This window comes from Streptomyces sp. NPDC005963, assembly GCF_040638655.1.
Taxonomy (GTDB): Bacteria; Actinomycetota; Actinomycetes; order Streptomycetales; family Streptomycetaceae; genus Streptomyces.
The window spans coordinates 113,655-171,258 of the sequence record NZ_JBEXVD010000017.1 but is presented as its reverse complement, the minus strand read 5'-3'; the positions used below and the strand labels follow the sequence as shown (position 1 = coordinate 171,258).

General features: G+C 68.6%; 42 protein-coding genes and 1 other RNA gene (1 of these 43 running past the window's edge). 26 read left to right on the top strand and 17 right to left on the bottom strand.

The window, feature by feature from the left end:
• Nucleotides 1-195 precede the first annotated feature (195 nt).
• Genes ABZ348_RS22600 through ABZ348_RS22580 form a run of 5 tightly spaced genes read right to left on the bottom strand, consistent with a single transcriptional unit; the run spans nt 196 to nt 5,592 of the window.
• Nucleotides 196-1,506 (bottom strand): DUF58 domain-containing protein, encoded by a 1,311-nt coding sequence (locus ABZ348_RS22600; RefSeq protein WP_358935722.1) that lies wholly within the window; start codon nt 1,504-1,506, stop codon nt 196-198.
• Between the two features lie 10 nt (nt 1,507-1,516).
• Nucleotides 1,517-2,500 (bottom strand): MoxR family ATPase, encoded by a 984-nt coding sequence (locus tag ABZ348_RS22595; protein WP_358935720.1) that lies wholly within the window; start codon nt 2,498-2,500, stop codon nt 1,517-1,519.
• Nucleotides 2,497-3,690: a DUF4350 domain-containing protein gene (locus ABZ348_RS22590; protein WP_358935718.1), complete on the bottom strand. Its 1,194-nt coding sequence runs from the start codon at nt 3,688-3,690 to the stop codon at nt 2,497-2,499. Before ABZ348_RS22590 ends, ABZ348_RS22595 begins: the two co-directional genes overlap by 4 nt.
• Nucleotides 3,687-4,373: a DUF4129 domain-containing protein gene (locus ABZ348_RS22585; protein ID WP_358935716.1), complete on the bottom strand. Its 687-nt coding sequence runs from the start codon at nt 4,371-4,373 to the stop codon at nt 3,687-3,689. The genes ABZ348_RS22590 and ABZ348_RS22585 overlap by 4 nt, the downstream gene beginning before the upstream one ends.
• Nucleotides 4,374-4,377: 4 nt before the next feature.
• Nucleotides 4,378-5,592 (bottom strand): hypothetical protein, encoded by a 1,215-nt coding sequence (locus ABZ348_RS22580; RefSeq protein ID WP_358935714.1) that lies wholly within the window; start codon nt 5,590-5,592, stop codon nt 4,378-4,380.
• A 182-nt stretch (nt 5,593-5,774) separates the two neighbouring features.
• Between ABZ348_RS22580 and mtnA the strand changes: the two genes are divergently transcribed.
• From mtnA to ABZ348_RS22550, 6 genes are all read left to right on the top strand, one after another.
• Entirely contained in the window at nt 5,775-6,917 is a 1,143-nt protein-coding gene (gene mtnA / locus ABZ348_RS22575; protein WP_358935712.1) for an S-methyl-5-thioribose-1-phosphate isomerase, read from the top strand.
• Between the two features lie 4 nt (nt 6,918-6,921).
• A complete protein-coding gene (gene mtrA / locus ABZ348_RS22570) occupies nt 6,922-7,611 on the top strand; it encodes a two-component system response regulator MtrA (RefSeq protein ID WP_329019759.1) in 690 nt (229 codons plus the stop codon).
• Between the two features lies 1 nt (nt 7,612).
• Entirely contained in the window at nt 7,613-9,649 is a 2,037-nt protein-coding gene (gene mtrB / locus ABZ348_RS22565; RefSeq protein WP_358935710.1) for an MtrAB system histidine kinase MtrB, read from the top strand.
• 85 nt (nt 9,650-9,734) lie between these two features.
• Nucleotides 9,735-11,486: an LpqB family beta-propeller domain-containing protein gene (locus ABZ348_RS22560; RefSeq protein WP_358935745.1), complete on the top strand. Its 1,752-nt coding sequence runs from the start codon at nt 9,735-9,737 to the stop codon at nt 11,484-11,486.
• A 1,391-nt stretch (nt 11,487-12,877) separates the two neighbouring features.
• A complete protein-coding gene (raiA, locus tag ABZ348_RS22555) occupies nt 12,878-13,570 on the top strand; it encodes a ribosome-associated translation inhibitor RaiA (RefSeq protein ID WP_358935743.1) in 693 nt (230 codons plus the stop codon).
• Nucleotides 13,571-13,775: 205 nt separating this feature from the next.
• On the top strand, nt 13,776-14,531 hold the full coding sequence (locus ABZ348_RS22550; protein WP_358935709.1) for a response regulator transcription factor: 756 nt from the start codon (nt 13,776-13,778) through the stop codon (nt 14,529-14,531).
• A gap of 179 nt (nt 14,532-14,710) precedes the next feature.
• Here ABZ348_RS22550 and ABZ348_RS22545 read toward each other — a convergent pair whose 3' ends face one another.
• Together ABZ348_RS22545 and ABZ348_RS22540 are read right to left on the bottom strand one after the other, a co-directional pair.
• A complete protein-coding gene (locus ABZ348_RS22545; protein ID WP_358935708.1) occupies nt 14,711-15,874 on the bottom strand; it encodes a crosslink repair DNA glycosylase YcaQ family protein in 1,164 nt (387 codons plus the stop codon).
• 117 nt (nt 15,875-15,991) lie between these two features.
• Nucleotides 15,992-16,567, bottom strand: coding sequence for a GNAT family N-acetyltransferase (locus tag ABZ348_RS22540; protein ID WP_358935706.1), 576 nt, complete (start codon nt 16,565-16,567; stop codon nt 15,992-15,994).
• Between the two features lie 236 nt (nt 16,568-16,803).
• Between ABZ348_RS22540 and secA the strand changes: the two genes are divergently transcribed.
• On the top strand, nt 16,804-19,611 hold the full coding sequence (gene secA, locus ABZ348_RS22535; protein ID WP_358935704.1) for a preprotein translocase subunit SecA: 2,808 nt from the start codon (nt 16,804-16,806) through the stop codon (nt 19,609-19,611).
• Nucleotides 19,612-19,879: 268 nt separating this feature from the next.
• Here secA and ABZ348_RS22530 read toward each other — a convergent pair whose 3' ends face one another.
• Nucleotides 19,880-20,302 carry an Rv3235 family protein gene (locus tag ABZ348_RS22530; protein ID WP_358935702.1) on the bottom strand — a complete coding sequence of 141 codons (423 nt, stop codon included), beginning with the start codon at nt 20,300-20,302 and terminating at the stop codon, nt 19,880-19,882.
• Nucleotides 20,303-20,580: 278 nt separating this feature from the next.
• On the opposite strand from ABZ348_RS22530, the gene ABZ348_RS22525 reads away from it, so the two are divergent.
• Nucleotides 20,581-21,087: a hypothetical protein gene (locus tag ABZ348_RS22525; protein ID WP_358935700.1), complete on the top strand. Its 507-nt coding sequence runs from the start codon at nt 20,581-20,583 to the stop codon at nt 21,085-21,087.
• Nucleotides 21,088-21,166: 79 nt separating this feature from the next.
• Nucleotides 21,167-21,844, top strand: coding sequence for an HAD hydrolase-like protein (locus tag ABZ348_RS22520; RefSeq protein WP_358935698.1), 678 nt, complete (start codon nt 21,167-21,169; stop codon nt 21,842-21,844).
• A gap of 480 nt (nt 21,845-22,324) precedes the next feature.
• Here ABZ348_RS22520 and ABZ348_RS22515 read toward each other — a convergent pair whose 3' ends face one another.
• Complete coding sequence (locus tag ABZ348_RS22515; RefSeq protein ID WP_358935696.1) at nt 22,325-22,888, bottom strand: DJ-1/PfpI family protein; 564 nt, start codon at nt 22,886-22,888, stop codon at nt 22,325-22,327.
• A gap of 468 nt (nt 22,889-23,356) precedes the next feature.
• Between ABZ348_RS22515 and ABZ348_RS22510 the strand changes: the two genes are divergently transcribed.
• Nucleotides 23,357-28,294 (top strand): NAD-glutamate dehydrogenase, encoded by a 4,938-nt coding sequence (locus tag ABZ348_RS22510; protein WP_358935694.1) that lies wholly within the window; start codon nt 23,357-23,359, stop codon nt 28,292-28,294.
• 60 nt (nt 28,295-28,354) lie between these two features.
• Here ABZ348_RS22510 and ABZ348_RS22505 read toward each other — a convergent pair whose 3' ends face one another.
• The 3 genes from ABZ348_RS22505 to ABZ348_RS22495 all read right to left on the bottom strand — a co-directional run bounded on the left by ABZ348_RS22505 (nt 28,355) and on the right by ABZ348_RS22495 (nt 31,428).
• On the bottom strand, nt 28,355-29,581 hold the full coding sequence (locus ABZ348_RS22505) for a glycosyltransferase family 87 protein (RefSeq protein WP_358935692.1): 1,227 nt from the start codon (nt 29,579-29,581) through the stop codon (nt 28,355-28,357).
• A 99-nt stretch (nt 29,582-29,680) separates the two neighbouring features.
• Nucleotides 29,681-30,205 carry a GNAT family N-acetyltransferase gene (locus ABZ348_RS22500; protein WP_358935690.1) on the bottom strand — a complete coding sequence of 175 codons (525 nt, stop codon included), beginning with the start codon at nt 30,203-30,205 and terminating at the stop codon, nt 29,681-29,683.
• Complete coding sequence (locus ABZ348_RS22495) at nt 30,190-31,428, bottom strand: XRE family transcriptional regulator (RefSeq protein ID WP_358935688.1); 1,239 nt, start codon at nt 31,426-31,428, stop codon at nt 30,190-30,192. Before ABZ348_RS22495 ends, ABZ348_RS22500 begins: the two co-directional genes overlap by 16 nt.
• A 239-nt stretch (nt 31,429-31,667) precedes the next feature.
• Here ABZ348_RS22495 and ABZ348_RS22490 point away from each other — a divergent pair, with 239 nt between their 5' ends.
• Complete coding sequence (locus tag ABZ348_RS22490) at nt 31,668-32,078, top strand: ATP-binding protein (protein ID WP_358935686.1); 411 nt, start codon at nt 31,668-31,670, stop codon at nt 32,076-32,078.
• Nucleotides 32,079-32,234: 156 nt separating this feature from the next.
• On the opposite strand, the gene ABZ348_RS22485 is transcribed toward ABZ348_RS22490, so the two are convergent.
• The 4 genes from ABZ348_RS22485 to ABZ348_RS22470 all read right to left on the bottom strand — a co-directional run bounded on the left by ABZ348_RS22485 (nt 32,235) and on the right by ABZ348_RS22470 (nt 39,283).
• Nucleotides 32,235-33,134: a carbohydrate ABC transporter permease gene (locus ABZ348_RS22485; RefSeq protein ID WP_358935684.1), complete on the bottom strand. Its 900-nt coding sequence runs from the start codon at nt 33,132-33,134 to the stop codon at nt 32,235-32,237.
• A complete protein-coding gene (locus ABZ348_RS22480; protein ID WP_358935682.1) occupies nt 33,131-34,483 on the bottom strand; it encodes a sugar ABC transporter permease in 1,353 nt (450 codons plus the stop codon). Before ABZ348_RS22480 ends, ABZ348_RS22485 begins: the two co-directional genes overlap by 4 nt.
• Nucleotides 34,484-34,485: 2 nt before the next feature.
• On the bottom strand, nt 34,486-35,847 hold the full coding sequence (locus ABZ348_RS22475; RefSeq protein ID WP_358935680.1) for an ABC transporter substrate-binding protein: 1,362 nt from the start codon (nt 35,845-35,847) through the stop codon (nt 34,486-34,488).
• A 166-nt stretch (nt 35,848-36,013) separates the two neighbouring features.
• Complete coding sequence (locus tag ABZ348_RS22470; RefSeq protein ID WP_358935678.1) at nt 36,014-39,283, bottom strand: FtsK/SpoIIIE domain-containing protein; 3,270 nt, start codon at nt 39,281-39,283, stop codon at nt 36,014-36,016.
• Nucleotides 39,284-39,890: 607 nt separating this feature from the next.
• On the opposite strand from ABZ348_RS22470, the gene ABZ348_RS22465 reads away from it, so the two are divergent.
• From ABZ348_RS22465 to ABZ348_RS22450, 4 genes are all read left to right on the top strand, one after another.
• Nucleotides 39,891-41,654 (top strand): serine/threonine-protein kinase, encoded by a 1,764-nt coding sequence (locus ABZ348_RS22465; RefSeq protein WP_358935676.1) that lies wholly within the window; start codon nt 39,891-39,893, stop codon nt 41,652-41,654.
• Nucleotides 41,655-41,798: 144 nt separating this feature from the next.
• Nucleotides 41,799-43,064 (top strand): serine/threonine-protein kinase, encoded by a 1,266-nt coding sequence (locus ABZ348_RS22460; RefSeq protein WP_358935674.1) that lies wholly within the window; start codon nt 41,799-41,801, stop codon nt 43,062-43,064.
• Between the two features lie 137 nt (nt 43,065-43,201).
• Complete coding sequence (prfB, locus tag ABZ348_RS22455; RefSeq protein ID WP_358935672.1) at nt 43,202-44,308, top strand: peptide chain release factor 2; 1,107 nt, start codon at nt 43,202-43,204, stop codon at nt 44,306-44,308.
• Between the two features lie 658 nt (nt 44,309-44,966).
• Nucleotides 44,967-45,707 (top strand): hypothetical protein, encoded by a 741-nt coding sequence (locus ABZ348_RS22450; protein WP_358935670.1) that lies wholly within the window; start codon nt 44,967-44,969, stop codon nt 45,705-45,707.
• A gap of 257 nt (nt 45,708-45,964) precedes the next feature.
• Here ABZ348_RS22450 and ABZ348_RS22445 read toward each other — a convergent pair whose 3' ends face one another.
• Nucleotides 45,965-46,156 carry a hypothetical protein gene (locus tag ABZ348_RS22445; RefSeq protein ID WP_358935668.1) on the bottom strand — a complete coding sequence of 64 codons (192 nt, stop codon included), beginning with the start codon at nt 46,154-46,156 and terminating at the stop codon, nt 45,965-45,967.
• A gap of 316 nt (nt 46,157-46,472) precedes the next feature.
• On the opposite strand from ABZ348_RS22445, the gene ftsE reads away from it, so the two are divergent.
• From ftsE to ABZ348_RS22390, 11 genes are all read left to right on the top strand, one after another.
• Nucleotides 46,473-47,162, top strand: a complete 690-nt coding sequence (ftsE, locus tag ABZ348_RS22440; RefSeq protein ID WP_329019689.1) for a cell division ATP-binding protein FtsE — start codon at nt 46,473-46,475, stop codon at nt 47,160-47,162.
• Between the two features lie 66 nt (nt 47,163-47,228).
• Nucleotides 47,229-48,149, top strand: a complete 921-nt coding sequence (gene ftsX, locus ABZ348_RS22435; RefSeq protein ID WP_358935666.1) for a permease-like cell division protein FtsX — start codon at nt 47,229-47,231, stop codon at nt 48,147-48,149.
• 68 nt (nt 48,150-48,217) lie between these two features.
• Nucleotides 48,218-49,378 (top strand): S41 family peptidase, encoded by a 1,161-nt coding sequence (locus tag ABZ348_RS22430; protein WP_358935664.1) that lies wholly within the window; start codon nt 48,218-48,220, stop codon nt 49,376-49,378.
• An 18-nt stretch (nt 49,379-49,396) separates the two neighbouring features.
• Nucleotides 49,397-49,876 carry an SsrA-binding protein SmpB gene (gene smpB, locus ABZ348_RS22425; protein ID WP_358935662.1) on the top strand — a complete coding sequence of 160 codons (480 nt, stop codon included), beginning with the start codon at nt 49,397-49,399 and terminating at the stop codon, nt 49,874-49,876.
• Between the two features lie 110 nt (nt 49,877-49,986).
• Nucleotides 49,987-50,381: a transfer-messenger RNA gene (gene ssrA, locus ABZ348_RS22420) on the top strand.
• Nucleotides 50,382-50,680: 299 nt separating this feature from the next.
• Nucleotides 50,681-51,919 (top strand): serine hydrolase domain-containing protein, encoded by a 1,239-nt coding sequence (locus tag ABZ348_RS22415; protein ID WP_358935660.1) that lies wholly within the window; start codon nt 50,681-50,683, stop codon nt 51,917-51,919.
• Between the two features lie 143 nt (nt 51,920-52,062).
• Entirely contained in the window at nt 52,063-52,665 is a 603-nt protein-coding gene (locus ABZ348_RS22410) for an ABATE domain-containing protein (RefSeq protein ID WP_358935658.1), read from the top strand.
• A 237-nt stretch (nt 52,666-52,902) separates the two neighbouring features.
• A complete protein-coding gene (locus ABZ348_RS22405) occupies nt 52,903-53,490 on the top strand; it encodes a sigma-70 family RNA polymerase sigma factor (protein WP_329019670.1) in 588 nt (195 codons plus the stop codon).
• Nucleotides 53,487-54,425 carry a zf-HC2 domain-containing protein gene (locus ABZ348_RS22400; RefSeq protein ID WP_358935656.1) on the top strand — a complete coding sequence of 313 codons (939 nt, stop codon included), beginning with the start codon at nt 53,487-53,489 and terminating at the stop codon, nt 54,423-54,425. Before ABZ348_RS22405 ends, ABZ348_RS22400 begins: the two co-directional genes overlap by 4 nt.
• Before the next feature lie 182 nt (nt 54,426-54,607).
• Entirely contained in the window at nt 54,608-56,917 is a 2,310-nt protein-coding gene (locus ABZ348_RS22395) for a UvrD-helicase domain-containing protein (protein ID WP_358935741.1), read from the top strand.
• A 628-nt stretch (nt 56,918-57,545) separates the two neighbouring features.
• Nucleotides 57,546-57,604: the start of an NAD-dependent malic enzyme gene (locus tag ABZ348_RS22390; RefSeq protein ID WP_358935654.1), read on the top strand. The gene runs 1,375 nt beyond the window's last position; 59 of the gene's 1,434 nt are visible here — the first part of the coding sequence; its start codon is at nt 57,546-57,548; its stop codon lies off the right edge, out of view.

Sequence of the window (57,604 nt, the reverse complement as noted above, 5' to 3'; positions counted from 1 at the left end):
GGGGGGACCCTGTGGGAGAGTAGGACGCCGCCGAACAATTATTGCGAGATGGGCCCTGTACCGTGACGGTACAGGGCCCATTTTGCGTTTCACCCGTATTTTCCCTGTGCTGGTGACAGTCGCCATGGGGTTTTATGGCGAGTGGGGGACTGGCCTGGTTATGTGGTGGATCTTGAGTGCAGTCCTGAGCGGACCCTAGAGCCGGCCAGCTGCCTTCAAAGCCAAATAGGTGTCAGCGAGAGAAGGAGCAAGAAGCTCCGGTGACGCGTCCACAACCGTAACGCCGCACCTCTCAAGCTGCTGTGCCGTTCGACGACGCTGTTCCAGAGCCTGAAGTGCGGCAGCTGCCCCGTACACCGCTCGAACGTCGCCCCGCTTCGACGACATTCTTTGGACTTCTGGATCTGCGACGGATGCGACGACCACTGTGTGGCGCTGTACCAACTGAGGGAGGACAGGGAGTAGCCCCTCCTCGATCGGGGCGGCGTCCAGGCCGGTGAGAAGCACGATCAGCGACCTTCTCGGCGCGCTCTTGAGGGCCGCGGTGGCGAGCCCGCGGGTATCGGTCTCCACGAGTTCCGGCTCCAGCGGTGCGAGGGCGTCGACCATCGCCGGCATGAGTTCCCGTGCTGACCTCCCCAGAACCTGGGCCCGGACACGACGGGCGTACGCCAGAAGTCCCACCCGGTCACTGGCACGTGAGGCGAGAGCCGTGAGGAGCAGTGCAGCGTCCATCGAGGCGTCCAGTCGTGGCACGTCACCGACTCGCCCTGCTGACGTTCGCCCGGTGTCGAGGACGATGAGAATGTGACGGTCTCGCTCAGGCCGCCATGTTCGGACCGCGAGCGTTGCCTGTCGCGCTGTTGCGCGCCAATCGATGGAGCGGGTGTCGTCACCTGCCACGTACTCGCGCAGACTGTCGAATTCGGTGCCCTGACCGCGCAGCAAGGCGCTTGTACGGCCGTCGAGTTCCCTCAACCGGGCGAGACGGGACGGTAGGTGCTTGCGGCTGGTGAAGGGCGGAAGGACACGGACCGTCCAAGGGACCCTGTGGTTGCCCTGCCGCGCGGCAAGACCCAGCGGGCCGTGGGAGCGGACGGTGATGAGCTCTGCTCGACGGTCGCCACGGCGCGTCGGACGGAGGGCGGTGCTGAGACGCCGTCGCTCACCTGCCGGGACCCTCAGCCGTTTCCGAGACGCTGCCTGCTCCGTACCCGGGGTCCAACTGCTGGGTGGCCAGGCATCCCTGACCTGTGCGCGAAGTGGCCTGGTGGAGGGGTTGGAGACGATGAGTTGTACATCGGCCTGCTCACCCAATCGAACAGTTGTATCACCAGTTCGGGTGAATCGGAGCGTTCGCACTGGCGCGGCGAGGAGGTAGTCGCACAAGATTGCTAGTGAGAGGGGGGCGTTCACGGCAAGCATGCCGGCCCAGCTGGGCGCGAGCATGCCCACGGGGAGAGAGCCGAGAGCGGCGAGGAGCGCAGTTCGTCCGGTGAGGGCCATGGTGCTCGTCTCAGCGGGGTACGGGTACGTGGCTGAGGATTGCGGTGATGATCGAGTCCGGGGTGGTCCCTTCCATCTCCGCCTCGGGCCGCAACTGGATCCGGTGACGAAGTGTCGGCAGGGCCAGTGCCTTCACATCGTCGGGGATCACATAGTCCCGGCCGGTGAGCCAGGCCCATGCGCGTGCGGTGGAGAGAAGCGCTGTTGCCCCTCGGGGGGACACGCCGAGGGCTAGTGAGGGGGATTGACGAGTGGCGCGACAAATATCGACGACGTATCCGGTGATCTCGGCTGAGACCGCCGTCTTGGCGACAGCGGCGCGAGCCGCTTCCAGATCCGCTGCATCAGCGACGGTCCGCAGGCCGGCGGCCTGAAGGTCGCGTGGGTCGAAGCCCTGAGAGTGGCGGGTCAGGACCTGGATCTCGTCCTCGCGTGAGGGGAGAGGCACCGTCAGCTTCAGTAGGAAGCGGTCGAGTTGGGCTTCGGGCAGGGGGTACGTGCCTTCGTACTCGACGGGGTTCTGGGTCGCGGCGACCAGGAAGGGCTCCGGGAGCGGACGCGCCGTCCCATCGATGGTGACTTGGCGTTCCTCCATGGCTTCCAGAAGCGAGGACTGGGTTTTGGGGGGTGTTCGGTTGATTTCGTCAGCGAGGAGGAGGTTGGTGAACACGGGCCCCGGTTGGAAGGAGAAGTCGGCGGTACGGGCGTCATAGACCAGTGAACCCGTGACGTCGCTGGGCATGAGGTCCGGGGTGAACTGGACACGCTTGGTGTCGAGTTCCAGGGTTGCGGCCAGGGCGCGAACCAAGAGGGTCTTGGCGACGCCGGGCACCCCTTCGAGGAGGACGTGGCCTCGGCAGAGCAGGGCGACGACGAGCCCTGTGACAGCTGGGTCCTGGCCGACCACTGCCTTCGCGATTTCGGTGCGCAGGGCCTCTAGTGAGGCACGGGCGCGATCCGAATGATCGGCTGCCTCGGGGGTCGGGGCGCTCATGAAAGTCGTACCTCTCTTTCGAGGGCGTCGAGTTGGTCTGCCAGGTGGACGAGGCCGGCATCGTCGGACGGTGCGGGGCCGAAGAGGAGAGAAGCGGGATCCGTATCAGCGCCGGCGCGGGCGACGACAGCGGGGATCAGCACGGCGATTGAGTGGGCCTCGGACGAGGGCACTTTCAGGAGCGTGGCCAGTCGGCTTCGGGCGGCGGACCGTAGGACGGCTGCCGCATGGTCGCGGGCGTTTGCCTGGTGGTAGAGCCGAGCGCGACCCTCCGTGGCTTCTGAGGCGCGAACGGCCACCGGGAGTCGCTCGGTGACGAGAGGGCCAAGGCGACGACCTCTCCAGACGGCAGCCAGAACGGCTGCGAAGGTGAGCTGGAGCGTTGCCCAGAGCCAACCGGGAGGGATGAGGTCGAAGAACGTGCTCTTGCCGTCGTCGCTGTGTGCCCCGGTGGAGCCGTCGTGGAGTGAGGGGAGGTACCAGACGAGATGTTCGCGGGAGCCGAGGAGTTGGAGTGCGAGAGAGGCGTTGCCGTGTTCCGCCAGACGATCGTTGTAGAGGATGTCGGCCGAGCCGAGCAGCACGGTGTCGCCTTGATGGGGTGCGTCCAGGCGGAGCAGGGTGGGCTGGTTGCCGCTGGGATAACAACCGTCGAAGCCGGCGGTCGTCCCGGTCGTGTAGCTCCTTCCACCGAGGTCGGCAGTGCCTGCCCTGCGTGCCGCCGGGAAGGTGCACTGCGGAGCTTTGGGGGCTACGCGCCCTGCGGTGTTCGTGTGGACGCCCGGAGCCAGTGTGATGACGGACTCCGGTCCGGGGGCCAGGAGAAGGGTGCGCCCTCCGGACGGGTCAGTGGCGAAGTACAGGGCTTGCTGTTGCTCGTCGGTCAACATGTCGGGGCTCGTCACCAGCAGGGTCGTGTCCCTACCTGCGGCGGCGGTGGCCTCATCGAGGGTGGTGACGACCTGGGTGGAGACGCCTCGGTCATCGAGGAGTTCGGCGATCGCACGGCTACCGAGGGGCTCGGCGGAGCGCGGGTCGAGGACGCCGCGCGATCCGTCGGAACGCAGTGCAGCCGCGGTGATGCCGCCGGCCACGATGATCAGGAGGGCGAGCAGCAGTCCACGCGTGCGGGTCCACATCTGGCGGGTGCTGAGGGACATGGACGTCGTACCCGGAGTGGTCCCTGTCATCCGACCTCATGGTGGGTGGGACTGGTCAACCGGGGCCTGGCGCTTTCCAGGGCGGTGTCGAGTTCCAGCAGGCGCAGGTGCGTGTCGTGGCTACCGGTACGGCCGCCGTACGTCACCTCGTCGAACGCCGTGGCGGCGAAGTGCAGCCCCTGGGAGTGTGCCGGAAGCGAAAGGCTGGCTTCTGCGGCTGCTTCGTTGGCCGTTCGACCTGGGCGCGGATCCAGCAGCGCCCGTTCCTCCAGGGAGCGGACGATGGCACGCATGCGTTCCTGGACGGCCGGGGCCCACTCGTTCAAGGCCGCATGGGCATCGGCTGCCGCGCGGTGTTCAGCCGCACTGCGCGGGGAGTCCGCGAAGAGGGGAACCGTTGAACGAAGAGCCCGATGGGGCGGCCCGAGTCGCTTCCAGAGGGCGAAGAGCAGGGCGAGCACCACGAGAACGATGACGGTCACTCCGACGATGCCGCCAGGGGTGGTCGCGGAGAAGGTGAGCACATCGCCGATCCACTCCCAGAAGCGGTCGATTGCCCTCTGGAGCAGGTTGGGATCGTTCTCGTGGTACTCGGGTTTGGACAGTTCCCGCTCGGCGGCTTCGCGGGCAGGTGTGCGGGGGGTGTCCACTGGCATGTCGTCGCCGGCGCGGACGTGGTGCCGTGCCGTGGTCACACCCCGCGGGACGAGCACCCCATCAGCTCCTGTGCCCGCTGTCGAGCGACGGGTCACCGTACCCGGGGACGCCCGCGGCCCGGGCGAGGTCGATGTCCAGGGCTTCCCTGCGGATCCGTTGGTCGATGTAGAGCAGGGCCGTCACTCCGGCGGAGATCGGATAGGTGATGGAGGAGGAGATGACCCCTCCGATGCCGGTGATGATCAGGAACGGCCAGCCGAAGTCCGGGGCGTCATCGGTCAGGAGACCACTGAGTCCGTCTCCGTCCACGGCGAAGGCGGCCATGCTGAACGGGATCGCGATGATCATCGATACGAGGAGCGTCAGCACCACGGTCAGGCTGAGGATGCCGAAGGTCCGCCACCAGGCACCCTGGACGAGTTTGGCGGAGCGGCGCATTGAGGCGAAGACGCCCTGCCGTTCCAGCATCAGCGCAGGCGAGGCGAGAGCGAATCTGATCAGCAGCCAGACGATGGCGGGGAGGGCTACGAGACCTCCGAACACCGCGAGGGCCACTCCGGCCTGACCACCCACCACCAGCCCGGGGAGTACGGCCACGAACATGATGCCGCCTGCCATCAGCGGAAGCAGAAGGGTCAACCCGAACAGGTGGGCCAGTCGGGGCCGGGCCTCGCGCCAGGATTCGGCGAGCGTCACCGGACGCCCCAGGACCGAGCGGCTGATGACCACGGTGAGCAGGGCTGTCGTGAAGAGGGTGGCGATCAACGTGACGGCGGCGGTGTAGCTCAGGGTGGCGGTACTGGCGTCGATCGCCGCTGCCAGGGTCTCGGCGTCGTCCGCGTCCTTGTCGATCGCGGGCGGCTCGGGCAGCAGATAGCGCTCGCCGAGGATCGTGGCGGTCTGAGAGATCACCGAGACCGTGATGGTGATGCCGAGAACCGTGCGCCAGTGCGCGCGCAGAGTGGAGACGGCGCCGTCGAGGATCTCACCGACGCCCAGCGGGCGCAGGGGGATGACTCCCGGCTTGGCGGCGGATTGCGGTCCCCAGCCGCCGTGCGGTGGACGGCCACCCCACCCCGGCGGAGGCGTGGCACCGTGCTGGTTCTGCCCGGGAGGACCGGAAGGGGCGGACCACTGCCCGGCCGGGGGCTGTTTGGTCGACCATTTGGAAGCGGGGCCGTTCTCGTCGGCGGGCCCGGCGGGCCGGGGTACTCCGGCATCCTGTTCGCCGGAGTCAGCCGATCCGGGCGAAGCCCAGCCCGGAGTGTCGTTCACGGTCTTCCACCTCATGGCTCGGGTTGGGGACCGGCTTGCAGAGCCGGCTCGTGCGCAGGGCCTGTCCGCGTATCAGTTCGGCAGGCAGGCAGCCATCGTGCCACGCGGGACCGTTCGACGGGTGGGCCCCCGTATCTCCTTCTCTCCTTCAATGTCGGTGCCTCACCAGGCAGACTGGGCGGATGGCTGATCAGTACGCGCAAAACCCGGCCCGCGGCGAACCGCCCAGGCTCTCCGTGGTCCGTTGGGACGAGTCGCCCGACGGGCCCGTGGTGGTGCTTCTCGACCAGACGCGGCTGCCCGTCGAGGAGATCGAACTGGTCTGTACCGATGTGCCTGCGTTGGTGCAGGCGATCAGGTCGCTCGCCGTACGGGGAGCTCCGCTTCTGGGCATCACCGGTGCTTATGGCGTGGCGCTCGCCGCCGCACGTGGGTACGACGTCGAGGAGGCCGCGTCGTTGCTGGAGCACTCGCGGCCCACCGCGGTGAATCTGGCCTACGGGGTACGACGGGCCGTGGCCGCCCATCGCGCGGCGGCTGTGACCGGCGACGTGGAGCCGGCTCGGGCGGCGCTCGCGGAAGCCAGGAAGCTGCACCAGCAGGACGCGGAGGCCAGCGCCAGCATGGCCAGGCACGGGCTCGCACTGCTCGATGAACTGACGGCGGGGGGCAGCTACCGGATTCTCACTCACTGTAATACCGGAGCATTGGTCTCCGGCGGCGAGGGGACCGCGTTCGCCGTGGCGCTCGCCGCCCATCGTGAGGGTCGATTGCGCAGACTGTGGGTGGACGAGACGCGGCCCTTGCTGCAAGGGTCGCGATTGACCGCCTACGAGGCGGCGCGCAACGGACTGGCGTACACCCTGCTCACCGACAATGCAGCGGGTTCGCTCTTCGCGGCCGGCGAGGTCGATGCCGTGCTGATCGGTGCCGACCGCATAGCCGCGGACGGCTCGGTGGCCAACAAGGTCGGAAGCTACCCGCTCGCCGTCCTGGCCAGCTACCACCATGTGCCGTTCGTGGTCGTCGCACCCACGACGACGATCGACCTGGATACGCCGGACGGAGCCGGGATCGAGGTGGAACAGCGGTCCAGCCACGAGGTGACGGACGTGGCTGCCCCGCAGCTGTCGTCCGCCGGGCCGGGGGCGGCCGTGGGAAGGTCAGTGGCGCCGCTGGGGACACCTGCGTACAACCCTGCGTTTGATGTCACACCGCCCGAGCTGGTGACGGCAATCGTCACCGAGTCGGGGGTGTTGTCCCCCGTCACCGGGGACGGAATTGCGGAGCTGTGTGTCAGGTCACGCCAGGTAACGATTAGCTAATGGGATGATGTCGTTTATGAAGGGACGAGTCCTTGTCGTCGATGACGACACCGCACTGGCCGAGATGCTCGGGATTGTGCTGCGTGGTGAAGGTTTCGAGCCGTCTTTTGTAGCGGACGGTGACAAGGCACTTGCCGCTTTCCGTGAAGCCAAGCCGGATCTTGTACTGCTGGACCTCATGCTCCCCGGGCGGGACGGCATTGAAGTCTGCCGTCTGATCAGGGCCGAGTCCGGCGTGCCGATCGTGATGCTCACCGCCAAGAGCGACACGGTGGACGTCGTCGTGGGCCTTGAGTCCGGTGCCGATGACTACATCATCAAACCGTTCAAACCGAAGGAGCTGGTGGCCAGGATCAGGGCGAGGCTGCGCAGGTCGGAGGAGCCCGCACCCGAGCAGTTGGCCATCGGGGACCTCGTCATCGACGTGGCCGGCCACTCGGTGAAGCGGGAAGGCCAGTCGATCGCACTCACCCCGCTTGAGTTCGACCTCCTCGTCGCGCTCGCCCGCAAGCCGTGGCAGGTGTTCACCCGTGAGGTCCTGCTGGAGCAGGTGTGGGGCTACCGTCACGCGGCTGACACCAGGCTGGTGAACGTCCACGTACAGCGGCTGCGCTCCAAGGTGGAGAAGGATCCTGAGCGTCCGGAGATCGTGGTGACCGTCCGTGGTGTCGGTTACAAGGCCGGGCCGAGCTGATATGCCTCACGGCAGTGTCGCTCCGCCGCCCGGGCAGCCGGGAGTCCGTACGGGGCGGACTGCCGGAACGGAATCATGGCCGTCGCGAATCGGCCGGTTGCTGCAAGGCGGCCGGTCGGATCGGGACGGTGAGCCCGGACGTCTTCTGGTGCGTCTCCTCATGCGCTGGGTGCGGCGTCCGCTGCTGCCGGCAGTACGGCTCTGGCGTCGGAACATCCAGCTCCGGATCGTGGTCACCACCCTGCTGATGTCACTGGGCGTGGTCGTCCTGCTCGGATTCGTCGTGATCGGGCAGGTGCGCAACGGTCTGCTCGACGCGAAGGGCAAAGCAGCCCAGAGCCAGGCCGCCGGCGGGTTCGCCGTGGCCCGGGAGCGGGCCAACGCGCTGCTCGGGCCCGGCCCGGGTGGCGCGGACGGCGACGGGCAGGCCGCCACCAGTTCCTGGCGGTCCGATCTGGTGGAACAACTCGCCAGCGGTGGCCAGGGCGCGTTCAACGTGGTCGCGCTGAGTCCCGAATCCGCCGGTGAGGGCGGCCCCAACCACGGTCCTCGCACCTCCGGCGGCGTCGACGTCGCCTCCATCCCCGAAACGCTCCGCACCACCGTCGGTCAGAGCACGGGAACGTACGAGACCTACATCCAGATCAAGTACAAGGACGACGAACGCGAACCGCAGGCAGGGCTCGTCGTCGGCACGCGGCTCACCGACATCGAGAACAATCCGTACGAGCTGTACTACCTCTTCCCGCTCGCGCAGGAGCAGCAGTCCCTGAACCTCGTCAGGGGCACTCTGGCGACCGCCGGTCTGTTCGTCGTGGTCCTGCTCGGAGCGATCGCCTGGTTGGTGGTCCGGCAGATCGTCACGCCCGTGCGGATGGCCGCGGGAATCGCCGAACGGCTCTCGGCCGGGCGGCTCCAGGAGCGGATGAAGGTCACGGGCGAGGACGACATCGCGCGACTCGGCGAAGCCTTCAACAAGATGGCCCAGAACCTCCAGCTCAAGATCCAGCAGCTGGAGGAGTTGTCACGGATGCAGCGCCGCTTTGTCTCGGACGTCTCCCACGAACTGCGCACCCCCTTGACGACGGTCCGCATGGCTGCGGATGTGATCCACGAGGCCCGGAGCGACTTCGATCCGGTGACCGCCCGCTCCGCGGAACTGCTGGGCGACCAGTTGGACCGCTTTGAGTCGCTGCTCTCCGATCTGCTGGAGATCAGTCGCTTCGACGCGGGGGCGGCTGCCCTGGAGGCGGAGGCCATAGACCTGCGCGAGGTCGTTCGTCGAGTGATCGGTGGGGCAGAGCCACTGGCCGACCGCAAGGGCACGCGCATACGCGTGATCGGTGACGAGCAACCCGTGGTGGCGGAGGCCGATGCCCGCAGGGTAGAGCGGGTGCTGCGGAATCTCGTGGTCAACGCCGTGGAGCACGGGGAAGGCCGTGACGTTGTCGTGCGGATGGCGGTCGCGGGCGGAGCCGTCGCGATCGCGGTGCGGGACTACGGCGTCGGACTCAAGCCGGGCGAGGCCACCCGGGTGTTCAACCGCTTCTGGCGGGCCGACCCCGCGAGGGCGCGCACCACCGGGGGCACCGGGCTCGGCCTCTCCATCGCCGTGGAGGACGCTCGACTGCACGGCGGCTGGCTCCAGGCGTGGGGCGAGCCGGGCGGAGGCTCCCAGTTCCGGTTGACCCTGCCCCGTACGGCGGACGAGCCGCTGCGCGGGTCACCGATACCGCTGGAGCCCGAGGACTCGCGCCAGAACCGTGAGCGGGCCGTGACCGCACGTGCCGACGGCGTGGAGTCGAAGGTGAACGGACGCTCGTCGACGCCCCTGCCCGCCCAGGCGGCCTCGTCGCACTCGCCGTTGTCCGTACCATCTCGGGTACCTCCGCCGCCGAGGACCGCGCCCGCAGGGGTCGATCCGGCTGCCCTGCCGGGAAGCGGCGCGCGGGTGGTGGCGCGCCCCGCAGGCGGGCGCCAGGAAGATGCCGCAGCGGAGACGTTCGCGGACCAGGAGGACACGACTCGTGGGCGTTGAACGCCAAGGCAAGAGCCGTCGCGGAACGCTGCGTCTCGGCGTGGTGCTCGGTAGCGGCAGCATGTTGCTCGCGGGGTGCGCATCGATGCCCGAGAGCGGGGACGTTCGTGCCGTGAAGGCATCGCCGCGTGCGGACTCCCAAGTCAGGGTGGACGCCGTACCGCCGCGGCCGGGTGCTCAGCCCGGTGAGATAGTCGCCGGTTTCCTCGAAGCGATGACCAGCGACGACGCCAACTTCGCCACCGCGAGGACTTATCTCTCCGCGGGCATGGCCAAGGAGTGGCGGCCGGAGGCACAGACGATCGTCCTGGCCTCGGCGCCCAATCTGGGCGATGCGATCCAGGGTCCCCCCGAGAACCCGGGAGTGGACTTCCCACTGCTCGGACAGCAGATCGCGGCCGTGGACGCCCAGCACGCCTACCAGGCGATCACTCCGGCGGACTACCGGGTGACGATCCACCTCTCCACGCAGAACGGCCCCGAGGGACCGGAGTGGCGCATCGACAACCTGCCTCCGGGCCTGGTGCTCGGCGCCTCCGACTTCCAGCGCAACTACCTTCCGGTGAACAAGTACTACTTTGCCGCCGGGCGCAACAACCGCGTCGCCGACCCGATCTTCATCCGTCAGCGGATGGACCCGGTGACCTTGATGGACCCGGTGACCCAGTCGGTCAAAGCCCTGCTCGACGGTCCGACGAACTGGTTGAAGCCCGTCGTCGAATCGTTCTTCCCGGCTGGTACGACGCTGAAGGAAGGCGTCAAGTCGTTGACCATCGACGACCGGAACGCGTTGAAGGTGCCGCTGAACAAGAAAGCGTCGGGCGTCGGGCGTCCGGAGTGCAACAAGATGGCTGCGCAGATCCTCTTCACCCTCAAGGACCTGTCGTCCACGAGGATCGGCCAGGTGGAGCTCCAGCGCTCCGACGGCACTCAACTGTGCGTGCTCGACAGTGGTCAGCAGGACGGGTACGCGCCGGATCACTCGGCCGCCCGGGCGGGCAACCAGTACTTCGTTGACCAGAAGAGCCGCCTCGCCCTACTGCCCGACGACGCGAAGGAGGCCCCCGAGCCCGTACCTGGGGCGCTGGGGGCGGGGCAGTTGCCGCTGGGACCGATTGCCGTCGCCCGTGACGAGACCATCGCAGCCGCGGTCGCGCAGGACGCTCGTCAGCTGTTCGTCGCGCCGATCACCTCGATCGACGCCCCGGCGACCACGCTCGTCCAGAGCAAGGGCAAGGGTCGGGACGAGCGGCTGTCGGCCCCCAGCTGGGACGGGCGCGGCGATCTGTGGGTCGCTGACCGGGACCCGGCGCATCCACGGCTGCTGATGTCCGTGGGCGGCGCCACCGCACCCGTACCCGTCAACATCGCCCCGGGGCTCGACGGCGCGCGGATCGAGTCCCTGAAGGTCTCCGTGGACGGTACGCGGATCGCCCTGCTGTTGAAGGAGCGCGGCGCTACGACTCTGAAGATCGGCCGGGTGGAGCGCAAGGGGCCCAAGAGCGCACCGGTGGTCACCGTCGCCGACCTCCGTCCGGCAGCACCCCAGATGGAGACGGTGACCTCGGTTTCCTGGGCCGGACCCAGCCGCCTGGTGGTGGTGGGCAAGGAAGCCGGTGGAGTCCAGCAGGTGCGCTATATCCAGACGAACGGCTTCAGCTCGCCTTCTGCGGTGCTGCCGGGGTTGAACAGCGTGACGGCGGTTACCGCATCCGACGACGAGCAGCGTCCCTTGGTGGCCCTGTCCGGGGACGGCATCGTGCGGCTCCCCGCCGGGTCGGGCTGGCAGACGGTGGTGATCAAGGGGGCCGGCTCGCATCCCGTCTACCCCGGTTGACCGGGCGCCTGGTGTAGGTCAGTGCGCGGTGCTCCTCATTCATCAGGGTCATGCATTCTGAGTAAATGTGCAGCTCAGAGCATCACTGGGTGAGTTATCCACAGGGGTGGCGGGGGCGCGGAGACCTTGGCACAGTGGGGACATGCGGGGGTGGTGGCAGGAGATCGCGGGCCTGGTGCTGCCGGCCGTCTGCGGTGGCTGTGGTGCTCCCCGCACGCCGCTGTGCGAAGAGTGCGCGCATGAGCTGTACGGCTCCGCTGCGCGCCGTGCCAGGCCGACCCCCGAGCCCAGGGGTCTGCCTGCGGTGTACGCGGCTGCGCCGTACGCCGATGAGGTGCGTGCGCTCCTCATTGCGCACAAGGAGCGGGGGGCCTTGGGGCTGGCCCATCCGCTCGGCCTCGCCCTGGCGGGGGCCGTGAGCGCTGTCGCTCTGACGGGTCGGGGTGCGGTCGGGCCATTGCTTCTCGTACCCGTGCCGTCAGCCCGGCGTGCGGTGCGGGCCAGGGGCCACGACCCGACCCGGCGTATCGCCCTGGCCGCTGCGCGGGAGCTGCGTCGCGGGGGATGTGAAGCACGGGTTCTTCCGGTACTTCGCCAACAGCGGGAAGTCCTTGATCAGGCCGGCCTGACAGCCGCGCAGCGGGCCCAGAATCTCGCGGGGGCACTGGAGCTGGTCCCGGGCGCCCGGCGGCTCCTGGCAGGGGGCAGAGCGGTGCTGGTGGATGACGTGATGACTACGGGTGCCTCCCTGGCCGAAGGGGCGAGGGTCATCAGTCGGTCTATGGGTGGGGTGCTGTCGTCCGGGCCGCAGTGTGAGGCCGAGCGCCCGGACGGGTTCCCCGCCCCAAGGGGAAACGTCTCCGGCGCGGCCCCCTCGGGGTCTTCCAGTGAGCCGTGGGTCCGGGGCGAGATGCGAAGGAGCAGGAGGGGAGGATCGACGGATGAGCACAGGATTGAGACCGGGGATACGGGGGCACTTTCTGGATTCACACAGCCGTGCGCGGCGGTTGTTGCGGCACCAGCGGTTTCCTTGGAAATAGAACGGAACTGATCGGGTACGCGCAACGTTGCAGGTAGTAAGAGATGAAAGACCTTGAAACGGAGGTACGCGCTGGTAGCGGGTGCCGAGACCCGTCCGATCGAGCTATGTTCGGTTGTGAGGACGTGCGAATAAGGAGGCCGTACCCCATCGAATGCACTGCCGGGCTTCTGGCCAGGGATTCGGGGCAACGAGAAACCTCGAAAGTTGATGGGGTGGGGATCTTGTCGACTGGGGAGGAGGAGGTGAAAGTCGCCTAGTCCGAGACTTCGGTAATCACCGAGGTCTGGTGCAAGAGGGAGACGCTCCGCAGCTGATGAGCGAGCGGAGCAATCCGGGAACGGAGTTCTGCGTGGACATCGTCGTCAAGGGCCGCAAGACCGAGGTACCCGAGCGGTTCCGCAAGCACGTGGCCGAGAAGCTGAAGCTGGACAAGATCCAGAAGCTCGACGCCAAGGTGATCAGCCTGGACGTTGAGGTGTCCAAGGAGCCCAACCCGCGGCAGGCAGAGCGTTCTGACCGCGTGGAGATCACCCTTCACTCCCGGGGTCCTGTGATCCGTGCGGAGGCCGCGGCCGGTGACCCGTATGCCGCTCTCGACCTCGCCACGGGCAAATTGGAGGCGCGGCTGCGCAAGCAGCACGACAAGCGCCACACCCGCCGTGGCAACGGACGACTGTCGGCGGCCGAAGTGGCGGATGTGGTTCCCGGCGTTGCTGAACTGGACGCCAATGGCCGCCCCCCGGCACCCGAGGTGCCGGAGACCATTCCCACCACCAAGATCGGCTCGCTCGAAGTGCAGGGCGAAGGACCGCTGGTGGTTCGCGAGAAGGTCCACACGGCGGCACCCATGACACTCGACCAAGCGCTCTACGAGATGGAGCTGGTCGGGCACGACTTCTATCTCTTCGTCGACTCTGAGACGAAGCAGCCCAGTGTCGTCTACCGACGACACGCCTACGACTACGGCGTCATCCACCTGGAGACGGACCCCTTGGCAGGCACTGACCAGGGCGGCGGCGCCGGAGGTGCGCTCGGCGGCTGACCCGGCCGTTCCCCTTTTGAACAGGAGTCGTGGTGCCCCTGAAGCGCCCCGTGCGCCGTCAGGGGCACCACTGTGCGACCCAAAGGATCACCGTTTCGCGGTCCGGGCATGAAAGCATGGCGGTGTAGTGCCAACCGGTGCGCCATGCACTGGTGTTGGTCAACCTGACATGCCCTTCAGGCCACTGCCTTCAGGGGGAGGAACGATGGCGCACAGCTTCGGGCCGGTGCACGACCACACGGCCGACGCCGGAGACAGAGTCGCCGGGGCCGACCCGGCCGCCGCGGGCAGCTCCCGCGGCGAGCCGATCCGGGTCCTCGTGGTGGACGACCATGCGCTCTTCCGGAGAGGGCTGGAGATCGTCCTCGCCCAGGAGGAGGACATCCAGGTCGTCGGCGAGGCGGGAGACGGTGCAGAAGCGGTGGACAAGGCCGCTGACCTGCTGCCCGACATCGTGTTGATGGATGTGAGGATGCCGCGTCGAGGCGGTATCGAAGCCTGTACCTCCATCAAGGAGGTGGCCCCGAGCGCGAAGATCATCATGCTGACGATCAGCGACGAGGAGGCCGATCTCTACGACGCCATCAAGGCGGGGGCCACCGGCTACCTCCTCAAAGAGATCTCCACGGACGAAGTGGCGACCGCGATCCGTGCCGTTGCCGATGGACAGTCCCAGATCAGTCCGTCGATGGCGTCAAAGCTCCTGACCGAGTTCAAGTCGATGATCCAGCGCACCGATGAGCGTCGTCTGGTCCCGGCGCCCCGGTTGACCGATCGTGAGCTCGAAGTCCTCAAACTGGTCGCCACCGGGATGAACAACCGCGACATCGCGAAAGAGTTGTTCATCTCCGAGAACACGGTGAAGAATCACGTGCGCAACATCCTGGAGAAGCTCCAACTGCACTCGCGGATGGAAGCCGTGGTCTACGCGATGCGCGAGAAGATCCTGGAGATCCGCTAGCGGCCGGCGCGCCCTGCTGGCCGTACGGATTCGTATGCCCCGACGGGCGCGTCGACGGCCTTGACGGGCGGTCATGACCCTGGGTGCCTGAGAGATCGGCGGCCATGAGTCCTCACGAGCACCGTTCTCTCCCGAAGGTTCCCTGCCGAGTCAGGACGGAACCAAGCCGAACCAGGGCCTCAGCCGAGGGCCGAGATGAGGGCGGGGGCGAGCTCCGCGCTGTCCACCCGCTCCACCCGCACGCTGTCACAGCCCACCCACCCGGCCGCCTCCCGCAACGCCTGTGCCATGGGGGCCACGGCTTTGGGCGATTCCAGCGAGACCTGCCTCGCGACGAGCGTGGTGCCCTCACGGGCGGGGTCCACCCGGCCCAGCAGTCGCCCGCCCGCCAGCAGCGGCATCGCGAAGTAGCCGTACACCCGCTTCGGTTTCGGTACGTACGCCTCAAGGCGGTGGGTGAAGCCGAAGATGCGTTCCGTACGGGCACGTTCCCAGATCAGAGAGTCGAACGGGGAGAGCAGGGTGGTCCGGTGCCGCCCCCGAGGCACCGTGGCCAGGGCTCGGGGATCCGCCCATGCGGGCTTCGTCCAGCCCTCCACCGTGACCGGCACCAGACCGGTCTCGGCGATGACCGCATCGAACTGCTCGCCCTTCAACCGGTGATAGTCCGCGATGTCCGCCCTCGTCCCCACTCCGAGCGCTTCCCCGGCGAGCCGGACGAGGCGGCGCAGACACTCCGAATCGCTCAGCTCCATGCCGAGGAACTCATCCGGGATCGCCCGCTCCGCGAGGTCGTAGACCCGCTTCCAGCCGCGCCGCTCGGTGCAGACCACCTCGCCGTACATCAGGGCCCGCTCCACGGCGACCTTGGAGGCGGACCAGTCCCACCACTCCCCGCCGTTCTTCGCGCCCCCCAGCTCGGTCGCGGTCAAGGGCCCCTCCGTCTGGAGCTGCTTGATCACCGTTTCGTAGGCGCCGTCCGGAAGGTCGTGGTGCCACGGCGGGCGGGCACGGTAGGCACGGCGACGGAACCCGAAGTAGGGCCACTCCTCCACGGGCAGGATGCAGGCGGCGTGTGACCAGTACTCGAAGCTGTGGCCGTCCGTCCAGTACGCGTCCTCGACGGTCCGGCGGTCCACCGCGCCCAGGCGCGCGTACGGGATCAGCTCGTGCGAGCGCGCCAGCACCGAGATGGTGTCCAGTTGCACGGCGCCCAGGTGCCGCAACACACCGCGCACTCCGGCCCGGCGGTCGGGCGCACCCAGGAACCCTTGGGCGCGCAGCGCTATCCGGCGCGCCTCGTCGGCGGAGAGGTCGGCGGCGGGCGACGGCAGCATGGTCATGCTCCGCACGATAGACGCGGGCACTGACATCCGAGGACTCCGTCTTCCGTCATGGAGCCGCGGGAGTCGATAGGTCGACCATGATGGAACCGTGGTGCGCTCGGGCTGCGGATGCGGTCACCGTGGGGCGGGAAGATAGGCGTACGTGCTGGTCAGCCCCAGGTCTGAGGGAAGCAGCGAGCCCACCCACGTGTCCCGCAACGTGTCCTTGTTCATCAGGGCGGCCCGCAGGGTGCCCTCGATCGTGAATCCGGCCTTCTCGGCGACCGCACGCGATCCCGTGTTCCCCACCTCGGCCCGCCACTCCAGCCGGGTCGCGCCGAGCCGGGTGAAGGTCCAGTGGGCGAGGGCGGCGACGCTCTCCGTCATGACTCCACGCCCGCGGTGCTCCTTGGTCGTCCAGAAGCCGATCTCCCACGTGCCCGAGTAGGTGCGCAGGGTGACGGCGATCGAGGCCATCAGCGGTCCGCCGGTCCGCGGCAGTACGGCGAAGGTGCACATCGTGCCGTTGGCCCAGCCCTCGGGCACCATCTGTTCGGTGAACTCGGCGGCGTGTTCGCGGGCGTACGGGGAAGGCACCGTGGTCCAGCGTTGGATGTCCGGGTCCTGGCACGCCTGGTGGACCGCGTCGGTGTCGTCGGCCGTGAAGGTCCGTAGCAGGAGGCGCTCGGTGGTGAGTGTGATGGGGTCCATGGCCGGATTCTGCTGGGGGCACCGGACGGATGCGAGCACTTTTCACGCCTCACCGGCACCTTCCGCGCATCCCGTGCGTTCTTCATGCGGGTAACAGCGAGCCCTGCCGACCGTGGACCTCCCGACCCGGTGCGGTCCTCGCTTACGATGGCCGTTGCGGTGGGGCCCGCCTGCCGTGCCCGTGCCAGTGTCCATCACGACCTAGCCAGGCCCGATCGGCAAGGAGACCAGCCTCAGTGTCCGTCTTCAACAAGCTCATGCGTGCAGGCGAAGGCAAGATCCTGCGCAAACTGCACCGCATTGCGGACCAGGTCAACTCCATCGAAGAGGACTTCGTCAGCCTCTCCGACGCCGAGTTGCGGGCGCTCACGGAAGAGTACAAGGAGCGTTACGCCGACGGCGAAAGCCTCGACGACCTGCTTCCTGAGGCGTTCGCCACCGTCCGCGAGGCAGCCAAGCGCGTGCTCGGCCAGCGTCACTACGACGTACAGCTGATGGGTGGCGCCGCGCTGCACCTCGGCTATGTCGCCGAGATGAAGACCGGTGAGGGCAAGACCCTCGTCGGCACCCTTCCCACGTACTTGAACGCGCTCTCCAACAAGGGCGTGCACCTGATCACGGTCAACGACTACCTGGCCGAGCGCGACTCCGAGATGATGGGCCGCGTCCACAAGTTCCTGGGACTGTCCGTCGGCTGCATCCTGGCGAACATGACGCCCGCGCAGCGGCGCGAGCAGTACGCCTGTGACATCACCTACGGCACGAACAACGAGTTCGGCTTCGACTACCTGCGCGACAACATGGCCTGGTCGCAGGACGAGCTGGTCCAGCGCGGCCACAACTTCGCCGTCGTCGACGAGGTCGACTCGATCCTCGTCGACGAAGCCCGTACGCCGTTGATCATTTCCGGACCCGCCGACCAGGCCACCAAGTGGTACGGAGACTTCGCGAAGCTGGTGAAGCGCCTGACCAAGGGCGAGCCCGGCAACCCCCTCAAGGGGATCGAGGAGACCGGCGACTACGAGGTCGACGAGAAGAAGCGGACCGTCGCGATCCATGAGTCCGGCGTCGCCAAGGTCGAGGACTGGCTGGGCATCGACAACCTCTACGAGTCGGTGAACACCCCCCTGGTCGGCTATCTGAACAACGCGATCAAGGCCAAGGAACTCTTCAAGAAGGACAAGGACTACGTCGTCATCGACGGCGAAGTCATGATCGTCGACGAGCACACCGGTCGAATCCTCGCCGGCCGCCGCTACAACGAGGGCATGCACCAGGCGATCGAGGCGAAGGAAGGGGTGGATATCAAGGACGAGAACCAGACCCTCGCCACGATCACCCTCCAGAACTTCTTCCTCCTCTACGGCAAGCTCTCCGGAATGACCGGTACCGCGATGACGGAAGCGGCCGAGTTCCACCAGATCTACAAGCTCGGTGTCGTTCCGATCCCGACGAACCGACCGATGGTCCGCAAGGACCAGTCCGACCTCATCTACCGCACCGAGGTCGCCAAGTTCGCCGCCGTGGTCGACGACATCGAGGAGAAGCACGAGAAGGGGCAGCCGATCCTGGTCGGCACCACTTCGGTCGAGAAGTCCGAGTACCTCTCGCAGCAGCTCAACAAGCGCGGCATCCAGCACGAGGTGCTCAACGCCAAGCAGCACGACCGGGAAGCGATCATCGTCGCCCAGGCGGGCCGCAAGGGTGCCGTCACCGTCGCCACGAACATGGCCGGCCGTGGTACAGACATCAAGCTCGGCGGCAACCCCGACGACCTCGCCGAGGCGGAGCTGCGCCAGCAGGGCCTCGACCCGGTCGAGCACGTCGAGGAGTGGGCCGCGGCCCTCCCCTCCGCCCTGGAGAAGGCCGAGCAGGCCGTCAAGGCGGAGTTCGAGGAGGTCAAGGACCTCGGTGGGCTCTATGTGCTGGGTACCGAGCGCCATGAGTCACGCCGCATCGACAACCAGCTGCGCGGTCGTAGCGGTCGCCAGGGAGACCCGGGCGAGTCCCGTTTCTACCTCTCGCTGGGTGACGACCTGATGCGTCTGTTCAAGGCGCAGATGGTCGAGCGCGTGATGGCCATGGCCAATGTGCCGGACGACGTTCCGATCGAGAACAAGATGGTCACCCGGGCCATCGCTTCCGCGCAGTCGCAGGTCGAGCAGCAGAACTTCGAGACGCGCAAGAACGTCCTGAAGTACGACGACGTGCTCAACCGCCAGCGCAAGGTGATCTACGCCGAGCGTCGCCGTGTCCTGGAGGGCGAGGACCTGCACGAGCAGATCCGTCACTTCATGGACGACACCATCGACGCCTACATCCAGGCCGAGACCGTTGAGGGCTTTGCCGAGGAGTGGGACCTCGACCGGCTGTGGGGCGCCTTCAAGCAGCTCTACCCGGTGAAGGCGAGCATCGAGGAGCTGGAGGAAGCGGCCGGCGACCGGGTCGGAATCACGGCCGAGTTCATCGCCGAGTCCATCAAGGACGACATCCACGAGCAGTACGACGAGCGGGAGAAGCAGCTCGGCTCCGAGATCATGCGAGAGCTGGAGCGGCGTGTGGTGCTCTCGGTCCTCGACCGCAAGTGGCGTGAGCACCTCTACGAGATGGACTACCTCCAGGAGGGCATCGGCCTGCGCGCGATGGCGCAGAAGGACCCCCTGGTGGAGTACCAGCGCGAGGGCTTCGACATGTTCACCGCGATGATGGACGGCATCAAGGAGGAGTCCGTCGGCTATCTGTTCAACCTGGAGGTCCAGGTCGAGCAGCAGGTCGAGGAGGTGCCGGTGGAGGACTCGGCGCAGCGCACGTCGCTCGACAAGACTGTGCCCGCCGCCCGCCCCGAGATCCGGGCGAAGGGTCTGGAGACTCCGCAGCGTCCGAACCGTCTGCACTTCTCCGCACCCACGGTCGACGGAGAGGGCGGTGTCGTCGAAGGGGACTTCACCAACGACGGACAGCCCGCGCGGGCTGAGTCGGACGGCATGACGAGGGCGGAGCGCCGCAAGGCGCAGCGCAGCTCGGGGCGTCGTCGCAAGAAGTAGGGACGCTCCCGGGGCCGCCCCGGGTGCCCCACGAGTACGTGTGGTCGGGCCGGACATCGTTGAGATGTCCGGCCCGACCGTTTTCGTGGTGTGCGTCCAGCAGGACGTACCCCGCCGGTGGGGCCTCGGGTGCGCGGTCGGTCGGGCGCTGCTGCGTCGGCCGGCGCGTGCGGGTCCAGCCTGGCCGTACAGGCCCCGGTCGGGGGCGCAGATACCGATTGGCGGTCAGGACGACGGGTCTTGTCCGTACCTCGTCGTGGGAAGGGTTCTAGCCGGGAACGCCGATCCGCTCGCCCCCGAGTTCCACGGCGGCGCATCGCCAACGTTGGTCGGCGCCTTGTTCGAGGCGGAAGGCCATGGCGCTCACCCTGTCCCCCGAACCGATGCGGGCGAAGGCCTCGATCACGCCCGGGCCGGGGTGGAACTCGCCGCAGTGGCGGACGACGGGAGTGACCCGGTCCGCGGGGCGCAGGGGTGCCCCGGGGGCCAGCCGTACGAGCTGTTCGTACGCCTCGCCGATGGTGTGGCCCAGCATCCAGTGCACGGGGCGTTGACCGCTGAGCACTGCGAGGAGGCGATCCGCGAACCAGTAGTGCGGTCGATCCTGGCGCCGTGCGCGGGCTGTCGCGGATGCTGCGGCGGCAGCGGGCCTGCGCTGGTCGCGTCGTCCTGCCGGCCGTGTCCTGTCCATGGTGTCGTCCCCCGTCGGCTGGGCCCGGCCATTCGCTACCGGGCGGTAACTTCGTGTTGATCTTCTACGGGGTGCGACGGATGGACGCAAGGGTCCGTCTGCTCGGACGGCCCTCGGGGAAAGATCACCTATCAGGGTGAGCGGAGCGAGTCCGGGCCCTGGTCGCGACGGTGGGAAGGGGACCGGGGTGGACGCCTTCTCGGGCCGGCAAGGGCACTCCGAAGGGGGACCCCGCACGTATCCTGAGGGCGTCTGTCGACTAGGAAAGCGGTCAGCCCATGCGCGTCTACGTCCCCCTGACCCTCTCCGGTCTCACAGAGGCGCACAAGGTCGGTGAGCTGGGACCCGGCCCGGTGACCGCGTACGGCGTCACGCCCGGGCTGCGCGAGTGGTACCTCTCCGACGATGTCGAGGAACTGGAGTACGCGGCACTCAACCGTGCCGCCGCGGCCTCGCTGCGAATGATCGCGGGGCGGCCTGACGAGCGTCCACGACGGGTCGTCGTGGCGATAGACGTCGCCGACCAGGATGCCGTCGCGGACCCGGACCGGGCCCTCGACGCCAGTTCGCTCGGTGAGGTGACCATTGCCGTCGCCCTGCCCTTGACGAAGGCAGCGGCGGTGCACGTCGACGCGGACGACGCCGTGGACGACGTGAGCGCTGCCGCTGCTGCCCTGGGCGCGGCAGACCAGGGCGATGACGACGCACAGTTCATCGTCGACGGTGCGGAAGACCACGAGCTGCTGTGGTTCGGGGTGCAGGAGATTCCGGCATTGATTGGGTGATGGCCGGAGGTGCATTCCTCTGACCTGCGGATTCCCTGGGGCAGAGTCGATTGTCAGACCCGGCGGGTACGGTTTTTCCATGGGGAAGCACCGGGGCACTCACGATGCCCATCTCGTCTGGGATTGGAACGGCACACTGCTCGATGACATCACCGCGGTCATCGGGGCGACGAACGCTGCGTTCGCGGAGATAGGTCTCGCGCCGATCACGCTGGAGCGCTATCGGGAGATGTACTGCGTGCCGGTTCCCCGGTTCTACGAGCGGTTGCTGGGGAGGCTGCCGACGGACGAGGAGTGGGACTCCATGGACGTTACCTTCCACCGGTACTACAGCGAGCATCGGATCGGCTGCGGGCTGACCCGAGGGGCCGAAGAGCTGCTGGGGGAGTGGCGCCGGGCGGGGCGCAGCCAGTCCCTCCTCAGCATGTACGGGCACGACGAGTTGATACCGATCGTCCGTGGATACGGTATCGAGGGCCATTTCCTGCGGGTGGAGGGGCGCAAGGGCCGGTCCGGCGGCTCCAAGGCGATCCATATGGAAGCCCATCTCGCCGCACTGGCCGATGCCGCCGCTCCGGAACGCACGGTGGTCATCGGCGATGCCGCCGACGATGCGATAGCCGCGGCACACGTGGGGGCCCGGGCCGTGCTGTACACGGGGGGATCACACAGCAGGGCGAACCTGGAGTCGGTGGGCGTGCCGGTGGTGGACAGTTTGGAAGAGGCCGTCGCGGTGGCGATAGACCTCGTCGCCTAGGGTCGTTCGTTTGGAGCAGACGGGGTGGGCAAGCGGGGCAGCGCCGCCCTCGGTGAGCGTCCTGGCTCCAAGGTGAGGTCCGCCGGGAAGCATCACCAGGGGCGAATGCACGAGCAGCCCAGGCCCTCGGCGACTCCATCCGACTCCGAACGCGCGGGCGGGTAGAGAAGTCCCGTCCGTGAACCGATGCCTGGCCGGTGCCTGCCCGGGCCGCCGCCCGAGCAGGTCACCCCCACCTGGTGGGACAGGACTAGTCATCCCAGTCCGGCATCACCCTCCGAACGACGGTCGAGCGGCCTCGGGGGCGCCGGGGCTCGGTTCTCCCCCCTGCCTCAGCTGCTCCGCCGGGCCGGATCACGACCATCCCGGCCCGACCGCGGCCTGACCACCGTGGCCCGGAGCGTCGGTGCGGCTCCGGAGCATCACTGACCCTGAACGACAGGCCTGACCACCCGATCGGCGGCTTCACCCCCACCCGGCCTATTCCTTCGTGGTCGCGGCCAGCACCTTGAGGAACTCCCGCATCCACGACGGGTGATCGGGCCATGCACGAGAGGAGACGAGAGTGCCGTCCACCACAGCTTCCGCGTCCTGGAAGCTTGCCCCGGCGGCCTGCATATCCAGCTCCAACGCCGGATACGCGGTGACGCGGCGGCCTTCCAGACCGCCGATCGCCGCGGTCAGCAGTGGGCCGTGACAGATCTGGGCCACCGGCTTGTCCGCATCGAAGAAGGCTTTGAGGATCTTGCGCAGCTCCGGATCGTTGCGTAGGTACTCCGGGGCTCGACCACCCGGAATGACCACCGCCACGTAGTCCCCGGGGTCCACTTCGGCGAACGCCAGGTCCGCCGGCCAGGTGTATCCGGGCTTCTCGGTGTAGGTGTCGAAGCCGGGTTCGAAGTCGTGCACCACGAACTGGAGCTTCTTACGGGTGGGGGCCGCAAGGTGCACCTCGTACCCCTCCTCCAGCAGCCGCTGGTACGGATAGAGAACTTCCAGGGACTCTGCTGCGTCGCCGGTGACGATCAGGACCTTGGCTGTCATGGGCTGCTCCCTGTGTCGGGCTGGCGGGCCTGGCGGGCCCGGAAAGGGCGTTTCCGGGCGGCGCTGGGGCCGTCTGCGGTGACCGTGTGTCGTCCATCGCCAACCTGCACCTCCCGGGACTGTTCGCCAAGAGGGCCTGTGTCGCTGTGCAGAGTGTCAAACTTCGCACCCCTCTTTTGTACACATAAGGCTCATGACGCTTCGGGGGTGCGGAGCGATAGCCTGGAGCAGTGATCAGCGCGATACGCCCTGGGGGCAGCGAAGCCCCCAGCCTTCGCCCGGAGCGCCACCGCGCCGGGGCGGTCGCCGATCCCCAAGCCCCTTGCCGATTGTTGATTTTTGTCGATTCCGGCTCGGGCAACTCTCATCGCGGCATAACGTCGACCCAGACCGGACACCCCGTGTCGTGGCGTTGCGTCGCTTCTTTCACCTACGTCACGCAACGGCGCGCGACAGGAGCCAGAGGACATGCAGACCAAGCTGGACGAAGCCAAGGCCGAGCTGCTCGCACGGGCCGCCCGGGTAGCTGAGAACAGTCCCGGCGGGGTGCATCACCCCACCGGGGAGGAGCAAGGCGAGAGTCCAGATCGGGACACCTTGCTCAGCTACCTCCAGCGCTACTACCTGCACACTGCCCCCGAGGACCTTGCGGACCGCGATCCGGTCGATGTCTACGGAGCGGCGCTTTCACACTACCGACTGGCCGAGGACCGGCCCCAGGGCACGGCCAATGTGCGGGTCCACACCCCGACGGTCGAGGAGAACGGCTGGACGTGCAGCCACTCCGTCGTCGAAGTGGTCACCGACGACATGCCCTTCCTCGTGGACTCGGTGACCAACGAGCTCTCCCGCCAGAGCCGTGGCATCCACGTGGTGATCCATCCACAGGTCACCGTGCGCCGTGACATCACGGGCAAGCTGATCGAGGTGCTCCCCACGGCGAAGCGGCCGAGGGACCCCAAGGACCTGCCGCACGATGCGTTGATCGAGTCCTGGATCCATGTGGAGATCGACCGCGAGACGGATCGTGCCGATCTCAAGGAGATCACCAACGACCTCCTGAGGGTCCTCTCCGATGTGCGCGAAGCCGTCGAAGACTGGGAGAAGATGCGCGAAGCCGCGCTGCGCATCGCCGATGAGCTCCCGACCGAACCCACCGCCGACGACCTCGCCGACCAGGAGGTCGAAGAGGCGCGCGAGCTCCTGCGGTGGCTGGCGGCGGACCACTTCACCTTTCTGGGCTTCCGGGAGTACACGCTCACGGAGAGTGATGCGCTGGCCGCTGTTCCCGGGACGGGGCTCGGCATCCTGCGTTCCGACCCGCACCACAGCGAGGACGAGGATCACCCGGTCAGCCCCTCCTTCTCCAGGCTTCCCGCGGACGCCCGTGCGAAGGCCCGCGAGCACAGGTTGCTCGTCCTGACCAAGGCCAACAGCCGGGCCACCGTCCACCGGCCCAGCTACCTCGACTACGTCGGGGTCAAGAAGTTCGACGCGGACGGCAACGTCATCGGTGAGCGGCGGTTCCTCGGCCTCTTCTCGTCCGCCGCGTACACCGAGTCCGTCCGCCGCATCCCCGTCATCCGCCGCCGGGTGGCCGAAGTCCTCGACGGCGCGGGCTTCTCGCCCAACAGCCACGACGGCCGCGACCTGCTCCAGATCCTGGAGACCTACCCGCGCGACGAGCTGTTCCAGACCCCCGTCGACCAGCTGCGCACCATCGCCACCAGCGTGCTCTACCTCCAGGAGCGCCGTCGGCTCAGGCTCTACCTCCGCCAGGACGAGTACGGCCGCTACTACTCCGCCCTCGTCTACCTGCCGCGCGACCGCTACACCACCGGCGTACGGCTGCGGCTGATCGACATCCTCAAGGAGGAGCTCGGCGGCACCAGCGTCGACTTCACCGCGTGGAACACCGAATCGATCCTCTCCCGCATCCACTTCGTGGTCCGGGTCGCGCCCGGCACCGAGCTGCCCCACCTCACCGATGCAGACACCGAGCGCATCGAGGCCCGGCTGGTCGAAGCTGCCCGCTCCTGGGCGGACGGGTTCTCCGACGCCCTCAACGCCGAACTGGGTGAGGAGCGCGCAGCCGAACTGCTCCGCCGCTACGGCAACGCCCTCCCCGAGGGGTACAAGGCCGACCACTCGCCGCGCTCCGCCGTCGCCGACCTGGTGCACCTGGAAGCGCTCACCGACTCCGGCCGCAACTTCGCGCTCTCCCTGTACGAGCCGGTCGGCGCCGGCCCCGGAGAGCGCCGCTTCAAGATCTACCGCACCGGCGAGCAGGTCTCCCTCTCCGCCGTCCTCCCGATCCTCCAGCGCCTCGGCTGCGAGGTCGTCGACGAGCGCCCGTACGAGCTGCGCTGCTCGGACCGCTCCCTGGTCTGGATCTACGACTTCGGTCTGCGGATGCCGCGCACCAACGGCGACCACCTCGCCGACGACGCCCGCGAGCGGTTCCAGGATGCCTTCGCGGCCGTGTGGACCGGTGAGGCGGAGAACGACGGCTTCAACTCCCTGGTCCTGGGCGCCGCGCTGAACTGGCGCCAGGCCATGGTGCTGCGCACGTACGCCAAGTACCTGCGCCAGGCCGGCTCGACCTTCAGCCAGGACTACATGGAGGACACCCTCCGTAACAACGTCCACACCACCCGGCTGCTGGTCTCCCTCTTCGAAGCACGGATGTCGCCCGGTCGGCAGAGCGCCGGAACCGAGCTGACCGACGGTCTGATGGAGGAGCTCGACGGCGCGCTCGACCAGGTGGCCAGCCTGGACGAGGACCGCATCCTGCGGTCCTTCCTCACCGTGATCAAGGCGACGCTGCGCACGAACTTCTTCCAGAAGGCCGACAGCGGCGCCTTCCACGGCTACGTGTCGATGAAGTTCGACCCCACGGCGATCCCCGATCTGCCCGCACCCCGCCCTGCGTACGAGATCTGGGTGTACTCCCCGCGTGTCGAGGGCGTCCACCTGCGGTTCGGCAAGGTCGCCCGCGGCGGTCTGCGCTGGTCCGACCGGCGCGAGGACTTCCGTACGGAGATCCTGGGCCTGGTCAAGGCACAGATGGTCAAGAACACCGTGATCGTCCCGGTCGGTGCCAAGGGCGGATTCGTCGCCAAGCAACTGCCCGATCCCTCGGTGGACCGGGACGCCTGGCTCGCCGAGGGCGTGTCCTGCTACAAGACGTTCATCTCGGCGCTGCTCGACATCACCGACAACCTGGTGGCGGGCGAGGTCGTACCGCCGGCGGACGTGGTCCGCCACGACGAGGACGACACCTATCTCGTCGTCGCCGCTGACAAGGGCACCGCCTCGTTCTCGGACATCGCCAACGAGGTCGCCGTCGCCTACGACTTCTGGCTCGGTGATGCGTTCGCGTCCGGCGGCTCCGCCGGATACGACCATAAGGGCATGGGCATCACCGCCCGGGGCGCCTGGGAGTCCGTGAAGCGGCACTTCCGCGAACTCGGTCACGACACCCAGACCGAGGACTTCACCGTCGTCGGCGTCGGTGACATGTCCGGTGACGTTTTCGGCAACGGCATGTTGCTCAGCGAGCACATCAGGTTGGTGGCCGCATTCGACCACCGACACATCTTTATCGACCCCAACCCGGACGCGGCCACCTCGTACGCGGAGCGCCGTCGTCTGTTCGAGCTGCCCCGCTCCAGCTGGGCCGACTACGACAAGGAACTGCTGTCGGCGGGAGGTGGCATCCACCCCCGTACCGCCAAGTCGATCCCCGTCAACGCGCAGATGCGCGCGGCGCTCGGGATCGCCGCCGGCATCTCCAAGGTCACCCCCGCCGAACTGATGCGCGCCGTGCTGCACGCTCCGGTGGATCTGCTCTGGAACGGCGGCATCGGGACGTACGTCAAGGCGTCCAGCGAGTCCAACGCGGACGTGGGCGACAAGGCCAACGACGCCATTCGCGTCAACGGCGAGGACCTGCGGGCCAAGGTCGTCGGCGAGGGCGGCAACCTGGGGCTCACCCAGCTCGGCCGGATCGAGTTCGACCGGATCGGCGGTCGGGTCAACACGGACGCCATCGACAACAGCGCAGGTGTGGACACCTCCGACCACGAGGTGAACATCAAGATCCTGCTGAACGGGCTGGTCGCCGACGGCGACCTCACCGTCAAGCAGCGCAACCAGCTCCTAGCGAAGATGACGGACGAGGTCGGCGCCCTCGTCCTGCGCAACAACTACGCCCAGAACACCGCACTCTCGAACGCGGTCACCCAGGCGCCCTCTCTGCTCCACGCCCACCAGCGGTACATGCGCCGGCTCGGCCGGGATGGTGCGCTCAACCGCGAACTGGAGTTCCTGCCGACCGACCGACAGATCCGGGAGCTACTCAACGGCGGCAAGGGCCTCAGCCAGCCCGAGCTGGCCGTTCTGATGGCGTACACCAAGATCACCACCGCTGATGAGTTGATCGTTACCACGCTCCCGGACGATCCGTATCTGCGCCGACTGCTGCACGCCTACTTCCCCAAGCCGTTGCGCGAGCAGTACCCGGACGCCGTCGACGGCCATGCGCTGCGTCGGGAGATCATCACCACCGTGCTGGTCAACGACACCGTCAACACCGGTGGTTCGACCTTCCTGCACCGACTGCGCGAGGAGACCGGAGCCTCCATCGAGGAGGTCGTGCGGGCGCAGACAGCGGCGCGTGCGATCTTCGGCCTCAGCGAGGTGTGGGATTCGGTGGAGGCACTCGACAACCAGGTCGCGGCCGACGTCCTGACCCGCATCCGGTTGCACTCGCGGCGGCTGGTGGAGCGTGGCACCCGCTGGCTGCTCGGCAACCGTCCGCAGCCGCTGGAGCTGGCCGAGACGGTCGAGTTCTTCGCGGAGCGCGTGGAGCAGGTCTGGGGACAGCTGGCGAAGATGCTGCGCGGCGAGGACCTCGACTGGTACCACGGCATCCTCAAGGAGCTGACCGAGGAGGGCGTTCCCGAGGAGTTGGCGGCCCGGGTGGCCGGGTTCTCCTCGGCCTTCCCCACCCTGGACATCGTGGCCATCGCCGATCGGACCCAGAAGGAGCCGATGGCGGTCGCCGAGGTGTACTACGACCTCGCCGATCGGCTGCGGATCACCCAGCTGATGGACCGGATCATCGAGTTGCCGCGCGAGGACCGCTGGCAGTCCATGGCCCGCGCCTCCATCCGTGAGGACCTGTACGCGGCCCATGCGATGCTCACCGCCGACGTGCTCTCGGTGGGCAACGGCAGCTCCAGCCCGGAGGAGCGGTTCGGGCAGTGGCAGGAGAAGAACGCCTCGATCCTGGCCCGGGCGCGCGGGACCCTGGAGGAGATCCAGGGGTCCGACACCTTCGATCTGGCGAACCTGTCGGTCGCGATGCGGACGATGCGCCAGTTGCTGCGGACGCACAGCTGAGCTGACGGCCGCTCTAGGCGGACCGCAGGGGAATCCCGGGCCCACGGGGTGCCCCTGCGGTCATGCGCTCGCCCGCCAGAGCCGCCGGCAGGACAGCACCGCGGCGGTCAGGAGCAGTCCGTTCCGCAGAACCATCAGCAGACAGCCGAGCGGAGTGCCCGCCACCACGTCCTCGTACAGCAGGGGGAAGGCCAGGGAGGTCAGACAGGCCGCGGGCAGCATCAGCAGGGCGACGGAACGCTGTGTGGTGCGCCGGCTGGTGAGGCAGACCGCGGCGAGTCCGAGCAGCCAGATCATGTACTGCGGACTGATGACCCGGCTGGTGATGGTGAAGAGCAGGACGGCGGTGAATGCGGCGTCGAGGGGGGTGGCCGGGTCCCAGCGGCGGGCACGGGCGCGCCAGAGCACCAGCCAGCCCAGTGCCAGCACGCTCAGCAGCAGGAGGAGCCGCGTCATCTCGGCGGTGTAGGGGCCGACCAGCTCGAACGCCCCGTACTGGAAGCGGACCTCGCCACTCCAGCCGCCGAGCCGTGCCAGTTGCAGCGCGGTTCCACCGAGGGACTCGATCTGCACCCCGCGTTCGCCCTGCTGTTGCAGAAAGCTGAGGGGATGGCTGAATCCCAGCACCAGTACGAGCAGGAGTACGGCGGCGGAGGTGGCGGCGGATGACCAGACGGCTCGTGTGGTACGTCCCCGAGGGGTTCCCACGAGGGTGAGCAGGGGCCACACCTTGATCATTGCGCCGATCCCGGCGAGTGCCCCACCGGTGCGCGGGTTCCGCCGCAGGGCGAGGAGCGCCAGCACGGCGACGGCGGTGACGGGCACGTCGTAGCGGGCGAGCGGCAGATGCAGCAGCAAGGGCAGCCCGCACACCCACAGCCAGGCGCCCTGGTCGCCCGCGCGGGCGAGGGCCCAGGTGATCACGGCGTCGGCGAGGAGGATCAGGGCGACGAACGCCTGGAAGTACGTCAACCACGGCAGCAGGGCGGGCGCGAGGAAGACCAGTGCGGCGCCGGGCGGATACTGCCAGGTGGGGTCGTCGAGCGGGAAGGCGCCCCGGCTGAGTTGCTCGTACCAGTGGTGGTAGAGCGTGTGCACCTCACCCGCCACCCCCGAGTCGCCGACGCGGTCGACGAGCAGCAGGAGGACCAGACCGATCCGGGTGATCGTCCAGACACCCGCGAGCAGGGCGGCGTTCCGGCGGGCGGTTCGGTCCGGCGGGGGTTTCCTCGGTCCGAGGGACAGGGGGTGGCCGACCGGGAGCGGGGCGATCCGAGGGGACGTCATCAGCCCGCACCTTAGCCCGCTTTGGGTGTTTTTCTCGCTATTTATTAGGCGGTGCGAAGGTAGCGGCGGTCCCTGGGCCCACACGGGACTCTGCGGGCCCTAGCGCAGGGCGCGGAGCATCACCGCGTACAGCGGCGCATCGGGGAACGGCCGCCGCTCGCCGATCTTGCGGTACTGCCAGGACTCGTAGAGGGCCTGTACCCGTGGATGCGTGGTGTCGACGAGGAGCACCGCCATGTGTTCGCCGCGCGCCCTCAACAGGGATTCGTGCAGGCGCGCCGACACCCCCTTCTTGCGCCACCTCGGGCGGACCATCAACTCCGACACCGCGAAGGTCGACGGATTGTCGGGTGTGGCGGTCAGATGCTCGCGCCACCACTCGCGGCCGGTGCCCGAGGGGGCTCCGTAGACGAAACCGACCGGTTCCTGCCCCTCGTAGCCGATGACGCAGGCGAAGTCGGGATTTCCGCCCCAGTGGTCGACGAACCACGGGAAGCGCTGGACGAAGGGATCGCCCGCCTGTTCGGCGTACGCGTCGGCGTGGACGTCCAGCAGTACCTGCCGGATGCCGGAAAGATCGCCGTGTCCGTACCGTCGCAGTTCGACGTTCACGATCGGCTCCATTGGTCGCGGTAGCGGTCGCCCCAAGCGCGCGCCACCGCACTGGTCGGCGCCTGCTCCATGAGGTCGCGGTAGAAGTCACCCATCAGCGAGCGCATCCGTCCCGGCAACTGTCCGCCGGCCATCAGGTCGAAGACCGAGGACGCCGTGTCGCACGCCTGCTCGGTGTCGCCCTGGTGCAGTTGGGCGAGCCCCAGCCGGGCGGTGGTCAGCGCACGGTTGCGGCGGAACTGGTCCGGCAGGACCGCAAGGGCCTTGTGCGACGCGGCCTCGGCCTCGGCGGCGTCCCCGAGCCGGTCCTGCACGATCGCACTGAGGGCGTATAACTCGGCCGGTCCGTAGAAGGCGATCCAGGACGGGCGCACCGCAGCGGTGTCCGCCTTGCCCAGCAGGTCCTCGGCGAATCCGAGCGATCGCAGGGCGGGTTGCCGATCGCCCTTGTTCGCATGGCCGACCGCGGTACGGGCGTGGGCCAGGGAGGCGAACAACGGATCGCGCCGGGTGATGCCGGTGGCCTGTGCGGCGTGGGCGGCATCGACGGCCTGGCCGTGTTCCTTGCGCTGGTGCGCCAGCATGGCCACCGAGTTCCAGACCCGCATCTCGGTGGTGGGGTCGTCGGCCATCCGCGCCAGGTAGAGCGCCTCCTTGAGTTGGCTCTGTGCCCGACCGAGGTGACGCGCGTCGATATTGGACCAGGCCGCCGTCGCCGTGAAGTCGGCGGCGAGCCCCAGCAGTCGTTGCCGCACGCGCTGGGAGCTGGCCCGGCTCTGGTTGCCCAGACACTCGGACGCCCCGGCGAGCGCGGTTCTCTCCAGGGCGGCATGGCCACCGCGCGCATCGTCCAGTGCCATCAGACCGTCCAGACTGGCGCGCAGTCTGGCCACGTCCGATGTGCCCACCCGGCCGGTTGCGCCCGGAACGGTGGGCAGTGCGGACCCGGCCGCTGTGGCCGTGGTGGAGGCGAGGAAAGTGCGGCGGAGCAATGGGCCCTCCGGTGGAACGAAGCCGAGTTCGACGGTCGGACGCCCGAATACTGCCTCTAACGCGGCCCGTTGGCGCGGGTGCGGCCAGCGGGATTTTCCGGTCAGCCAATAGCGGACGGTCCTGTCGCTCACTGTGCCCCGATGGCCTGCGGTCCTGAGCTGCTCGTTCAGCTTCTCGACCAGTTCGGCCTGGGTGAACCCTGCTTCCTCCACCGCTGTTTTCAAGCGGACGTTGGGAGTCACGAGGTTCACGGTAGCGGTTCTGCCTGTGGCTGTTGAGGCTTCCGTTCCGGTACTTCACCGCGAAATTTCCGGTCGCACGCGACCAGCCCCGCCCGGTTTTTCCTGCCCTGACCGGATGCCGAAGCGGTTGTATGAGCCCCTGGCTGCCCCTGTCAGGCGGCCGTCCCCGCTTCCGCCCTCAGCCCCCGCCCAGGCGGAAGCGGGTTCCCCCCGCGCCCCCCACCTGTCATGAGGCTCCCATGATGACGAAGGCAGAGTCCGTACCCATCGGATGTCCGAGCTACAGCGAAGTGCTCGACGGCGTACCACAGTCGGTGCGCAGAGCCAGAGTGCTGGTGATGGACGCCTTGGAGAAATGGGATCTGTCGGAGCTGACGGACCCGGCCGTACTGGTGGCGAGCGAACTGGTCGCCAACAGCGTGGAGCACTCCGGCTGCCGGGTGATCCACGTGGTGGTCTCACGGCCCGCGCGGTCGATGGTGCGGGTGGCCGTCCTGGACGGCTCGCACCGACTGCCCGTGGTGCGCGAGGCCGATGTGCACGCCGAACGCGGGCGCGGGCTGGCAGTGATCTCGGCACTGTCATGTCGCTGGGGCACCGAGCAGTTGGACTGGGGCAAGCGGGTATGGGCTGAGCTCACCCTGCCCTGAGGTCCGTCGTCCGGGTGTCGTCGACGGATCGCCCCGGTCCAGGGGTCCATGGCCGCGGGACCCTTCCCCGAGAGGCGGCGCGCATCGAACGCCGATACGGTGCGCGCCGCCTGTGGGACCTTCACACCTCGGGAGCGGGAGCCACTGCGGGGCCCGCTACTTCACGGCACCCGCCATCACCCCGGACACGAACTGCCGTTGGAAGGCGAAGAAGACCGCCAGCGGGATGACCATGGACAAGAACGCCCCGGACGCCAGGATGTCGATGTTGTTCCCGAACTGGCGCACCTGGCGCTGGAGGGCCACGGTGATCGGCGCGCTCTCGGAGTCGGCGAAGATCAGGGCGACCAGCATGTCGTTCCACACCCAGAGGAACTGGAAGATCCCGAGTGAGGCGATCGCCGGAGCCCCCAGCGGCATCACCACCTGGGCGAACAAACGCAGTTCACCGGCGCCGTCGAGCCGGGCGGCCTCCAACAGCTCCCGGGGGATCTCCGCGAAGAAGTTCCGCAGGAGGAAGATCGCGAACGGCAGCCCGAACGCGACGTGGAAGAGGATGACGCCCAGCGTGGTCTCGAAGATCCCGATGTCCCCGAAGAGTTTGGACACCGGTACGAGGGCCACCTGTACGGGAACGACCAACAGGGCCACCACCGCCATGAACCACCAGTCGCGGCCGGGGAAGTCCATCCAGGCGAAGGCGTATCCGGCCAGCGCGCCGATCACCACCACCAGGACGGTCGACGGCACGGTGATCGCCACGCTCGCCCAGAGCGAGTCGGTGATCGCCTCGTTGGACAGGAGTCGTTCGTAGTTCTCGGCCGTGAGTTGCGCCGGCTCGCTGAACACCTGCCACCAGCCGCTCCCCGCGATGTCCGACGGGCCGCGCAGCGAGGAGATCAGCAGCCCGAAGGTGGGCATCAACCAGAACAGCCCGACCAGGATCAGGAAGATCCGCATCGCGCCGCCGCCGGTGACGGCCGCGATCCGTGCCGGGAGCGATTGCCGGGCCTTCCCTCCGCCGCCGGCTGGGGTTGTCGGGGCCTTCGGGGTCATCGGCGGCTCTCCCTTCGCATCCGACGGATGTTCACGAACATCACGGGGAGCACCAGCAACAGCAGGAGTACGGCGATGGCGCTGCCGAGGCCGAGATGTGAGTCCGTGCCGAACGACGACCGGTAGAGCTGGAGCGCCAGGACGTTGGCGTCGTCCTGGGACGATCCCGGCGCGATGATGTACACCAGGTCGAAGATCTTCAGCACATTGATCATCAGCGTCACCAGCACCACCCCCAGGACGGGGGCCAGCAGGGGCACGGTCACCCGGCGGAAGACCTGCCACTCGTTGGCGCCGTCCATCCGGGCGGCCTCCAGCAGTTCCCGCGGCACGCTCGCCAGCCCGGCGGCGATGAGCACCATCGCGAAACCGGCCCACATCCAGACGTAGCTGCCGATGATCGCGGGGGTCACCAGCGAGGGCCCCAGCCAGTTGACGCCGTTGTACGGCTCCCGGAAGTTCTCCGCGGGCAAGCGGACCTGGGCGCCGTCGGCCGCGGCCGGCAACGAGAACGAGCCGTCCGCGCCCGCCCGTGCCGAGGCGACCACCTTCCCGTCCTTGACCGCCTCCACCTTGAGGCCCTTGAGCCCCAACTCCGTGCCGTCGACGATGTTCGGTTTGCCGCCGCCGCCCCGGGTGAAGTCCAGCCAGGCCGTGCCCTCGATCCGCCCGTTGGACGCCGGTGCCGTCGCCTTCGCCGGCCGTGCGCCGTCCGGCATCACGTCGGGCGCCACCCCCACCAGGGGCAGCAGGACCGGCGTACCGGCGGATATCGGCTGCTTGGTGACGAAGGAACCGTCGCCCCCGGCCGTCAGCGGGTGTACGGGCAGGGGGCGGGCCCTCGGGAACACCGACGATTCGGCGAAGGTGTCGTGTACGCCCACCCAGACCGCATTGGCGACCCCGCGGTCCGGGTCCTGTTCGTACACCAGTCGGAAGATGATGCCCGAGGCGAGCATCGAAATGGCCATGGGCATAAAGATGATCAATTTGAACGCGGTGCCCCAACGGACGCGTTCGGTCAGTACCGCGAAGATCAATCCCAGTACGGTGGCGATGGCCGGAGCCGCCACCACCCAGATCGCATTGTTCTTCACCGCGGTGAAGATGCTCTCGTCGGTGAAGATCTCCACATAGTTGTCGAGCCCCGCGAATGCCTCGCCGGACCGATCGAAGAACGAACGGTGGACCGAGTACCCGATCGGGTAGACCACGAGCGCGCCCAACAGCACCAGCGCGGGCAGCAGAAAGCCCGCCGCCATCAATGCGCGGGTGCCGATCACGCTCTTGCGCTGCGGAGCGGGGGAGTCCGGCCGTGCCGGACCCCCCGCTGGAGCTGTGGTGGCCATCCCTAGCCCTGGTAGGCCTTGGCCGCTTCGGATTCCAGCTGTTGCTGAATACCCGCGATGTCCTTGGGGTTCTTGAGGAAGTCCTGAAGGGCTTTCCAGAATCCCTTGCCCGGAGTGCCGCCGAAGGACTGCGGCATCTGGTCCGACATGTCGAACCGGAAGTCGTCGCCCGATGCGATCAACGCCTTCGCGATGTCGCGGAGCACGTCATTGGGGTACGCGGCCGGGTCCAGCGACTTGTTGGGGGAGAGGAATCCACCGGCCGCGGCCGAGATCGCCGCCGCGTCCGGCGAGGCGAGGAACGTCAACAGCGCCTGCGCGCCCTTGCTGTCCTTCAGCGCCACCGCCGCGTCCCCGCCCGTGACGACAGGAGGCTGCGCGCCCACCGCGGGGAAGGGGAAGACCTTCGCATCCGTACCGATCTTGGCATCCGTCTGCGCAATGTTGACCGAGACGAAGTCGCCCTCGAAGACCATGGCCCCCTTGGGTTGGTCGCCCCCGGTGAACGTCTGGGTGACGGACGCCGGGAACTCGGTCTGGAGCGCGCCGTTGGCCCCGCCGGCGATCAGGTTCGGCTTGCCGAAGAGTTCGGCGAGGGTCGTCAGCGCGGCCTTCACCGTGGGGTCGGTCCACTTGATCTTGTGCTGGGCGAGTTGGTCGTACTTCTGCGGACCGGCCTGCGAGAGGTAGATGTTCTCGAACCAGTCGGTCAGCGTCCAACCGTCCGCGCCCGCGACCGAAACGGGGGTGACGCCCGATGCCGAGATCGTTTCGGCGGTGGCCAGGAAGTCCTTCCAGGTCTTCGGCTCCTGTGCGCCCGCATTGTCGAAGGCGGCGCTGTTGTACCAGACGAGCGACTTGTTGGCGGCCTTGTAGTAGACGCCGAACTGTTCGCCGTTCACCTGGCCGATCTTCTGCCAACCGGCCGAGTAGTTCTTCGCCAGTTGCGCCTTGGCCTCGGCGCCCACCGGTTTCGCCCAACCACGCTGCGCCGCCTGCTGGATGGCGCCCGGTTGGGGCAGCATCGCCACATCGGGAGGACTACCGCCGGCGATCTTGGTGCCGAGGAAATTGACGATCGGGTCCTGTGCCGGGACGAAGGTGACTTCGGCCCCCGTGCGTTTCTCGAACTCGTCCAGGACCTTGACGAAATTCTCCTGTTCGGGGCCGCTCCAGACGGCGGCCACTTCGACCTTCTCCCCCTTGAGTCTGGGGAGTTCCACCGTGGAGACGGGCGCCGTGCCCTTGGTGCCTCCGGATTTCTCCGGTGTTTTGTCGCCGTCGCCGCTACAGCCGGCCACCGTGAGCGCGACGGCGGCGGTTAATACCGCTGCGGCCCTGCCCGTACGAAGAGTTGTGTGCATTGCTGCCCCGTCTCTTTCGTGCGTTCCCATTGAGCGACAGGTCTACGCCGGGTCCAGCAGCGTCGCAATACCGCCGTCGGGCCGCGGCGGGCTTTCGTGATCCCCCTGTGACGTCATGCCCCCTCGAAGGCTTTTAATACGTGCCCCTCAAGGATGTGCGTACCCCTCATGGACGTACGGGAGTGAGCGGCGGCAGCGCCCGGGCGTCCACCAGGCTGGCGGCGCGCTCCAACGCGCTGGCCAGCAGGGCGAGATCGGTCGGTCCATTGCCCAACTCGCGCACGGGTCGGCGGGTCGGCGGGTCTCCCATGCGCTCCCACTCCAGCGGGACCACAGTGGGCCGCAAGGTGGCCGTACGCGGGATGCGCCCGGTGACCCGGCCGCTGTGGAACGGCGTCTCCCGCCCGTCGCGGTGGGTCAGTCGACCTCGCCCCGGGCTGGGCTCCTGCGGGCCCGGGGTGACCGGGGGCGCGTCCAGGACGGCCCGCAGTCGGGTCCCGCGCGCCAACTCCGTGTCCGCGGTGTACTCGGGCCGGGCCGAGGTGGCGACCAGATGGACGCCGAGCCGTTCGCCGTCGCGGGCCACGGCCTCCAGCGCCCGCACCACCGAACCGGCCGCTGGTCGTCCCGTGCTGCCCAGCGCAGGCGCCACCAGTGCGTCGTAGTCGTCGACGAGGACCACCAGTTTGGGCAGCGGCCGTTCGGCGGTGGGGGCGGTCGGGGTCCGGCCGCCGGGGCGCAACCGCAGGGTGCCGCTCGGGGGCGAGTCGAGGTCTCCCCGTGCGGAGGCGCCCCCCGCGGGCGGATAGGAGGGTGCGCCGGCGAACTGGCCCTGAGCGCCGGACGGCCGTTGACCTGCCGTACGCCCGCCCGACTGCCCCTCCGCGAAGCCCGCGGCCCCCAGGACCTCCGCCCGGCGCTTCAGCTCCGCGCCGAGGGCCTGGGCGAAGGCCCGCATCCGCACCGGATCGCTGGCGACCAGGTGCTCACAGGCGTGCGGGAGTTCGGTGCAGACGCCGAGGCCGTCCCCGCGCTCCCCGCCCGCGCCGTCGACGAGCAGCAGACCGAGCCGGTCGGGGCGGGCACTGGCGGCGAGCGAGGCGGCGATGGAACGCAGCAGTTCCGTACGCCCGCTGCCGGGCGGCCCTTCGATCAGGAGGTGGGGTCCGTCCTTGACGAGATCGACGGCGAGCGGTCCGCGTGGACCCGCCCCCAGCACGGCAGTGCCGTCCGACCAGCGGTCCGAGGGCTGATCGGCCGGGGACTTGCCGGACTGCTGGGGTACGTCCGCGGCCGAGGCCCAACGTGCCATCAGCGAGGCGGGAGTGGCGCGGGCGAGCCCCAACTCGTCCAACAGACGGGCCGAGCGGGGTAGGGCAGCTGTCCGCCCGGTGGCCGGGTCCGCTCCGGAGGGGCCTTCGGTGCGCAGGGGCGCCAGCGCCCGGGCGAAGCGCTCGGCCCAAGCGGCGGACACGGCGTCGACCGCGGCCAGCGTGCCTTGGCCGGCCGGCAGTCCACCTGCGGTCCGCAGCAGCCGCAGCGCCGTCGCCACGTCTCCGCTGAGCATGGCGACCGCCCCGCACTCGCGGAAGGCGAGTGAGGCGGCGCAGGCCGTTTCGTAGGTCGCAGCTATCGGGGAGTTTGGTGATGCGGCGGGGGTCTCCGCCAGCACGATCAGATGGATTCCGGTGGCCCGGCCGACGCCCGCGAGCCGTGCCGTCACCTCCCGCAGCGCCGCGGAACCCGGGTCTCCGTCGACGATGACGACCGTGTGACCGCCGCTGTGTTGCGCGGCTGCCTCCGCCACCGCCCGGGGGTCGGCGCTGGGCCAGCCGGGGCCCCACGGGCCGTCGTCGAGCCGGCGCGTCAACTCGGCCGTACGCGCGGCGGCCTGCTCGCGGTCGTAGGCCAACAGGAGTCGACAGTCCTGGCCGCGACCGGGCCGCACGTGCGGCAACCAGCCGAGCCAGGCCCACTCCGCACGGCGTTCCTCCAGGCTCCGCGAGCGGTCCGCGCTGATCAGCACGATCTCCAACTCGGCGGGGCAGTGGGCGGCGACGAGTTGGGCCACGGCCCAGCGGGCGAGCCCCGCCAGCCGGGTGCGAGGCCCCGCCAGCCCGAGGGAGCCCGCCTCCCTGAGCCCCACGGTGACGGGTACGGAGGGCAGTCCGTCGCGGTCGTCGGTGCCCAGGCGCAGCACCAGCGACTCGGGATGCCCCGGGCCCCGCTCCCAGAGCCGCGGCCCCGGGCCGAGCGCGGTGAGCAGTACGGCCGCGGGATCGGGCCAGCGCTCGGCGGAGCCGGGGCCCGACCGCTGCGACCGGGTGGTGGGCGGGGTGGCTCCCGAGGACGGCTGTCTCGTCCCGGGTGGGGGCGCGTCACCGAAAGCGGTGCCGTCGGTGCCGCCGGTGGACTCTGCGGAGCCTGCCCACTCCGCGGACCCCGTTGGCTCCGTGGATTCCCTGCCACCCGCCAGCCGGCGTGCCCAGGCGCCTATGCCGCGCTTGCGAGCGCTGCGGCCCTCCTGCTGGCCGGACGGCTGCGGCTCGTCGGGGTGGTCGGACGCTTCGACGTCCCGCGGGCCGGGCGGCGGGGCCGCGGCAGCCGTGGGGTGCTCGGGCGTGAACTGCGGCGGCACCCGTCGCCCACCGGGTACGAACGCCTCGCCCTGCCCCGGGCCGGGTCGCCCGCTGCTTCCCGGGGCCTCGGGGTGCTGCGTACCCCCCGGATCGTCGGTGACGTGCGCACAGCCGGGGTCGGGAACGCGCAGATGGCCTTCGCCGTCGGGGTCCGTGGGCAGTGCGGGGGCCGGGGTGCCGGGCGCCAGACGCAGGGCGGACTCGCCGAGCCGCAGCAGGGCGCCCGCGGAGAGACGCGTCGGGCGGGAGCCGACCGGCCTGCCGTCCAGGGTGGTGCCGTTGGTCGAGCCGAGGTCGGCGACGGTGACCCGGCCGTCCTCGCCGACCGTCACCGAGCAGTGCAGTCGGGAGACGTCGGGGTCGTCTAGCGGAACATCGGCGTCGGCCGAGCGGCCCACGCTGATCTGCCCGCCGTGCAGGAGGTGGACCCCGCCGGCGTCCGGACCGGCGACGACGTGGAGCTGCGCCGATGCGTCGGTGCCCGGCGGCTCGGCCTCACCGGGGGACTGGAGCGACAGCACCGCGCCGTCCACCAGGGGCGGCTCGCCGAGGATGTGGCGCTGCGCGTCGAGTCGTTCCTGGCCGGCGTAGAGCACGACGGCCGCGCCGGATATGTCGGAGCCTGCGGCGGCGGTCGCCAGACCGGAAGCCACGGCGGCGAGAGCCGTCCCGGCGGGTGCGGTGACGAGCACGTCGCAAGCGCGGGCACGGGCCGGTCCGGCCTGTCCTGCGACGGCTCCTGCCACCGTCGCGGACTGCCCGCCGCGTGGCGCGAGAACGGTCAGCCGGATCTGCATCGCCGTCTGCTATCCCTTCAGCACGGGGTGCCCGGCAGGGGAGCCGCCTCCGATGGCCCCCACCCGGCAGGTCGGCACGGAACACCAGGGCTCCCGTCCCACGGCTCCGTGCTGGGGGCATCCTCGCACCTGCATCTGACAACGCGCCCGGCAACCGGCGATAAGTGATCTTGAATGGTCCTATCCGGACGGAAAAGTGCCTGGTTGGGTCGAGGATGGACATCGCTGCGGGTGTCTGTGCCCGCTGTCTCAGCTGTGTGGTCCGCGCCGGCTGGGTTGGCTGGGTTGGTTGTGACGACAGCGCCAGCCGTGCTGGATGTGTCGGTCGCGAAGGGTGCGTTCAGCAACCTTCCGTGCGACTCCCGCGTCTTTGCTGCGGACGACCCCGGTGTGGTGGCCACGGTGCAGCAGCCGTGCGGTACGGCCCGTACGGCTGGTGGCGCACCGGCCGGACACCGCCGGAGCGCCACCGGACGCACCGGCGAAGAACACCTGTGGACAACCGGCCGGCGACTTGTCGGCCGGCATTAAAGTGGGTCGGACACCCGGGCGGCGCCACCGTGGGCCCGGACCACGCAAGGACCACGATCAGCAGGGAGCGCATGCCGTGCGGCCTGTAGGCAGCAAGTACCTCCTGGAGCAGCCACTCGGCCGCGGAGCCACCGGCACCGTTTGGCGTGCCCGGCAGCGCGAGACCGCAGGCGCCGAAGCGGCGGTGCCGGGCCAGCCCGGCGAGACGGTCGCGATCAAGGTCCTCAAGGAGGAGTTGGCGAACGACCCGGACGTCGTGATGCGCTTCCTGCGCGAGCGTTCCGTCCTGCTCCGGCTGACCCACCCCAACATCGTGCGCACCCGTGACCTGGTCGTCGAGGGGGACCTCCTCGCCCTCGTCATGGACCTCATCGACGGCCCCGATCTGCACCGCCACCTCAGGGACAACGGCCCCTTCACGCCGGTCGCGGCCTCCCTGCTCACCGCGCAGGTCGCCGACGCCCTCGCCGCAAGCCACGCCGACGGAGTCGTCCACCGCGACCTCAAGCCGGCGAACGTCCTGCTCAAGACCGATGCCGACGGCCAGATGCACCCGATGCTCACCGACTTCGGCATCGCACGTCTTGCCGACTCCCCGGGCCTGACGCGCGCCCATGAGTTCGTGGGCACCCCGGCGTACGTCGCACCCGAATCGGCCGAAGGCCGCCCCCAGACCTCCGCCGTCGACATCTACGGCGCCGGCATCCTGATGTACGAGCTGGTCACCGGCCGTCCGCCGTTCTCCGGCGGCAGTGCGCTCGAAGTGCTCCACCGCCACCTCAGCGAGGAGCCGCGCCGTCCCACCACCGTGCCCGAGCCGCTGTGGACGGTGATCGAGCGCTGTCTGCGCAAGGAGCCCGACGAGCGCCCCAGCGCGGTCAACCTGGCCCGGGCCCTGCGTACCGTGGCCGCCGGTGTCGGGGTCCACTCCAGCGGTGCCCAGGTCGACGCCGCGCTCGGGGTCGCCGCCCTGCTGGCTCCCGATCCGTCACCGGCCCGGGTTCCCGAGACGCCGGGCGCGGCGGACCCGACGCAGGTGCTGCCCGGCGGCGGCTCGGCCGGCCCCCGGGCGGGCTTCGATCCGAACGCCGCGACGAGCGTGATGCAGCAGACCGGCTCCCCCGCGGGCGCAGCCGATCCCACCAGCGTGCTTCCGCGCGGCGGGGCGGCGGATCCGACGGCCGTGATGCCACCGGTGCCCCCGCGCCCCGAGGGCGCACCCGGCCCCCAGGACCCGCACCCCTGGCAGTCCCAGCTCCAGGCCGCGCGTGATCGCAACGACCAGACGCAGGTCCAGTACCTGGACCCGGGCCAGGACCCGCTGCGCCGCCGCCCACAGCGCCAGCCGCAGCAGCCGCCCCAGCAACCCCCGCAGCAGCCGCGCCAGCAGTACGCGCCCCAGCCGTACGCACCTCAGCCGCAGGCACCCCAGCCCCAACCGCGTCAGCAGCCGCGCCCTCAGCGTCAGCAGCCGCGTCCCCAGCCCCCGCAGCGCCAGCAGTACGCGCCCCAGCCGTACGCACCTCAGCCGCAGGCACCCCAACCCCAGCAGCCCCAACCGCCCGCTCCGCGCCCGCCCCGGCAGCGCAGCGCCAACCCGATGCGCATCCCCGGGCTCGGCTGCCTCAAGGGGTGTCTGTTCTCGGTGTTCATGCTGGTCGTCGTCTGCTGGATGATCTGGGAGCTCACCCCGGTCCAGGGCTGGATCGCGGAGGGCAAGAGCTTCTGGACCGCGATCGGCGACGGCATCACCAATGTGAAGGACTGGATCAACGAACTCGGCGCTTCCGAACCCGCCGCGAACGAGCCCAACACCACGGCCCCGGAGAGCGGTCAGTAGCCGAAACCTCTGACGGTCGAGGGGATTTGTCGACTTCCGTGGGGAAAAACCACCCACGGAAGTGAAGGTTGGTGCCATCTGGGGCGCGCGGGTGCCCTCACCACGCGTACGTTATGGACAACGCCAGCCGCTGAGGGAGCAGTCTTGGCACGGAACATCGGCAGCCGGTACACGGCGCACCAGATCCTCGGTCGCGGTAGCGCAGGCACGGTCTGGGCAGGTGAGGGGCCTGACGGCCCCGTCGCCATCAAGCTGTTGCGCGAGGACCTCGCGTCCGATCAGGAGTTGGTCGGACGCTTCGTCCAGGAGCGCACCGCCCTGCTCGGCCTCGACCACCCCAGCGTGGTCGCCGTCCACGACCTCGTCGTCGACGGCAACGACCTCGCCCTGGTGATGGACCTCGTCCGGGGCACGGATCTGCGCACCCGACTCGACCGGGAACGCAGACTCGCACCGGAAGCCGCCGTCGCGATCATCGCGGACGTTGCTGACGGGCTCGCCGCCGCCCATGCCCTCCAGGTCGTCCACCGCGACGTCAAGCCCGAGAACATCCTGCTCAACATGGAAGGGGCGCTCGGCCCCGGTGGCGCCCACCCCGCCCTCCTCACCGACTTCGGCGTCGCCAAGCTGATCGACACCCCCGGCCGCACCAAGTCGACCCGCATCATCGGCACCCCCGACTACCTCGCTCCCGAGATAGTCGAGGGACTCCCGCCGCGGGCCGCGGTCGACATCTACGCCCTCGCGACCGTCCTGTACGAACTGCTCGCGGGGTTCACGCCCTTCGGCGGAGGCCATCCGGGCGCGGTCCTGCGGCGCCATGTCACCGAGACGGTCGTCCCGCTGCCCGGCATCCCCGACGAGCTGTGGCAGCTGATCGTCCAGTGTCTGGCGAAGGCGCCCGCCTCCCGGCTTCGGGCCTCGGAGCTGGGCACCCTCCTGCGCGATCTGCTGCCGCTCCTGGCCGGGCTGCCGCCGCTCGACGTCGACGAACCCGATGCCGAACAACCCTCGGAGTCCTACGAGGAGCCCGTCCCCGAGACCGCCGGCGAGGTGCGCCGCCGCGGAGCCGTTCCGCTGGTGCCCGGTGCGGCACCGGCCGACTCCAACCGCGACACCCACACCTCGATGCGCGTCCCCGCCCCCGACGAGCTCGCGGGCGGAGCGCACGGCACGGCCCGTGCGCCGCGGAGCCCGGGCCAGCCCCGCCCCGGCTCCGCCCGCAACAAGCAGGGCAAGCCCGGCACGTCAGGCACCCGCTCCGGCGCCGTGCGCAAGAGGCGCATCACCCTCGGTGTGGCCGCGGTCGCGGTCATCGCCGCGGTCGGCGTCGGCGGCTGGTTGGCGACCGGGGACGGCGAGAGCACAGCGCCCCCGAAGGACTCCAAGCCCTCCACCGCCGAGCCCTAGGTCGTGTCCGCAAAGGAGCGTCGGATCGCGCGCCCGGGCCCGATCGGGCCCGACCCACACCGCCCGGCGAGGCCCTGAAAATCCCTGCCGAACCCCTCGCGGGCCGGTATGTCGCGGTCAGCCGTTACGCTGGACCCGTGGCAGTCGTCGATGTATCCGAAGAGCTGAAGTCCCTCTCCTCGACCATGGGGTCGATCGAGGCCGTCTTGGACCTTGAGAAGATGAGGGCCGACATCGCCGTGCTTGAGGAGCAGGCAGCGGCCCCGTCGCTGTGGGACGACCCCGAAGCGGCACAGAAGATCACCAGCAAGCTCTCGCACCTCCAGGCCGAGCTGCGCAAGACCGAAGCGCTCCGGAGCCGGATCGACGACGTGGCCGTGCTCTTCGAGCTGGCCGAGGCGGAGGACGACGCGGACACCCTCGCCGAGGCCGAGTCCGAGTTGACCGACGTCCGCAAGGCGCTGGACGAGATGGAAGTCCGCACGCTGCTGTCCGGCGAGTACGACGAGCGCGAAGCGCTGGTCAACATTCGTGCCGAGGCCGGCGGTGTCGACGCCTCCGACTTCGCCGAGCGTCTCCAGCGCATGTATCTGCGTTGGGCCGAGCGCCACGGCTACTCCACCGAGATCTACGAGACCTCGTTCGCGGAGGAGGCCGGCATCAAGTCGACCACCTTCGTGGTGAAGGCTCCTTACGCCTACGGCACGCTCTCGGTCGAGCAGGGCACCCACCGTCTGGTCCGCATCTCCCCCTTCGACAACCAGGGTCGCCGCCAGACGTCCTTCGCGGGTGTCGAGGTGCTGCCGGTGGTCGAGTCGAGCGACCACGTCGAGATCGACGAGTCCGAGTTGCGCGTCGACGTCTACCGCGCGTCGGGCCCCGGCGGCCAGGGCGTGAACACCACCGACTCCGCGGTCCGCATCACCCACATCCCCACCGGGATCGTGGTCTCCTGCCAGAACGAGCGCTCCCAGATCCAGAACAAGGCGAGCGCGATGAACGTCCTCCAGGCGAAGCTGCTGGAACGCCGCCGCCAGGAGGAGCAGGCGAAGATGGACGCCCTCAAGGGCGACGGCGGCAATTCCTGGGGCAACCAGATGCGCTCCTACGTCCTGCACCCCTATCAGATGGTCAAGGACCTGCGGACGGAGTTCGAGGTCGGCAATCCGCAGGCCGTGCTCGACGGTGAGATCGATGGATTCCTGGAGGCGGGCATCCGCTGGCGGAAGCGTCAGGAGCGCTAGGAGCACCGGGCGCACCGGGAGTACCGGACGCCGCCCGCGGGGGTGAGAGCCCCGGGGAGGTACCCCGCCGTACCGACCGGAGTACCCGTACGAACATGATGCCGATCCTTTCCGGGGTCGGCATCATTGCGTGATAGCGGGTTTCGATCGATCGGTTGACGGACGGGCGTTCGCCCATCTCCAGAAGTCGACCGCAGACGGGTGGAGCGTCGACGGGGCCGTGTCGGTGGATCGTTTCTCTGTCTGCCTTTTACGGTGCGTAGTGGGAATGGCTGCGTTGTGTCCTGCGCCCATTCGATCTGTGTGAGTGCAGCTCACGAGGGCACAGGGGCAGTGGGGTTACCCGGGGCTCACGTTGAATTCGCGCTCGCAAGTGGTGCATTGAACCTTCACTCGCTTTGTCGATAAGGCAATCCGAAGCTCATGGGTCGTCAGTTTCCTTGTGTGTCACAGTTGTATCGCCCCTGGTCAGGCAACCTGCCTCATACCGGACATCGCACGCGCAACCGCCTTGACGGGTCCGCGAAAACTGGGAAAGCTGACGCGCGGCAGACGCATTTCCGGGGCTCGTGAGGACGGGGGAAGAGTCCAACTCCCTGTAGCCGATGCCCTGGCGCGCTGCACTATTTGACGAATAGCTACTGGGGGTAGCAGCTACATGACGAAGAAGACGCGCATCCGCGTGGCGCGGATCGTCGCCGGCGCGGTGATCGCTGCCGGTGCGTCGCTGACCGCCGCAGGTGTCGCTTCAGCCGTCGGTGCCGACACCGACGCTGGAATCGGTATTGACGCACGACTCGACAACGACCCCACCGGGGACCCGACCACCATTCCGACCGACCCGGGCCCGACTGACCCCGGTCCCACGGATCCGGGTCCGACCGACCCGGGCCCGACTGACCCCGGCCCGACTGACCCCGGTCCGACTGACCCGGGCCCCACGGATCCGGGTCCGACCGATCCCGGCCCGACCGACCCGGGCCCCACTGACCCCGGTCCGACTGACCCCGGTCCCACGGATCCGGGTCCGACCGACCCGGGCCCGACTGACCCCGGTCCCACGGATCCGGGTCCGACCGACCCCGGCCCCAACCCCACGAAGCCGGGCGGGACCACCGACCCGGGTGGGACCTCGGGCGGCAGCACGGGTGGCGGCGGTGACGACGGTGGCACGGGCACCTGCACCGTCGACCTCGACGGCGCCGAGTGCACCGACAACACCGACACCAACAACGCCGGTTCGCAGCCGGTCGAGCAGGGCAAGGCCCAGGAGGAGCTGGCGGAGACCGGCGCCCTGGAGACCACCTACCTGGTCATCGGTGCCGCAACCATGATCGCCGGCGGCATCGGCTTCCGTTTCCTGCCCCGCCTCGTCGGCGGCGGGCGCGCGGCAGTCTGATCCGGACGGCAGTCTGAACCGGACGACCTACAGATGCACCTTCTGACCCGGAGGCGCATCTGACCTCGGTCAAGGACATCTGATCGACGTCCGCGAGGTCGGACGGCTCCGTACGGGATCCCCGTCCGGACGCACCACACGGTGCACCCGGATGATTCCGCTCGGTGAGGAAGGCCAGCGCAAAGGTCAGTGAGAAGGGCCCGGGGTGTGGCACAACACCCCGGGCCCTTCTGCGCGCTCTGGAGGCGTCGGCGGCCTCACGCCGTTTGGGACGCCAGTAGGGCCAGTGCCGCTACCAGCACCACCAGCAACGTCAACAGGGTCGCCGGATTGAGTCCGCCGAACGGGCCCTCTTGCTGGAGCCGCTCGCGGTTCGCCCGGCAGACCGGGCAGCGACCCTCGGTGACGGGGGCCGCGCAGTTGGCGCACACCAGTCGGTCATAGGTCATGCGCTCTCCTCCTCCCGCGCGCCGGAGCCGCAGACGCGGACCGTAAGCACAGATCTTTTAGGACAACGCTTCAGGAAACGCGACTGTTCCCCTACCACTGTGCCAGCTCGCGCGCCTTTCGGCGCGCCCCGTCCGCTCGCATAAAGTCTGCATAAGGGCGCACGCGTTCCCCGTTCGTCCGGATCGATGGGTTCGGTGAGACAAAGTACTGACTGAAGTACGGGACAAACTGCACATCCCAGGCCGCTGGCTGCCTCTGCTACCCGCGTTCGCGTAGTGTCACGCACACCTACTCCCGGCCGACCGTGGTGCACCCGTGATCCGATTCGACAGAGTCTCCAAGAGCTATCCCAAGCAGAACCGCCCGGCCCTGCGCGATGTCACGCTCGACATCCAGAAGGGGGAGTTCGTCTTCCTCGTGGGCTCGTCCGGTTCCGGAAAGTCGACGTTCCTGCGCCTGATCCTGCGCGAGGAACGTGCCAGCGAGGGGCTGGTGCACGTCCTCGGGAAGGACCTCGCCCGGCTCTCCAACTGGAAGGTGCCCCACATGCGGCGCCAGTTGGGCACGGTCTTCCAGGACTTCCGGCTGTTGCCCAACAAGACCGTCGCGGAGAACGTGGCGTTCGCGCAAGAGGTCATCGGCAAGCCGCGCGGTGAGATCCGCAAGGCCGTCCCCCAGGTCCTCGATCTCGTCGGCCTCGGCGGCAAGGAGGGCCGGATGCCCGGTGAGCTCTCCGGTGGCGAGCAGCAGCGCGTCGCGATCGCCCGGGCCTTCGTCAACCGCCCGATGCTGCTGATCGCGGACGAGCCCACGGGCAACCTCGACCCGCAGACCTCGGTCGGCATCATGAAGCTGCTCGACCGCATCAACCGCACCGGCACCACCGTGGTGATGGCGACCCACGACCAGAACATCGTCGACCAGATGCGCAAGCGTGTGATCGAGTTGGAGCAGGGGCGTCTCGTACGTGACCAGGCGCGCGGCGTCTACGGCTACCAGCACTGAGCCGCCCGCGGTCGGGCCGCGGGCAGTGAGCCAGTAAGAGCAGCAAGGAAAGGCTGAACGCACGCGATGCGCGCCCAGTTCGTACTGTCGGAGATCGGCGTCGGTCTCCGCCGCAATCTCACGATGACCTTCGCCGTCATCGTCTCCGTGGCCCTCTCGCTCGCTCTCTTCGGCGGTGCGTTGTTGATGAGCCAGCAGGTCAACACGATGAAGGACTTCTGGTACGACAAGGTCAACGTCTCGATCTTCCTCTGCAACAAGAACGACGCGAAGACCTCGCCCCGCCAGTGCTCCAAGGGCGCGGTCACCACGCAGCAGAAGCAGCAGATCAAGGCCGATCTCCAGAAGATGGACATCGTGGAGACCATCCACGAGGAGACCGCGGAGGACGCCTACAAGCTCTACAAGGAGGAGTACGGGGACACGCCGATCGCGGCCACGATCACCCCGGACCAGATGCAGCACTCCTTCCGGGTCAAGTTGAAGGACCCGGAGAAGTACAAGGTCGTCGCCTCTGCTTTCGACGGACGGGCGGGGGTCCATTCCGTACGGGACCAGCGCGACATCGTGGAGAACCTGTTCGCCCTGATGAACGGGATGCGGGTCGCGGCCCTCTGCGTCATGGCCCTGATGCTGGTGGTGGCGACGATGCTGATCGTCAACACCGTACGCGTTTCGGCATTCAGCCGTAGGCGTGAGACCGGCATCATGCGACTGGTGGGCGCGTCCAGTTTCTACATTCAGATGCCTTTCATCATGGAGGCCGCCTTTGCGGGACTACTCGGCGGTGCGGTCGCGTGCGCCTTCCTGCTCCTGGGGCGCTACTTCCTCGTCGACAACGGCCTCGCGCTCTCCGAGAAGATGCAACTCGTGGAATTCATCGGCTGGGACGCCGTATTCACCAAGTTGCCCCTGGTCCTCGCCATCAGCCTGGTGATGCCCGCGCTCGCGGCCTTCGTCGCTCTGCGCAAGTACCTCAAGGTGTGACGAGCGCCCCGGGCGCCGTGCGGGGCAACCTCCGTACGGCGCCCTTCGCTTGTCCTAGACTCATCGCCATGTCGGGCCCGGAATTCTGTCCCTTGCCCCGCCGCATTCGCCGCGGGGCGGCCCTGACATTGGTTTTCGCGACGGTCCTGGCGACCGCGGCGGCCACCAACGCCCTGCCCCGCGAGGTGGAGGGCGACCATCCCCGTACGCTCGCGGCCCGTCCTGCCGGCGCGACCGTCGACCAGGAGGCCGTGGCCCGCGCCGCCGCTGAGGCCGTGGCGGAGGGCAAGTCCGGTGCGAAGGCCGCCGAGGAGGTCGTCAGCCGCAGCGGGGACCGCTGGGGGGCGGTCTACGACCGGGCGGAGTACGCCAAGTTCCAGCAGGCCCTCGACGGCGAGTACACGGGCGTCGGGCTGTGGGCGCGCCGCTCGGCCGACGGTCGGGTGGAGGTCTCCAAGGTCCAGCCCGGCGGTCCGGCCGACCGGGCGGGCATCAGAGCCGGCGACCGTCTCCACGCCATTGACGGGCGGGTCGTCGACGACCGGCCCGTCACCGATGTCGTGGCCCTGCTCCGCGGGAAGGACCGCACCACCGTCGCCCTCGGTCTGGAGCGCGCCGGTCGCGACTGGACGAGGACGCTGACCCGCACCACCCTGTCCACCGAGTCCGTCACCGTGCAGCGGCTCAAGGGAGGCGCGGTGATGATCAAGGTCGCGGCCTTCACCCGGGGCTCGGGCGCGCGGGTGCAGGAAGCGGTACGGAGCGCTCCCGACGGGGCCGGTGTCCTGCTCGACCTCCGGGGCAACGCCGGCGGGCTGGTCACGGAGGCGGTCGCCGCGGCTTCCGCCTTCCTCGACGGCGGCTTGGTCGCCACGTACGACATGAGGGGCAAGCAACGGGCCCTGTACGCGGATCCCGGAGGCGATACGGAACGTCCCGTGGTGGCCCTGGTCGACGGGGGCACGATGAGCGCCGCCGAGCTGGTGACGGGGGCGCTGAAGGACCGGGGCCGGGCCGTGACGGTCGGTTCGCGGACCTTCGGCAAGGGTTCGGTCCAGATGCCGAGCACCCTCCCCGACGGTTCGGTCGCCGAACTGACCGTCGGCCACTACCGCACCCCGTCCGGCCAGAGCGTCGACGGAGAGGGCATCAGCCCGGACGTGGCCGTCGACGAGGGGGCCGAGGAACGGGCCCAGACGGTATTGAGTGGCCTCGGTACGGGGTCGTAGTGCGAAAATGGCCGCACTATGGCTAAGGAAAAAGGGCGCAAGCTGATCGCGCAGAACAAGAAGGCGCGGCACGATTACCACATCATCGACACCTATGAGTGCGGTCTCGTGCTGACCGGTACCGAGGTGAAGTCCCTGCGCCAGGGGCGGGCGTCCCTGGCGGACGGTTTCGTTCAGATCGACGGTCACGAGGCGTGGCTGCACCACGTCCACATCCCGGAGTACAGCCAGGGCACCTGGACCAACCACTCCGCGCGCCGTCGGCGCAAGCTGCTGATGCACCGTGCGGAGATCGACAAGCTGGAGTCGAAGTCCCAGGAGACCGGTCACACGATCGTGCCCCTGGCGCTGTACTTCAAGGACGGCCGGGCGAAGGTGGAGATCGCACTGGCGCGGGGCAAGAAGGAGTACGACAAGCGCCAGACGATGCGCGAGCGTCAGGACCGGCGCGAGGCGGACAAGGTCATGTCGGCGGTGCGCCGCCAGCAGCGGGCCTGATCTGCGCCCTTCGAGCGGGCCGCACGGAATACGCTGGCACCCGCCCGCGTTGGTCACGTACGATGGGCAGCAGTCCTCCACAGCGGGGGCGTGCATTGAAAAATCAACATGGGGATGATCGGTTTCGACAGCGGATGTCGAAGCAGGAGAAGCGAGCCGAGGAAGCGGCAATGATCTCGTAAACCATATGTCGCAACCAATAATCGCCGATTCTAAGCGCGATAACTCCGAAGCCTTCGCCCTCGCTGCCTAATAAGCAGTAAGAGCGAACCTTCACTCATGGAGCGTTAGCCCGGGGCTGTTCCCGACCCGGTTCCTAACGTCATCAAGGGAACTAAACCTCTAGGCCCGGTCACGGGGTCCTGAGGGAAATCAAACAGTGACTGAGCCCGTCGGAGACTTGTCCGCGTGATCTCCGGGGCCGAGAAAATCGCAGCGGACTGCGCTCGGAGAAGTCCTGATTCTGCACCGTTGGACGCGGGTTCGATTCCCGCCATCTCCACCACCCCATGTGTAAAAAGACCCTCTGACCTGCGAGAACTTCGCCAGGGCAGGGGGTCTTTTGCATGTCCTCCCGAGTGGGCGCGGGATCCGCGTGCCCGGGGCCGCGTGCCCGGGCCCGCGTGTCCCGGACGCAGAACCGGCTCCCATCGTTCGGGCCCGCGACCGGGGCGCGGACCGGAAGAGAAAGTCCTCCTCCGATGCACCTCCGATGCAACCGTCCCCCCACTCCCGTGCGTAGAGCCCATGACCGCACCGCATCCCGCGGCGCGGTTCGCTCCGAAGCACGGGAGAAGAACTCAGATGGTCTCAGGAATGGTGGGCAAGGGCACGGCGCTAGGCGCTGCCCTGCTGGCTCCGCTCGTTGTCCTCGTCCCCGCGCAGACGGTGTCCGCTGCGCCCTCGACGGCTTCGACGACCGTCACCCGGGCCGAATCCTCCAGCCCCGACCTCACCGCCCTGCGCGAAGCCCTGCGGAGCGCCCTCGCCCTCGGCGCCCCGGGCGCGATGGCCAGGGTCGACGACAACGGCACCGTCCACAAGGTCACCGAAGGCATCGGCGACCAGGGCACCGGTCGGGCGATGAACGCCAACGACCGCTTCCGCGTCGGCAGCGTGAGCAAGTCCTTCAGCGCGGTCGTGCTCCTCCAACTCGTCGACGAAGGCAAGCTGAACCTCGACGCATCCGTGAACACTTATCTGCCGGGCCTCCTGCCGGATGACAGGATCACCGTGCGCCATCTCCTGAGCCACCGCAGCGGTCTGTACGACTACACGAACGACATGTTCGCGGCCACCGTCCCCGGCTTCGAAGCCGTACGGAACCGGGTCTTCAGCTATCAGGAGCTGGTCGACCTCTCCCTGGCGAAGCCCAGGACCGTACAGCCCGGAGCGGGCTACTCGTACTCCAACACCAACTTCGTGGTCGCAGGAATGCTGATCGAGAAGATCACCGGTCGGTCCGTGACCACGGCCTACAAGAAGCGGATCATCAAGCCGCTGAAGCTCTCCGGCACCTTCTACGTCCATCCCCAGACCGCCATCCCCGGCCGTCACATCAAGGGCTATCTACGCCCCGACGAGGCCGGCGCCCCACTGGTCGACTCCACCGAGCAGACCGTGTCCTGGGGGCAGAGCGCGGGCGCCGTCATCTCCAGCGCCAAGGACCTCAACACCTTCTTCTCCGCACTGAACCGCGGCGCACTGATCTCCGACGCCCAGCTGTCCCAGATGCAGCAGTGGACGACGGTCAACAGCACCCAGGGCTATGGACTGGGCCTACGCCGTCGGGACCTGTCCTGCGGCGTGTCGGTGTACGGGCACACGGGCACGGTCCAGGGCTTCTACACCTTCGCCTTCACCTCGGCGGACGGAAAGCGCTCGGTGACCGCCGTCGCCAACACCTCGAACAACGGTTCCGTTCTCAACACCCTGCCGCGCACCTTGGAGGCCGTCTTCTGCGGTGCTCCGGCCGCCGCGTCGGCCCGGACCGCGGGCCCGGTCGAGCGCGAGGACATCGCGCCCGACGTCGTAAGGGACTGAGGTGCGCCGGGCGGGCGGTCGGACTACCTCGGTGAGGAGGGGTTCCGACCGCCCGCCCGGGCAGGCACTCTGGAGGGCGACGAGCGGACAGTGGCTCCCCGGACAGTGACCTGAGGCAGTGACCTTGAGGCGGTGACAGGCGGATGACGACCGATGCGACCGGTACGGCTCCCTACGACTGGCGGTTCGACTCCGGACGCACCTGCCTGGACCTGATGGCGACCTCGACTCCGGGCGCCGGCCCCGAACTCCTGCTGAACAGAGGATTCCTGGGCCGCTGGCTGCTCGATGCGGGACTCATCCCGATCGGTACCTCGGTGGACGCCGTGGACGGACCGTGGGCCGACAGGTTTGTCGAACTACGGCTCTGGATCGACCAACTGGTACGCGCCGAACTCGGCGGGCGCTTCGCGGACAGTGCACTTGAGCGGGTCAACGCACTGGCCGCCGCGTCACCTCCGTCGATCAGAGCGGTGCGCGACCCGAACGGCTCGCTGGTGCGCACCCTCGGCGGCCCGCCCGAATGCGGGGCGCTGCTCGCCACGGTCGCCCGTGACGCGTTGGAGTTGCTGACGGATCCCCAGGCACTGTCGAGGCTCCGGCAGTGCGAGGGCGAGAGCTGCCGACGTATCTATCTGGACACGTCCCGGGGGCGCAGAAGGCGCTGGTGTTCCAGCGAGGTCTGTGGGAACCGGGAGCGGGTGGCCCGGCATCGACGCCGGGCGGCGGCCGTGGCACGGGCCTGACGGAGCTCGAGCATCCCTGACGGAGTATCAGCATCCCGACAAAGCATGATCAAATCGCTCATCCGCATCGTATGAAACGCCGTCAACTGCCGTCATCCGCAACAGAATAGGACCAGTCGACCTCTCGGAAGATCTTGAAACATTTTTGGCTCGGCATTGAATGACTCGACGCCCGCCCCCGTAGAGGAGGGGGACAAGAGTCAGCCGAAGTCAAGGGTCTCGACCGGGAGGTTGCAGGTGCGCAAAGATGCGGCCGTGGCCGATGACCGTCCGCACAGGGCCCGCCATCGAAGCGAGAAGCCACGCTCGAATTCCTCCGTCCCCGACGAGGAACTCATGCGTGCGCTGTATCGCGAACATGCGGGTCCTCTGCTCGCCTATGTACTGCGTCTCGTCGCGGGCGACCGCCAGCGTGCCGAGGACGTGGTGCAGGAGACGCTCATCCGTGCCTGGAAGAACGCCGGTCAGCTCAACCGAGCAACTGGCTCTGTCCGACCCTGGCTGGTGACGGTGGCTCGCCGCATCGTCATCGACGGTCACCGCAGCCGGCAGGCCCGGCCGCAGGAGGTTGACCCGTCGCCGCTGGAGGTCATGCCCGCGGAGGACGAGATCGACAAGGCGTTGTGGCTGATGACGCTCGCAGATGCGCTCGATGATTTGACCCCCGCCCACCGGGAAGTACTTGTCGAGACGTACTTCAAGGGGCGTACGGTCAATGAGGCGGCCGAGACACTCGGCATACCCAGCGGGACGGTGCGATCCCGGGTTTTCTACGCACTTCGTTCCATGAAGCTCGCACTGGAGGAGAGGGGGGTCACGGCATGACCACGCCTGAGCCGGAATCCGTGCACGATGCCGTCGGCGCGTATGTGCTCGGCGTACTCGACGACGCGGATGCTTCGGCATTCGAGATGCATCTCGCGGGGTGCGACATCTGTGCGGCCCACCTCGAAGAGTTCGCGGGCATGGAACCCATGCTCGCGATGCTGGCGGAGGTCCCGTCGGTGCCGTTCCAGTCGTCCGGGCCCAATGTGGTGAACCTCCCGGGACCTCGATCCGCCGGTTGGAGCGAACCCTTCCCGCCGCCTTCGGTCGCCGGCTACCAGCAGACGAACGGCTACCAGCAGCCGCCGTACCAGTCGCCGTCGCCGTACGCGTCGTCCTCCGCCGGACACGAGCAGTCCAAGCCCATTCCGGTGGTGCCCACCCCGCCGGGGCCCAAGGTGCTGAACGGGCTCCTGGATGAGGTCGCCACCAAGCGGGCCGCGAAGCGTCGGCGCGGGATGTACATGATCGCCGCTGCCGCCGCGCTGATCATCACCGGACCCACGGTCGCGGTGCTGGCCACCGCGAACGAACCGCAGTCCGGGCCCAAGGTCGAGGCCCATCCCACGTCCCCCGCCGAGGACGCCTTCTTCAACCACATGGAGGAGAAGATCGAGGCGACGGACATGACGACGAGTGTCACCGCCACCGTCGGGCTGGAGAAGAAGGGCTGGGGCACCCACACGGTCTTGGAACTCAAGAACGTCAAGGGACCCGAGAAGTGCTCGCTGATCGCCATCTCGAAGACCGGCAAGGAGGAGGTCGTGACCTCCTGGGCGGTTCCGAAGTGGGGATACGGCATTGTCGACAGCCCGCACAAGGCCGCGAAGAATCCGCTCTATGTCCACGGTGGGGCCGCCATGGAGCGCAATGAGATCGACCGTTTCGAGGTCCGTACCTTCGACAACAAGAAATTGGTAGAAATCGACGCCTGACAGAAGCGCCCCCTTCGCGTACGGTTGACGGCTGCCCAGTGCACGTTAGAAGGGGGCCCTCAGTGGCCGCGCAGGAAGCCGCTGTCGACGCTGTTGATGCTGTCGACCAAGACCCGAGCGAAAGATCCGCCCGGGGCGGTTCGCTCCAGGACGACCAGCTCCAGTCGCTCCGGGAACGCGAAATCGACACCGAACAACAGCATCTGGACCAGGTCTACCGCCGACTGGAAGAGAACATCCACGAGGCGGAGTTCCTGATGCGTGACGCAGCAAAACTGGGCCAGGTCGGCACCCCCGGCGCCCTCGCCGAGCGAGACGCACAGGTATTTCGCGCCGGAGTCCATCTCAATCGACTCAACAATGAGTTCGAGGACTTTCTCTTCGGCCGAATCGATCTCCTCCTCGGCAAGGACGGCAAGAAGGGCCCCGACGGTGCCTACACCTCCATCGAGCCCGCCGACGACGCCGTAGGACCCCAGAACACCGCCGAAATCGCCGAAACGCTCCACATCGGGCGCATCGGCGTCCTCGAAGCCGACTACACCCCACTCGTGATCGACTGGCGCGCCCCGGCCGCCGCGCCCTTCTACCGCTCCACCCCGGTCGACCCCGGTCGGGTGGTGCGCCGGCGCGTCATCAGGTCCAAGGGACGCCGGGTCCTCGGTGTCGAGGACGACCTCATGCGCCCCGAACTGACCGCAACGCTCGACGACGCGCCCCTCGCCGTCATCGGCGACGGTGCGCTGATGGCCGCCCTCGGCCAGGCCCGCAGCCACACCATGCGCGACATCGTCGCCTCCATCCAGGCCGAACAGGACCTGGTGATCAGGGCGCCCGCCGCCTCCGTCACCCATGTGGAGGGCGGCCCCGGCACCGGAAAGACCGCGGTGGCCCTGCACCGGGCCGCCTACCTCCTCTACCAGGACCGCAGGAGGTACTCCGGCGGCATCCTGATCGTCTCCCCGACACCGCTGCTCGTCGCCTACACCGAAGGCGTACTGCCCTCGCTGGGTGAGGAGGGGCAGGTCGCGATCAGGGCGCTCGGCCATCTCGTCGACGGCGCCGATGCCACCGCCTACGACCCGCCCGAGACCGCACGGATCAAGGGCTCCGCCCGAATGCTGGCCGTGCTCCGCAAGGCGGCACGGGGTGCGCTGGAGCGCTCGGGACCCACCGTGTCCGTGCGCAACGGGCAACTCGCCCTCGACGAATCGGCCGACGCCGGCACGCCCGACCGGCTGCGCGTGGTCGCCTTCGGCCGCCGGCTTGAGCTGGAGGGCGAGGAACTGCGCCGCATCCGACACGCCGTCCTCAGCGGCACGGCACCCGTCAACCTGCTCCGACCCCGGGCCCGGCGGCTGCTCCTGGACGCGCTGTGGGCCAAGTCGGGCTCGGCCGGGCGGCACACCGATCCGGAACTCGCCGCCGAACTGCGCTCCTCCTTCGACGAGGACATCACCAGCGAGGACGCCTTCATCGCGTTCCTGGGCGCCTGGTGGCCCGAGCTCACCCCGCGCGGAGTGCTGGCGGCCATGGCGGACGAGCGACGGCTCGGACGCTGGGCCCGGCGCATTCTCACCCCCGGCGAGGTGCGCCGGCTCGCCCGCTCGCTGCGGCGCGCCGGCGCGGACGGCAAGGGGCCGCTCTCCGTCCACGACGTGGCGCTCCTCGATGAACTCCACACCCTGCTCGGCACTCCCCACCGACCGCGCAAGAAGCGGGAGCTCGACCCGCTTGACCAGCTCACCGGGCTTGAGGAGCTGATGCCGCAGCGGGAGGAGACCCAGCGGGAGCGCGCCGAACGGCTGGCCGCCGAGCGGACTGAGTACGCCCACGTCATCGTCGACGAGGCGCAGGACCTCACGCCCATGCAGTGGCGGATGGTCGGCAGGCGCGGACGCCATGCGACGTGGACCGTGGTCGGCGACCCGGCGCAGTCCTCCTGGCCGGACCCCGAAGAGGCGGTCACGGCGCGCGAGGAGGCGCTCGGCAGCAGACCGCGCCGGCGCTTCCAGCTGACGGTGAACTACCGCAACCCCGCCGAGATCGCCGAGTTGGCGGCCAAGGTGCTGGCGCGTGCCATGCCGGGGATGGAGTCGCCGACCGCGGTCCGCTCCACCGGTGTCGTACCGCGCTTCACGGCCGTGGACGACGGTGACCTCGGCTCCGTGGTGCGCAAGGAGACCGAGCGGCTGTTGGAGCGGGTGGACGGCACGGTCGGCGTGGTCGTCGCGATGAACCGCCGCGAAGAGGCCGCGCGCTGGCTGGAGGGCCTGGGGGAGCGGGCGGTGGCCCTCGGTTCCCTGGAGGCGAAGGGGCTGGAGTACGACGCGACGGTCGTGGTCTCCCCCGCGGAGATCGCGGGGAACACCGCGGCCGGACTACGGGTGCTGTACGTCTGTCTCACCCGGGCGACGCAGGAGCTGACGGTGGTGTCGGGACGGCGGGACGCCCCGGACGGGCGAGGGGTGCCGGAGCTGCTGCGCGACTGAGTGCGCCGAACGGAAGGCGTCTCCGCGTGCCCCGCGGAGACGCCCCGACGCCCCGAACGGAGGTGGCTCCTGCCCCGAACGGAGGCGTCTCCCGTACCGGCCGACGGGCAGCTTCCGTACCGGACGGCAGGCGTCCCCGTGCGCCGAACGGAGGCGCTCCCACGACTGACGCGGAGTCAACGTGCGCGGGGGGAATCACTTACCGGGGTGGTTTGTTAGCCTGGGTGTGGCACCGGCCCGATCCAAGCCCCCGGGCCCAACCTTCGTCGCTTCGAGCGACCACTTGCCGCGAGGCGAGCATGGCGGGTCGGTGTCATCTCTCCTTCCCGATGTTGCTCTTTCTGCTTTTCGCTCCACCGTGAGGCCCACATCACCCGCCTGGTGACGTGGGCCTTTTCACATCTGGGCCGGGTGGAGCTCTCATGAGGTCCTCATAAGCGCGGGTCCGCACCCTGGGCGACCCCGCAAGGCCCACTTATCTCGTATCGTGAAAGAGTGATTCCGGAAACAAAAGGACCATTATTACCTGCTACCCGCAGGTAGGTGCGACCATCGGAATGCGTCCGTCGGGGCTTTCGCTGCCGCGGACGCATAGCAATGAAGCTAGGGAAAGCAGAGGAACCCGGTCATGGCAACGGCGCCCAGCGTCTCGTATTCGATGACGGTCCGGCTGGAGGTGCCCGCGAG

Excerpts from the sequence above, each read along its gene's own strand:
- ABZ348_RS22600 (WP_358935722.1), bottom strand. The coding sequence starts at position 1,506 with ATGGCCCTCACCGGACGAACTGCGCTCCTCGCCGCTCTCGGCTCTCTC.
- ABZ348_RS22595 (WP_358935720.1), bottom strand. The coding sequence starts at position 2,500 with ATGAGCGCCCCGACCCCCGAGGCAGCCGATCATTCGGATCGCGCCCGT.
- ABZ348_RS22590 (WP_358935718.1), bottom strand. The coding sequence starts at position 3,690 with ATGACAGGGACCACTCCGGGTACGACGTCCATGTCCCTCAGCACCCGC.
- mtnA (WP_358935712.1), top strand. The coding sequence starts at position 5,775 with ATGGCTGATCAGTACGCGCAAAACCCGGCCCGCGGCGAACCGCCCAGG.
- mtrA (WP_329019759.1), top strand. The coding sequence starts at position 6,922 with ATGATGTCGTTTATGAAGGGACGAGTCCTTGTCGTCGATGACGACACC.
- mtrB (WP_358935710.1), top strand. The coding sequence starts at position 7,613 with ATGCCTCACGGCAGTGTCGCTCCGCCGCCCGGGCAGCCGGGAGTCCGT.
- ABZ348_RS22560 (WP_358935745.1), top strand. The coding sequence starts at position 9,735 with ATGCCCGAGAGCGGGGACGTTCGTGCCGTGAAGGCATCGCCGCGTGCG.
- ABZ348_RS22550 (WP_358935709.1), top strand. The coding sequence starts at position 13,776 with ATGGCGCACAGCTTCGGGCCGGTGCACGACCACACGGCCGACGCCGGA.
- ABZ348_RS22545 (WP_358935708.1), bottom strand. The coding sequence starts at position 15,874 with ATGACCATGCTGCCGTCGCCCGCCGCCGACCTCTCCGCCGACGAGGCG.
- ABZ348_RS22540 (WP_358935706.1), bottom strand. The coding sequence starts at position 16,567 with ATGGACCCCATCACACTCACCACCGAGCGCCTCCTGCTACGGACCTTC.
- ABZ348_RS22530 (WP_358935702.1), bottom strand. The coding sequence starts at position 20,302 with ATGGACAGGACACGGCCGGCAGGACGACGCGACCAGCGCAGGCCCGCT.
- ABZ348_RS22525 (WP_358935700.1), top strand. The coding sequence starts at position 20,581 with ATGCGCGTCTACGTCCCCCTGACCCTCTCCGGTCTCACAGAGGCGCAC.
- ABZ348_RS22520 (WP_358935698.1), top strand. The coding sequence starts at position 21,167 with ATGGGGAAGCACCGGGGCACTCACGATGCCCATCTCGTCTGGGATTGG.
- ABZ348_RS22515 (WP_358935696.1), bottom strand. The coding sequence starts at position 22,888 with ATGACAGCCAAGGTCCTGATCGTCACCGGCGACGCAGCAGAGTCCCTG.
- ABZ348_RS22510 (WP_358935694.1), top strand. The coding sequence starts at position 23,357 with ATGCAGACCAAGCTGGACGAAGCCAAGGCCGAGCTGCTCGCACGGGCC.
- ABZ348_RS22505 (WP_358935692.1), bottom strand. The coding sequence starts at position 29,581 with ATGACGTCCCCTCGGATCGCCCCGCTCCCGGTCGGCCACCCCCTGTCC.
- ABZ348_RS22500 (WP_358935690.1), bottom strand. The coding sequence starts at position 30,205 with ATGGAGCCGATCGTGAACGTCGAACTGCGACGGTACGGACACGGCGAT.
- ABZ348_RS22490 (WP_358935686.1), top strand. The coding sequence starts at position 31,668 with ATGATGACGAAGGCAGAGTCCGTACCCATCGGATGTCCGAGCTACAGC.
- ABZ348_RS22485 (WP_358935684.1), bottom strand. The coding sequence starts at position 33,134 with ATGACCCCGAAGGCCCCGACAACCCCAGCCGGCGGCGGAGGGAAGGCC.
- ABZ348_RS22480 (WP_358935682.1), bottom strand. The coding sequence starts at position 34,483 with ATGGCCACCACAGCTCCAGCGGGGGGTCCGGCACGGCCGGACTCCCCC.
- ABZ348_RS22475 (WP_358935680.1), bottom strand. The coding sequence starts at position 35,847 with ATGCACACAACTCTTCGTACGGGCAGGGCCGCAGCGGTATTAACCGCC.
- ABZ348_RS22470 (WP_358935678.1), bottom strand. The coding sequence starts at position 39,283 with ATGCAGATCCGGCTGACCGTTCTCGCGCCACGCGGCGGGCAGTCCGCG.
- ABZ348_RS22450 (WP_358935670.1), top strand. The coding sequence starts at position 44,967 with ATGACGAAGAAGACGCGCATCCGCGTGGCGCGGATCGTCGCCGGCGCG.
- ABZ348_RS22445 (WP_358935668.1), bottom strand. The coding sequence starts at position 46,156 with ATGACCTATGACCGACTGGTGTGCGCCAACTGCGCGGCCCCCGTCACC.
- ftsX (WP_358935666.1), top strand. The coding sequence starts at position 47,229 with ATGCGCGCCCAGTTCGTACTGTCGGAGATCGGCGTCGGTCTCCGCCGC.
- ABZ348_RS22430 (WP_358935664.1), top strand. The coding sequence starts at position 48,218 with ATGTCGGGCCCGGAATTCTGTCCCTTGCCCCGCCGCATTCGCCGCGGG.
- smpB (WP_358935662.1), top strand. The coding sequence starts at position 49,397 with ATGGCTAAGGAAAAAGGGCGCAAGCTGATCGCGCAGAACAAGAAGGCG.
- ABZ348_RS22415 (WP_358935660.1), top strand. The coding sequence starts at position 50,681 with ATGGTCTCAGGAATGGTGGGCAAGGGCACGGCGCTAGGCGCTGCCCTG.
- ABZ348_RS22410 (WP_358935658.1), top strand. The coding sequence starts at position 52,063 with ATGACGACCGATGCGACCGGTACGGCTCCCTACGACTGGCGGTTCGAC.
- ABZ348_RS22400 (WP_358935656.1), top strand. The coding sequence starts at position 53,487 with ATGACCACGCCTGAGCCGGAATCCGTGCACGATGCCGTCGGCGCGTAT.